At 61.8% G+C, this 56,236-nt stretch carries 54 protein-coding genes (1 of these 54 cut by a window edge); 21 read left to right on the top strand and 33 right to left on the bottom strand.

What is annotated here, in order from left to right; translation table 11 throughout:
- Window positions 1–107: the beginning of a LysR family transcriptional regulator gene (locus tag ACTJK9_RS13770; RefSeq protein ID WP_172829473.1), read on the bottom strand. It extends 805 nt beyond the left edge of the window; the window shows 107 of its 912 coding nt (coding positions 1–107); the start codon lies at window positions 105–107; the stop codon falls past the left edge of the window.
- A gap of 78 nt (window positions 108–185) precedes the next feature.
- Here ACTJK9_RS13770 and ACTJK9_RS13765 point away from each other — a divergent pair, with 78 nt between their 5' ends.
- The 3 genes from ACTJK9_RS13765 (at window position 186) to ACTJK9_RS13755 (ending at window position 3,303) form a co-directional block, all read left to right on the top strand.
- Window positions 186–674: a DMT family transporter gene (locus ACTJK9_RS13765; RefSeq protein ID WP_064594046.1), complete on the top strand. Its 489-nt coding sequence runs from the start codon at window positions 186–188 to the stop codon at window positions 672–674.
- 209 nt (window positions 675–883) lie between these two features.
- Window positions 884–2,119 carry an aminotransferase class I/II-fold pyridoxal phosphate-dependent enzyme gene (locus tag ACTJK9_RS13760; protein WP_440814368.1) on the top strand — a complete coding sequence of 412 codons (1,236 nt, stop codon included), beginning with the start codon at window positions 884–886 and terminating at the stop codon, window positions 2,117–2,119.
- A gap of 17 nt (window positions 2,120–2,136) precedes the next feature.
- A complete protein-coding gene (locus ACTJK9_RS13755) occupies window positions 2,137–3,303 on the top strand; it encodes an MFS transporter (protein ID WP_440814366.1) in 1,167 nt (388 codons plus the stop codon).
- Here the strand turns inward: ACTJK9_RS13755 and yiaY are convergent.
- On the bottom strand, window positions 3,300–4,448 hold the full coding sequence (yiaY, locus tag ACTJK9_RS13750; protein WP_440814363.1) for an L-threonine dehydrogenase: 1,149 nt from the start codon (window positions 4,446–4,448) through the stop codon (window positions 3,300–3,302). The two genes, ACTJK9_RS13755 and yiaY, sit on opposite strands and share 4 nt — an antisense overlap.
- A 155-nt stretch (window positions 4,449–4,603) precedes the next feature.
- Here yiaY and ACTJK9_RS13745 point away from each other — a divergent pair, with 155 nt between their 5' ends.
- The gene (locus tag ACTJK9_RS13745; RefSeq protein ID WP_440814361.1) at window positions 4,604–5,623 is read left to right on the top strand and encodes a DUF4917 family protein; all 1,020 of its coding nucleotides are present in this window, start codon (window positions 4,604–4,606) and stop codon (window positions 5,621–5,623) included.
- Here ACTJK9_RS13745 and ACTJK9_RS13740 read toward each other — a convergent pair whose 3' ends face one another.
- A complete protein-coding gene (locus tag ACTJK9_RS13740; protein ID WP_085611647.1) occupies window positions 5,624–6,166 on the bottom strand; it encodes a helix-turn-helix domain-containing protein in 543 nt (180 codons plus the stop codon).
- A gap of 108 nt (window positions 6,167–6,274) precedes the next feature.
- Here ACTJK9_RS13740 and ACTJK9_RS13735 point away from each other — a divergent pair, with 108 nt between their 5' ends.
- On the top strand, window positions 6,275–7,057 hold the full coding sequence (locus ACTJK9_RS13735) for an aldolase (RefSeq protein WP_440814358.1): 783 nt from the start codon (window positions 6,275–6,277) through the stop codon (window positions 7,055–7,057).
- Window positions 7,058–7,083: 26 nt separating this feature from the next.
- Window positions 7,084–7,965, top strand: coding sequence for a dihydrodipicolinate synthase family protein (locus ACTJK9_RS13730; RefSeq protein ID WP_085666794.1), 882 nt, complete (start codon window positions 7,084–7,086; stop codon window positions 7,963–7,965).
- A 53-nt stretch (window positions 7,966–8,018) separates the two neighbouring features.
- On the opposite strand, the gene ACTJK9_RS13725 is transcribed toward ACTJK9_RS13730, so the two are convergent.
- The 4 genes from ACTJK9_RS13725 to ACTJK9_RS13710 form a co-directional block, all read right to left on the bottom strand.
- Window positions 8,019–8,543: a hypothetical protein gene (locus ACTJK9_RS13725; RefSeq protein WP_064383015.1), complete on the bottom strand. Its 525-nt coding sequence runs from the start codon at window positions 8,541–8,543 to the stop codon at window positions 8,019–8,021.
- Window positions 8,543–9,187, bottom strand: a complete 645-nt coding sequence (locus tag ACTJK9_RS13720) for a hypothetical protein (RefSeq protein WP_085648634.1) — start codon at window positions 9,185–9,187, stop codon at window positions 8,543–8,545. The genes ACTJK9_RS13725 and ACTJK9_RS13720 overlap by 1 nt, the downstream gene beginning before the upstream one ends.
- A 153-nt stretch (window positions 9,188–9,340) precedes the next feature.
- Window positions 9,341–9,685, bottom strand: a complete 345-nt coding sequence (locus ACTJK9_RS13715; protein WP_414882300.1) for a YegP family protein — start codon at window positions 9,683–9,685, stop codon at window positions 9,341–9,343.
- A gap of 22 nt (window positions 9,686–9,707) precedes the next feature.
- Window positions 9,708–10,289 (bottom strand): DJ-1/PfpI family protein, encoded by a 582-nt coding sequence (locus ACTJK9_RS13710; RefSeq protein WP_064594029.1) that lies wholly within the window; start codon window positions 10,287–10,289, stop codon window positions 9,708–9,710.
- A 169-nt stretch (window positions 10,290–10,458) separates the two neighbouring features.
- On the opposite strand from ACTJK9_RS13710, the gene ACTJK9_RS13705 reads away from it, so the two are divergent.
- Window positions 10,459–11,373: a DMT family transporter gene (locus ACTJK9_RS13705; protein ID WP_440814352.1), complete on the top strand. Its 915-nt coding sequence runs from the start codon at window positions 10,459–10,461 to the stop codon at window positions 11,371–11,373.
- On the opposite strand, the gene ACTJK9_RS13700 is transcribed toward ACTJK9_RS13705, so the two are convergent.
- The 4 genes from ACTJK9_RS13700 to ACTJK9_RS13685 form a co-directional block, all read right to left on the bottom strand.
- A complete protein-coding gene (locus ACTJK9_RS13700; protein WP_085611653.1) occupies window positions 11,363–12,595 on the bottom strand; it encodes a class I SAM-dependent methyltransferase in 1,233 nt (410 codons plus the stop codon). The two genes, ACTJK9_RS13705 and ACTJK9_RS13700, sit on opposite strands and share 11 nt — an antisense overlap.
- A 291-nt stretch (window positions 12,596–12,886) precedes the next feature.
- Window positions 12,887–13,504 (bottom strand): TPM domain-containing protein, encoded by a 618-nt coding sequence (locus ACTJK9_RS13695; protein WP_039772747.1) that lies wholly within the window; start codon window positions 13,502–13,504, stop codon window positions 12,887–12,889.
- A 28-nt stretch (window positions 13,505–13,532) separates the two neighbouring features.
- The gene (locus ACTJK9_RS13690) at window positions 13,533–14,285 is read right to left on the bottom strand and encodes a TPM domain-containing protein (RefSeq protein ID WP_440814349.1); all 753 of its coding nucleotides are present in this window, start codon (window positions 14,283–14,285) and stop codon (window positions 13,533–13,535) included.
- A gap of 13 nt (window positions 14,286–14,298) precedes the next feature.
- Window positions 14,299–14,907: a LemA family protein gene (locus tag ACTJK9_RS13685; RefSeq protein ID WP_039771481.1), complete on the bottom strand. Its 609-nt coding sequence runs from the start codon at window positions 14,905–14,907 to the stop codon at window positions 14,299–14,301.
- A 260-nt stretch (window positions 14,908–15,167) separates the two neighbouring features.
- On the opposite strand from ACTJK9_RS13685, the gene bglX reads away from it, so the two are divergent.
- The gene (bglX, locus tag ACTJK9_RS13680; RefSeq protein ID WP_085647872.1) at window positions 15,168–17,459 is read left to right on the top strand and encodes a beta-glucosidase BglX; all 2,292 of its coding nucleotides are present in this window, start codon (window positions 15,168–15,170) and stop codon (window positions 17,457–17,459) included.
- A gap of 81 nt (window positions 17,460–17,540) precedes the next feature.
- On the opposite strand, the gene ACTJK9_RS13675 is transcribed toward bglX, so the two are convergent.
- The 9 genes from ACTJK9_RS13675 to ACTJK9_RS13635 form a co-directional block, all read right to left on the bottom strand.
- Complete coding sequence (locus tag ACTJK9_RS13675; RefSeq protein ID WP_064594021.1) at window positions 17,541–18,698, bottom strand: phospholipase D-like domain-containing protein; 1,158 nt, start codon at window positions 18,696–18,698, stop codon at window positions 17,541–17,543.
- Between the two features lies 1 nt (window position 18,699).
- A complete protein-coding gene (locus tag ACTJK9_RS13670) occupies window positions 18,700–19,290 on the bottom strand; it encodes a YceI family protein (protein ID WP_085605441.1) in 591 nt (196 codons plus the stop codon).
- An 81-nt stretch (window positions 19,291–19,371) separates the two neighbouring features.
- Window positions 19,372–20,139 (bottom strand): IclR family transcriptional regulator, encoded by a 768-nt coding sequence (locus tag ACTJK9_RS13665; protein ID WP_085612394.1) that lies wholly within the window; start codon window positions 20,137–20,139, stop codon window positions 19,372–19,374.
- 59 nt (window positions 20,140–20,198) lie between these two features.
- Complete coding sequence (locus tag ACTJK9_RS13660; protein WP_440814345.1) at window positions 20,199–21,656, bottom strand: amidase; 1,458 nt, start codon at window positions 21,654–21,656, stop codon at window positions 20,199–20,201.
- Window positions 21,653–22,963, bottom strand: a complete 1,311-nt coding sequence (locus tag ACTJK9_RS13655) for a citrate-proton symporter (protein WP_221398880.1) — start codon at window positions 22,961–22,963, stop codon at window positions 21,653–21,655. The genes ACTJK9_RS13660 and ACTJK9_RS13655 overlap by 4 nt, the downstream gene beginning before the upstream one ends.
- Window positions 22,964–23,042: 79 nt before the next feature.
- Window positions 23,043–24,218 carry a M20 aminoacylase family protein gene (locus ACTJK9_RS13650; protein WP_064594011.1) on the bottom strand — a complete coding sequence of 392 codons (1,176 nt, stop codon included), beginning with the start codon at window positions 24,216–24,218 and terminating at the stop codon, window positions 23,043–23,045.
- 143 nt (window positions 24,219–24,361) lie between these two features.
- Complete coding sequence (locus tag ACTJK9_RS13645; RefSeq protein ID WP_440814340.1) at window positions 24,362–24,664, bottom strand: amidase; 303 nt, start codon at window positions 24,662–24,664, stop codon at window positions 24,362–24,364.
- Complete coding sequence (locus tag ACTJK9_RS13640; protein ID WP_440814337.1) at window positions 24,661–25,740, bottom strand: serine hydrolase domain-containing protein; 1,080 nt, start codon at window positions 25,738–25,740, stop codon at window positions 24,661–24,663. The genes ACTJK9_RS13645 and ACTJK9_RS13640 overlap by 4 nt, the downstream gene beginning before the upstream one ends.
- Before the next feature lie 31 nt (window positions 25,741–25,771).
- Complete coding sequence (locus tag ACTJK9_RS13635; protein WP_440814334.1) at window positions 25,772–26,677, bottom strand: acyl-CoA dehydrogenase; 906 nt, start codon at window positions 26,675–26,677, stop codon at window positions 25,772–25,774.
- Between the two features lie 153 nt (window positions 26,678–26,830).
- Between ACTJK9_RS13635 and olsB the strand changes: the two genes are divergently transcribed.
- Window positions 26,831–27,586, top strand: a complete 756-nt coding sequence (olsB, locus tag ACTJK9_RS13630) for an L-ornithine N(alpha)-acyltransferase (RefSeq protein WP_440814331.1) — start codon at window positions 26,831–26,833, stop codon at window positions 27,584–27,586.
- Window positions 27,586–28,380, top strand: coding sequence for a lysophospholipid acyltransferase family protein (locus ACTJK9_RS13625; RefSeq protein WP_085612389.1), 795 nt, complete (start codon window positions 27,586–27,588; stop codon window positions 28,378–28,380). Before olsB ends, ACTJK9_RS13625 begins: the two co-directional genes overlap by 1 nt.
- Window positions 28,381–28,394: 14 nt before the next feature.
- Here ACTJK9_RS13625 and ACTJK9_RS13620 read toward each other — a convergent pair whose 3' ends face one another.
- Window positions 28,395–28,967: an ACP phosphodiesterase gene (locus tag ACTJK9_RS13620; RefSeq protein ID WP_440814327.1), complete on the bottom strand. Its 573-nt coding sequence runs from the start codon at window positions 28,965–28,967 to the stop codon at window positions 28,395–28,397.
- A 171-nt stretch (window positions 28,968–29,138) separates the two neighbouring features.
- Between ACTJK9_RS13620 and ACTJK9_RS13615 the strand changes: the two genes are divergently transcribed.
- The 4 genes from ACTJK9_RS13615 to ACTJK9_RS13600 all read left to right on the top strand — a co-directional run bounded on the left by ACTJK9_RS13615 (window position 29,139) and on the right by ACTJK9_RS13600 (window position 32,591).
- Window positions 29,139–29,441 carry an ArsR/SmtB family transcription factor gene (locus ACTJK9_RS13615; protein WP_007957866.1) on the top strand — a complete coding sequence of 101 codons (303 nt, stop codon included), beginning with the start codon at window positions 29,139–29,141 and terminating at the stop codon, window positions 29,439–29,441.
- 33 nt (window positions 29,442–29,474) lie between these two features.
- Complete coding sequence (locus ACTJK9_RS13610) at window positions 29,475–30,638, top strand: MFS transporter (protein WP_011332833.1); 1,164 nt, start codon at window positions 29,475–29,477, stop codon at window positions 30,636–30,638.
- A gap of 32 nt (window positions 30,639–30,670) precedes the next feature.
- Complete coding sequence (locus ACTJK9_RS13605; protein WP_007957862.1) at window positions 30,671–31,720, top strand: alkene reductase; 1,050 nt, start codon at window positions 30,671–30,673, stop codon at window positions 31,718–31,720.
- 169 nt (window positions 31,721–31,889) lie between these two features.
- Window positions 31,890–32,591 (top strand): hypothetical protein, encoded by a 702-nt coding sequence (locus ACTJK9_RS13600; protein ID WP_143492951.1) that lies wholly within the window; start codon window positions 31,890–31,892, stop codon window positions 32,589–32,591.
- Between the two features lie 436 nt (window positions 32,592–33,027).
- Here ACTJK9_RS13600 and ACTJK9_RS13595 read toward each other — a convergent pair whose 3' ends face one another.
- A complete protein-coding gene (locus ACTJK9_RS13595) occupies window positions 33,028–33,660 on the bottom strand; it encodes a TetR family transcriptional regulator (protein WP_064593995.1) in 633 nt (210 codons plus the stop codon).
- A 266-nt stretch (window positions 33,661–33,926) separates the two neighbouring features.
- Between ACTJK9_RS13595 and emhA the strand changes: the two genes are divergently transcribed.
- The 5 genes from emhA to ACTJK9_RS13570 all read left to right on the top strand — a co-directional run bounded on the left by emhA (window position 33,927) and on the right by ACTJK9_RS13570 (window position 42,253).
- Window positions 33,927–35,084 carry an efflux RND transporter periplasmic adaptor subunit EmhA gene (gene emhA / locus ACTJK9_RS13590; RefSeq protein WP_039771445.1) on the top strand — a complete coding sequence of 386 codons (1,158 nt, stop codon included), beginning with the start codon at window positions 33,927–33,929 and terminating at the stop codon, window positions 35,082–35,084.
- Window positions 35,085–35,087: 3 nt separating this feature from the next.
- Window positions 35,088–38,252, top strand: a complete 3,165-nt coding sequence (emhB, locus tag ACTJK9_RS13585) for an efflux RND transporter permease subunit EmhB (RefSeq protein WP_085647861.1) — start codon at window positions 35,088–35,090, stop codon at window positions 38,250–38,252.
- Entirely contained in the window at window positions 38,249–39,709 is a 1,461-nt protein-coding gene (emhC, locus tag ACTJK9_RS13580; RefSeq protein WP_064593991.1) for an efflux RND transporter outer membrane subunit EmhC, read from the top strand. The genes emhB and emhC overlap by 4 nt, the downstream gene beginning before the upstream one ends.
- 290 nt (window positions 39,710–39,999) lie before the next feature.
- Window positions 40,000–41,259 carry an OprD family porin gene (locus tag ACTJK9_RS13575; RefSeq protein ID WP_440814321.1) on the top strand — a complete coding sequence of 420 codons (1,260 nt, stop codon included), beginning with the start codon at window positions 40,000–40,002 and terminating at the stop codon, window positions 41,257–41,259.
- Window positions 41,260–41,446: 187 nt separating this feature from the next.
- A complete protein-coding gene (locus ACTJK9_RS13570) occupies window positions 41,447–42,253 on the top strand; it encodes a methyltransferase domain-containing protein (protein WP_440814318.1) in 807 nt (268 codons plus the stop codon).
- A gap of 51 nt (window positions 42,254–42,304) precedes the next feature.
- On the opposite strand, the gene pcaC is transcribed toward ACTJK9_RS13570, so the two are convergent.
- From pcaC to pcaR, 11 genes are all read right to left on the bottom strand, one after another.
- The gene (pcaC, locus tag ACTJK9_RS13565) at window positions 42,305–42,697 is read right to left on the bottom strand and encodes a 4-carboxymuconolactone decarboxylase (protein ID WP_041070503.1); all 393 of its coding nucleotides are present in this window, start codon (window positions 42,695–42,697) and stop codon (window positions 42,305–42,307) included.
- A gap of 10 nt (window positions 42,698–42,707) precedes the next feature.
- Complete coding sequence (gene pcaD / locus ACTJK9_RS13560) at window positions 42,708–43,499, bottom strand: 3-oxoadipate enol-lactonase (RefSeq protein WP_085612383.1); 792 nt, start codon at window positions 43,497–43,499, stop codon at window positions 42,708–42,710.
- Between the two features lie 12 nt (window positions 43,500–43,511).
- Window positions 43,512–44,876, bottom strand: a complete 1,365-nt coding sequence (locus ACTJK9_RS13555) for a 3-carboxy-cis,cis-muconate cycloisomerase (protein ID WP_085612403.1) — start codon at window positions 44,874–44,876, stop codon at window positions 43,512–43,514.
- A 46-nt stretch (window positions 44,877–44,922) separates the two neighbouring features.
- Entirely contained in the window at window positions 44,923–46,218 is a 1,296-nt protein-coding gene (locus ACTJK9_RS13550; RefSeq protein WP_085647856.1) for an MFS family transporter, read from the bottom strand.
- 163 nt (window positions 46,219–46,381) lie between these two features.
- On the bottom strand, window positions 46,382–46,948 hold the full coding sequence (gene pcaG, locus ACTJK9_RS13545; protein ID WP_039771428.1) for a protocatechuate 3,4-dioxygenase subunit alpha: 567 nt from the start codon (window positions 46,946–46,948) through the stop codon (window positions 46,382–46,384).
- Between the two features lies 1 nt (window position 46,949).
- Window positions 46,950–47,654 carry a protocatechuate 3,4-dioxygenase subunit beta gene (gene pcaH / locus ACTJK9_RS13540; RefSeq protein WP_011332820.1) on the bottom strand — a complete coding sequence of 235 codons (705 nt, stop codon included), beginning with the start codon at window positions 47,652–47,654 and terminating at the stop codon, window positions 46,950–46,952.
- 36 nt (window positions 47,655–47,690) lie between these two features.
- A complete protein-coding gene (gene pcaF, locus ACTJK9_RS13535; RefSeq protein WP_440814312.1) occupies window positions 47,691–48,896 on the bottom strand; it encodes a 3-oxoadipyl-CoA thiolase in 1,206 nt (401 codons plus the stop codon).
- Entirely contained in the window at window positions 48,893–49,672 is a 780-nt protein-coding gene (locus ACTJK9_RS13530; protein ID WP_085612381.1) for a CoA-transferase subunit beta, read from the bottom strand. The genes pcaF and ACTJK9_RS13530 overlap by 4 nt, the downstream gene beginning before the upstream one ends.
- Window positions 49,672–50,529, bottom strand: coding sequence for a CoA transferase subunit A (locus tag ACTJK9_RS13525; RefSeq protein ID WP_003222404.1), 858 nt, complete (start codon window positions 50,527–50,529; stop codon window positions 49,672–49,674). Before ACTJK9_RS13525 ends, ACTJK9_RS13530 begins: the two co-directional genes overlap by 1 nt.
- A 304-nt stretch (window positions 50,530–50,833) precedes the next feature.
- Window positions 50,834–52,180: an MFS transporter gene (locus tag ACTJK9_RS13520; protein WP_011332817.1), complete on the bottom strand. Its 1,347-nt coding sequence runs from the start codon at window positions 52,178–52,180 to the stop codon at window positions 50,834–50,836.
- A gap of 295 nt (window positions 52,181–52,475) precedes the next feature.
- Entirely contained in the window at window positions 52,476–53,318 is an 843-nt protein-coding gene (pcaR, locus tag ACTJK9_RS13515) for a pca regulon transcriptional regulator PcaR (RefSeq protein WP_007917109.1), read from the bottom strand.
- A gap of 641 nt (window positions 53,319–53,959) precedes the next feature.
- Between pcaR and ACTJK9_RS13510 the strand changes: the two genes are divergently transcribed.
- Window positions 53,960–54,160, top strand: coding sequence for a hypothetical protein (locus ACTJK9_RS13510; protein WP_007957826.1), 201 nt, complete (start codon window positions 53,960–53,962; stop codon window positions 54,158–54,160).
- Window positions 54,161–54,536: 376 nt separating this feature from the next.
- Complete coding sequence (locus ACTJK9_RS13505) at window positions 54,537–56,012, top strand: inorganic phosphate transporter (protein ID WP_011332813.1); 1,476 nt, start codon at window positions 54,537–54,539, stop codon at window positions 56,010–56,012.
- Window positions 56,013–56,236 lie beyond the last annotated feature (224 nt).

The raw sequence follows: 56,236 nt of genomic DNA, 5'->3' as shown, positions 1-56,236 counted from the left end.
AGGTGCAGGCGCTCGGCGGCGCGAGTCACGTGTTGTTCACCGAGCAAGGCGTCGAGGATCACCAGCAGGTTGAGGTCAATGCGGCGCAGATCATTCATTCGATGCATGTTCCGAATACCAAAACAGAATTTAAATCTGCGCGACGAATACCCTAGAGTCCAGCAAAACCTTGCCGGAGAACGATCATGGGAACGATGCAGTGGGTCGGTTTGCTGCTATTGGCGGTATTTGCCGGGGCGGTGGTACCGTTTCAAAGTGCGATCAATATCAATCTGGCGCGGGGGTTGGGGCATCCGCTGTGGGCGACGTTCACCTCGCTGGTGGTGAGCGTGCTGGTGTTGTTGCCGGTGATTATCGTCCTGCGCTTGCCACTGCCGTCGTTGGCCCCGCTCGGCAAGCTGCCGCTGTGGATGTGGACCGGCGGGGCGTTCGGGGTGTGCTTCGTCGCATTGGCAGTGGTGTTGCTGCCGAAGCTGGGGGCTTCGGGATTTCTGGCGCTGGCCCTGGCCGGGCAAATGATCACGTCAATCGTGCTGGATCACTTCGGCCTGTTCGGGCTGGTGGAGAAGCACCTGACATTGCCGCGCCTGTTCGGCGCAGTCTTGTTGATGGCGGGAGTGGCGTTGATCCAGTTCTCCCCGACACTGGAAAAGAGCGCCACAGCCGTTGGATAAGGGTTCAAGCGTAGGCTCTCCAGCACCGGACTTGTCGGGCATTTCATCGCCTCACAGCCCGGCAAGGCTTCGCCCTACAAGCAAATCTCCAACAGCCGTCAATGCTATCGGACGCAGCCGATTCTGACCTTGCATAGCTCTCTGTAAAGTCTGGCAACACACACAATTTGCAACACCCCATGGATTGCCCTGCTCAAGGAGAGCTGCCTATGAATCACCTGTCGGAATCCGCCAACACTTTCTCCAATTACCGCAAGGTCATCGCTTTGGCAGACCACGATTGGGACGCTGCGGAAGCTGGAAAAATCGCCGCCCTCAACGTCGAGGTCACAGGCTGTAATCACTTGCTCGATCAGCACGGGCGCCAGTTCCATCATTTCTGCACCACCTCCTATCTGGGCCTCGATCACCACCCCGCGCTGCTTGAGGGGGCCATCACGGCGCTGCGTGAAACCGGTACGTTGCGCGTTGCCAACTCGAAAAACCGCTGCAAACTGGCGCTGCTCGAACAATACGAAAGCGAGTTGTCGCAATTGTTTGGCGCGGTGTGTCTGACCACTCTGTCCTGCAGCGCCGCGAGCGCCGGTATCCTGCCGCTGCTGGCCAGTGGCGTGTTCACCCAGAACCGCCCGCCGGTGATGGTGTTTGATCGCCTGGCCCATTACTCGATGAATCACCTGAAGGCCAGTTGCGCCGACGAGACCCAGGTATTGACCTGCCCCCACAACGACATGGATTTTCTCGAATCGGTGTGCCAGCGCCATTCCACCGTCGCCTATGTCGCCGACGGTGCCTACAGCATGGGGGGCGTCGCCAATCTGGACGGTCTGTTGTATCTGAAGGAGCGTTACGGCCTGTTCCTTTATCTGGATGATTCTCATGCGTTGTCAGCGGTCGGCAGCAACGGCGCAGGTCTTGTTCGACCAAGAATGCCGGCGCTGGAGGAGGACTGCCTGATCGTCGCTTCGCTGGCCAAATCGTTCGGGGCAAGCGGCGGTCTGGTGATGCTCGGGAATGAACGGCAGAGGAAGTTGATCCAGCGTTACGGCGGGCCGAGCAACTGGTCGCAAAGTCTAAATTGCGCGGCCATCGGTGCGGGCCTGGCGTCGATCCAGGTGCATCGCAGCGCGGAACTGAGGGCGCTGCAGGTTCGGCTCCAGGCCAACATCCACCTGTTCGACAGCCTCTTGAGCACCGAGCAGCACGGCAGCTCCATGGCCATCCGTTTGATCAACTGCGGCGAGGCCGCCCTGGCCACGCAAATCGCCGTTGAACTGGCCGAACACGGTTTTTTCACCAGCGCCGTGTTTTTCCCGGTGGTAGCCCAGGGCAAAGCCGCGATCCGCGTGACCCTGCGCGCCGACATGGAATCGACCCTGATCCACCGCTTTTGTGATTTGATCACCGGTCTGTTAATGACGCGCGGTCACCCTCGCCACCGCTGAACCTTTACGGACGACTCATGAACCCCAGCCTCATCCTGCTCATCACTTGCTCCACCGTGTTCCTCGCCCAGTTGGGCATGAGCATTTATCTGCCGGCGCTGCCACAGATCGCCGGGCATTTGCGGGTCGATGCATCGCAAGTGGCCTGGGGTTTGTCGCTGTACCTGATCGGCATGGCGCTGCCGATGCTGCTGTGGGGCAGTCTGGCCCAGCGCATCGGCCGCAAACCGGTGCTGCTGGCGGCATTGGGAATTTATGGCGTGGCGAATCTGGCACTGCCGCTGGGTGCGACGCTGGAGTCGTTCCTGCTGCTGCGACTGCTTCAGGGGATCGGCGCCAGCGGCATTTCGGTGATGGCGCGGGTGCTGATTCGTGACAGCTTTCGGGGGGATCTGCTGGCGAAGGCGTTGTCGTGGATTTCGATTTCATTCGTTGTCGCGCTCGGGATCGGGCAATACGCCGGTTCGCTCATTCAGGTGACGCTGGGCTGGCAGGCGATCTTTTATCTGCTGGGCGCGGTCAGTCTGTTGATGGCCGCGATAGTCTCGCGTCTGAGTTTTCCGCAACTCGTCGAAGCGCCCACAACCGCTTCGCCCTGGGCGGTCTACCGCACGATTCTGGTCCATCGGGCGTTTATTCTGCCAGCGCTCGCGGGCGGCCTGGGCTATGGCGTGATCATCGCGTTCAACAGCGCTGCGCCGTTGATTCTGCAAGGCCCGTTCAACTGGTCGGCGACTGAATATGGGTTGCTGGGCTGGCCGATCAGCGCCGCATATTTTCTGGGGGCGCTGGCGGTCAATCGCTTTGTACTGCGTATCGGTCAGCACCGGTTGATGACACTGGGGGTCGCGTTGGTGATGGCCGGCACTGGCGTGATGCTGGCTGGCAGTCTGTTGGCCAGCTCGATGGCCTGGCTGCTTTGGCTGCCTTATTGCGTTGCCGTGTTCGGCCAGTCACTGAACTATCCGATCAGCCTGTCACGGGCCAACGATGGCGCGCCGATTGCCGGCGCCTACGCGATGGCCCTGAGCGGGTTCATCCACCAATTGATGGCGGCGCTGATCGGCGCCGTTGCCAGCCTGTTCGCCAGTCCGCAAGCGTGGCCGCTGTCGTTGCTGTGCTGCATTCTGGCGATGGGCGCGCTGCTCTGTACGAGAGGCACGCCCGTTCGCCTGCCCGCTTAAAACGCGCTGCGAAAAATCTCCTCGATCTGCCGTTGATCGGCCGCCCGTGGATTGGTGAAGCCGCAGGCGTCTTTCAGGGCGTTGGCGGCGAGCACCGGGATGTCGGTGCATTTGGCGCCCAGATCACGCAGGCCACCGGGAATCTCCACGTCCCTTGCCAGGCAACGAATCGCATCGATCGCGGCTTTTGCGCCCTCCTCCGGGCTGAAACTACGAATGTCGGCGCCCATGGCGTGGGCCACGTCGGTCAGACGATCGGCGCAGACCTGCGCGTTGAATGTCTGCACATGCGGCAGCAATACCGCGTTGCACACCCCGTGAGGCAGATCATAGAAACCGCCCAACTGGTGCGCCATCGCATGCACGTAGCCGAGGGACGCATTGTTGAATGCCATGCCCGCGAGGAACTGCGCGTAGGCCATGTTTTCCCGCGCGGCCAGGTCGCTGCCGTCGCGAACGGCCAGGCGCAGGTTGTTGCTGATCAGGGTCATTGCCTTCAGCGCGCAGGCGTCGGTGATCGGGTTGGCAGCGGTGGAGACGTAGGCTTCGATCGCGTGGGTCAGCGCGTCCATGCCGGTGGCGGCGGTCAGGCTTTTCGGCATGGCGACCATCAGCGCCGGATCGTTCACCGACAGCAGCGGCGTGACGTTGCGGTCGACGATGGCCATTTTCACGTGGCGGGTTTCGTCGGTGATGATGCAGAACCGGGTCATTTCGCTGGCGGTGCCGGCGGTGGTGTTGATGGCGATCAGCGGCAGTTGTGGCTTGGTCGATTGATCGACGCCTTCGTAGTCGCGGATCTGCCCGCCGTTGGTGGCGCACAACGCGATGCCCTTGGCGCAGTCGTGGGGCGAACCGCCACCAAGGGAAACCACGAAATCGCAGCGACTGTCCTTGAGCAGCGCCAGCCCCGCCTCGACGTTGGCGATGCTCGGGTTGGGTTTGGCGCCGTCGAAGATCACTGAATCGATGTCCTGCATCGCCAGTTTCTCGGCAATCATCGTCGCCACCCCGGCCTTGGCCAGCCCGGCGTCGGTGACGATCAGCGCCTTGCGAAAACCGTAGTTGCGGATCGCGTTCATGGCGTCGTCAAGGCAGCCGCTGCCCATGATGTTTACGGCGGGAATGAAAAAGGTGCTGCTCATGGCGCGTCTCCTGACTGGAGCCGAATTGACTCGTGCAATTCGGCGGATGCACACAGGATCGACCGATCGGTCACGGCGGATGTTGATCTGGCTCAATGCCCGCTCGTGATAAAGTCGCCGTCCATCTGCCCCTTTGTTTTGAGACGTGCCCTGCAATGACCGATTTTCTGGATGTCGACGCCACCCTCGAAGACTGGAACGCGTTGCGCGCCACCACCGATTTCAGCGGCCTGCTGCTGGGCAACGGCGCCAGTCGCGCGGTGTGGGACGATTTCGGCTACGACTCGCTGTTCGAAAACGCCCGCACGGTGGAAGAAAAACCGTTGAGCCCGTCGGAACTGAGCGTGTTCGACGCCCTGCAAACGCGTAGTTTCGAGCAGGTGCTCGGCGCGCTGAAAACCACCAGCCGGGTCAACAAGGCGCTGGCAGTCAGCTCGGCCGCGCCGCGCAACCGCTACTACGCGATCAAGGAAGCGCTGATCAACACGGTGCACGCGGTGCACATCCCGTGGCGACTGATCGAAGCCTCGACCCTGACGACGCTGAACAGCGAACTGGCGCGTTATCGCACGGTGTTCACCACCAATTACGATTTGCTCAATTACTGGGCTCTGCAACATCAGGGCGAGGCGATCGACGACCTGTTCAACGGCCCGGATGCGAGTTTCGATCTGTGCGACAGCAACACTGAAAAACCGCGTCTGCTGTACCTGCACGGTGGCCTGCATCTGGTGCGCAACCAGGACGGCACCGCGCGCAAACTGACCGCCACCGAGGGCACGCTGCTCGGCAGTTTCGCGATCAACAACACGATCAAGACACTCGACGACGTGCCGCTGTTCGTCAATGAAGGACCGAGCGCCGACAAGCTCAAAACCATCCGCAGTTCCGATTACCTGTCGTTCTGCTACGACCAGTTACTCGGTCACGGCGACAATCTGTGCATCTTCGGCCACGCCCTCGGCGAGCAGGACAGCCACCTCGTGCGCGCTCTGCGCCTGGCGAAACCGAAGACCGTGGCGATCTCGATCTACCCGCGCAGCGCGGCGTTCATCCAGCATCAGAAGCGTCACTACGCCAAGGTGTTCGAGGGCACGGGCGTCGAGTTGCGGTTTTTTGATTCCAAGAGCCATGCGCTGGGCCATCCGAAGCTGTCGGTGCCGGTCGAGGTCTGATCACTCCTCGCCGCTGTGCACCACCACCAGCAACTGCGCCTGCACCTCGCCCACTGAACGGATGCGGTGGGGTTTCTGCGCATTGAAGTGCAGCGCATCGCCCCGCTCCAGCAGCACCCGTTCGTTCACGAAGTCCACTTCGACCTGGCCTTCGTGGACGAACAGAAATTCCTCGCCCAAGTGTTCCTTGAAAGTCTTGTCGGTGAATTCGCTCGGCGGATAAATGATGAACGGCAGCAGGCTGCGCTCGCTGACCTGATGGGCCAGCACCGCGTAGCCGGGGCTGTGGTCGTTGGCCGCCAGCGACTGGCGTTCGTGGCTGCGCACCAGGCTGTAGCTGTCGAGGCTGACGTTGTCTTCGGAGAACAGCTCCTCGACTTTCACGTTCAGCGCCTTGGCCAGTTTCAGTGCAGCGGCTATCGACGGCGTGTTCAACCCGCGCTCGACTTTCGACAGGTAACTCTTGGTCATGCCGGATTTCTCGGCCAGCGCCTCAAGGGTTACGCCAAGTTTTTTTCTCAATAATTTCAAACGGATAGACATGCGAAGCGATTAATCCAGCAAAGGAAAGACGATTTGTCCTTGCCAATGACACAAAGTGTCATATAGCCTCTTAAGTGTCATTCATGGCAACCACCACAGGACACGGATATGGCGAAGACATTAGCACTACCCAAAGACGAACTGGTCAAGCAAGCGCTGACCCAGATGCAAAAAACCCTGGCGGATAATACGTGGACAGACCGGCAAAAGCTGGCCCTGACCTGCCGGATCCTGTTCGAAAACGGCCACGATTCGGGCCTCGCCGGGCAGATCACCGCCCGTGGCCCGCAGCCGGGCACTTACTACACTCAGCAACTGGGGCTGGGTTTCGATGAAATCACCGCGAGCAATCTGCTGCTGGTCAACGAAGACCTCGAAGTACTCGAAGGCCACGGCATGGCCAACCCGGCCAACCGTTTCCACAGCTGGGTGTACCGCGCCCGGCCGGACGTGAACTGCATCATCCACACCCACCCGACACACATTGCCGCGCTGTCGATGCTGGAAGTGCCGCTGCAGATTTCCCACATGGACCTGTGCCCGCTGTACGACGATTGCGCGTTCCTTGAAGGCTGGCCGGGTGTGCCGGTGGGCAACGAAGAAGGCGAACTGATTGCCGGCGCGTTGGGCGACAAACGGGCGATCCTGCTTTCCCATCACGGTCAACTGTCCACCGGCACGACCATCGAGGAAGCCTGTGTCATCGCGCAACTGATCGAACGCGCCGCCAAACTGCAACTGCTGGCAACGGCCGCCGGGACGATCAAACCGATCATTCCCGAGCTCGGCCGCGAGGCCCATGACTGGGTCTCGAAACCCAAACGCCACGCCGCGGCCTTCAACTACTACGCCCGGCAGAACCTGCGGCAGCACGCCGATTGCCTGAACTGAACACCTCATCCTTGCGGAGCACTCTCATGTCCAACATTCACGGCATCATCGGCTACACCATCACCCCGTTCGGCGCCAACGGCGAAGGCGTTGACCTGCCGGCCCTCGGCCGCTCCATCGACCGTCTGATCGCCGGCGGCGTCCACGCCATCGCGCCATTGGGCAGCACCGGCGAAGGCGCCTACCTGAGCGATGCGGAGTGGGACCAGGTCGCCGAATTCAGCATCAAGCACGTGGCCAAACGCGTGCCGACCGTGGTCAGCGTGTCCGACCTGACCACCGCCAAAGCGGTGCGCCGCGCACGCTTCGCCGAAGCCCATGGCGCCGACGTGGTGATGGTGCTGCCGACGTCCTACTGGAAACTCACCGAGGCGGAAATCCTCGCCCACTACCGCGCCATCGGCGACAGCATCGGCGTCCCGATCATGCTCTACAACAACCCGGCCACCAGCGGCACCGACATGTCCGTGGAGCTGATCCTGCGCATCGTCAACGGCGTGGAAAACGTGACCATGGTCAAGGAGAGCACCGGCGACATCCAGCGCATGCACAAGCTGCAACTGCTGGGCGAAGGCCGGGTGCCGTTCTACAACGGCTGCAACCCGCTGGCGCTGGAAGCGTTCGCCGCCGGCGCCAAGGGCTGGTGCACGGCGGCACCGAACCTGATCCCGCAACTCAACCTGGATTTGTACGAAGCCACGCTGGCGGGGGATCTCGGCAAGGCGCGGGAGCTGTTCTACCGCCAGTTGCCGCTGCTGGACTTCATCCTCAAGGGCGGCTTGCCGGCGACGATCAAGGCCGGTCTGCGACTGACCGGTCTGGAGGTCGGCGATCCGCGTTTGCCGGTGTTCCCGCTGGCTGAGGCCGGGCGTACGCAATTGCAGGCCTTGCTGAACACCTTGCGTTGAACGAAAAAAATCCCGCCCGGTTTACGCCGGGCGGGATTTATTGTGGCCGTCGATCAGAGGCTGGCGGCGCGCTTCATGGCTTCGCGGTGGAACGGCTGATCCTTGAGAATCTGCGCGATGAACGTGTCGCTGATCAAGCGCATGTGTTCGAACTGACCGCCCGAGGCATTGAATGCGCCGCGCCAGGATTCGGTGTGATTCTTCACGGTGTACACGCCCAGTATCTGCTTGCCATGGCTGAGGCTGAACACCACCGTGCTGTCGAAACTCACCGGCACCGGCACCAGAAACAGAGTGAAGGCGCTCAGAAGCATCTGCGGCTGAATCCCGCCGACATCGCTGTTGGCAATCACCAAAACGTTGTAGCCGTCTTCGCTGCGGCCGGCCTTCACTTCTTCAAAGGTGCCACGCCGACGCAATTCGTCACGCAGCATCCAGCTCGGCATGCCGATCACACTGACGTTGATGGCCGGCAATTGCTGGCTGCTGTAATCGACGTCCGGCGCCTTCAGCGAATGGGTGGCCTGGCAGCCGCCGAGCAGCAGAAGCAAGCCCAGAAGCAGACGTTTGATGAGCATTAGAATTTCCCCGAGAGCATGGCTTTGTAGACGGAGGCGCTGGTGCCGTTCTCTTCACGAATAAACGGTGTGGCGGTGTACAGGTTCGGCATGTCCAGTCGTTGCAGGCCGGGTACTTGCGGATATCTGGCGCGGACCAGCGCGGCGTCGCGTTCGAGATGATCGCTGTGCAGAAACAGGCAGGTGCTGTCGCTGGGGGACACGCAGCCGGCACGGAAGTCACCGATGTAGTAAGCCTTGCCCGCTTCAAGCTGCATGCCGATGGTGAAGTCTTCACGGCTCCAGGACACCGACCTGCCGCGATCGAATCGCACGTTGTAGATCTCGTAGCGACCGGGTTTAAGCGGCATCACGAACAGCGTGCCGATGCCATGACCTGTCTCGCGCACGTCTCGTGCGGTACGGGCATAGAACTCGTTGTGCAGGCGCGCGCTGGCGAATTCGTCACTGCCACGCTTGCGTATCAGCAGCATCTGTTCCTGGGCCGCATAGGATGCTTTTGGCCAGATGCCGACCACACCCACCAGATAAGCCGTGCCGGAATCGGCACTCGGTGCGAGTTCATCATCGATTTGGGTCGGGGACAGGCTATAGCAGCCGCTCAAGCCGAGCAGCAGGGTCAGGACAGCGAAAAGGCGGATCATCAGTGGGAAAACTCTGGCGGCAGTTGTTCAAAAATTCCGCGAAAGAGTCATCTCGCGCCCCTTCCTTGGATTGGCGGCGGAGGATAAGCGAAATGATAGCACATAGCCAGAATTCAGTCGCCAAAGATTTGGCGACTGAACGTCATGGGTGGTTCAAAGCACCGGCAGGGTTTTGTCCTTGATCACCTTGGACGGCCCGTTGGCCTTGACGCTGGCGATGCCCTTGTCACACGCCGCGTCCGATGAATAGGATTCGCTGCTGCCGATGATCTGGTGATTGGCCGCCTTGAGGTTGAAATAGGGGTGACCGTCCTTCGTCGATTTTTTCTCGTAGCGTTCGTCCAGCGGGCTGTTGGCCTGCACCGAGGCGATGCCGTTTTCGGCAGCCGCGCGGCTGGTGTACAGCTCGCTGGTCAGAATGGTTTCGGCGTTCGCCGCTTTCAGTACGAACCGGTACTGGCCGTTGCTGCTTTTGCTCAACTCATACCATCCAGACATGGTGTTTCTCCTTTTCGATGTGTCACAGGGTGATTCTGGTTCCAAGCAACCCGAGGAAACCGGCCAGCCATTTCGGGTGCGCCGGCCAGGCGGGCGCAGTGGCCAGGTTGCCCTGGACATGGCCGTCCGTGACCGGGATGTCGATGTAGGTGCCGCCGGCCAGGCGCACTTCCGGGGCGCAGGCCGGATACGCGCTGCACTCGCGACCTTCGAGAATCCCCGCCGCCGCCAGCAGTTGCGCGCCGTGACAGACGGCGGCAATCGGCTTGCCGGCCTTGTCGAAAGCACGCACCAGTTCGAGGACTTTTTCGTTCAGCCGCAGGTATTCCGGCGCACGCCCGCCGGGCACCAGCAAGGCGTCGTAATCCTTGGCATCGACCTTGGCGAAATCGAAGTTCAGGGCGAACTGGTGACCGGGCTTCTCGCTGTAGGTCTGGTCGCCTTCAAAGTCATGAATTGCGGTGCGCACGGTCTTGCCGGCGGCCTTGTCCGGGCACACGGCATGCACGGTGTGACCGACCATTTGCAGGGCCTGGAACGGCACCATCACTTCGTAGTCTTCGACGTAATCGCCGACCAGCATCAGAATCTTTTTCGCGGCCATGGGCAGGGCTCCTCTGGTGAATGCGCAGGAATATTCACAGTAGCCCAAGGACCGCGATGGCGTTCGCAAACTGTATGGATAACTCTGCGCTCAGCTGTAACAGCCCGACTGCCGTGGTTTGTGGCTAGATGAAGACACCTTCCTGTCATCTTCGAATCTGGTTGCCCTCATGTCTTCGCGCGAAAACACCGGCATGGCCCTCGGCCTGCTCGGCGTGGTGATTTTCAGCCTCACCCTGCCCTTCACCCGCATCGTGGTGCAGGAACTGCACCCGCTGCTCAATGGCCTCGGCCGCGCGTTGTTCGCGGCGATTCCGGCAGCAGCGCTGTTGTTGTGGCGACGGGAAAAGTGGCCGACCTGGAAGCAAGTCAAAGGCCTGAGCCTGGTGATCGCCGGGGTGATTCTAGGTTTCCCGGTGCTGTCGGCGTGGGCCATGCAGACGTTGCCGGCGTCCCACGGCGCGCTGGTCAACGGTTTGCAGCCGCTGTGCGTGGCGCTTTACGCCGCGTGGCTGTCCCATGAACGTCCGTCGAAAGCCTTCTGGGCCTGCGCCGCACTGGGCAGTGCGCTGGTGCTGGGATACGCGTTGTACATCGGCGCCGGCAGCATTCAGGCCGGGGATTTGCTGATGCTGGGTGCGATTGCGGTGGGCGGTCTGGGTTACGCCGAGGGCGGGCGTCTGGCCCGGGAGATGGGCGGCTGGCAGGTGATCTGCTGGGCGCTGGTGCTGTCGACGCCGCTGCTGATCGGCCCGGTGCTGTATCTGGCGTTGCAGCATCAGGGCGCGGTATCGGCAAAAACCTGGTGGGCCTTCGGTTATGTCGCGCTGTTTTCGCAGTTTCTGGGGTTCTTCGCCTGGTACGCCGGGCTGGCCATGGGTGGCATTGCCCGGGTCAGTCAGATCCAGTTGCTGCAGATCTTCTTCACCATCGCGTTTTCCGCGCTGTTCTTTGGGGAACACGTGGAGCCGATCACCTGGCTGTTCGCCTGCGGGGTGATCGCGACGGTGATGCTCGGGCGCAAGACCGCAGTGCGCCCGGCTCAACCGGGCACATTACCGGCCGGGGTTCAGCTCAAGCCTTGAGCTTCAGCAAACCGTCAGCGAGCAGCAGGGTTTCGAGGCAGTGCTCGCTGATCTGGTAGAACGCCTTCAACTCCTGAATCTTCACCAGCAGCTGAGTCGGGTCCACCGGCTCGGCGCGCTTCACCGCCAGAATCATCTTGTTCTTGTTGGTGTGGTCCAGCGAGATGAACTCGAACACCTTGGTCTCGTAACCGCAGGCTTCCAGGAACAGCGCGCGCAGGCTGTCGGTGACCATTTCCGCCTGCTGGCCCAGGTGCAGACCGTATTGCAGCATCGGCTTGAGCAGCGCCGGGCTCTGGATCTGCAAGCGGATCTGTTTGTGGCAGCACGGCGAGCACATGATGATCGAGGCGCCGGAGCGGATGCCGGTGTGGATCGCGTAGTCGGTGGCGATGTCGCAGGCATGCAGGGCGATCATCACGTCCAGCTCGCTCGGCGCCACGCTGCGCACATCACCGCATTTGAACACCAGCCCCGGGTGTTCGAGTTTCTGCGCGGCGGTGTTGCACAGGTTGACCATTTCTTCACGCAACTCGACGCCGGTGACTTCGCCTTCGGCCTTCAGGGTGTTGCGCAAATAGTCATGAATGGCGAACGTCAGATACCCCTTGCCCGAACCGAAATCCGCCACCCGCACCGGTTTGTCCAGGGCCAGCGGCGACGAGGTCAGCGCGTGGCTGAAGACTTCGATGAACTTGTTGATCTGCTTCCACTTGCGCGACATCGCCGGGATCAGCTCGTGCTGGGCGTTGGTCACGCCCAGATCGTTGAGGAACGGCCGGTTCAGATCGAGGAAGCGGTTTTTCTCGCGGTTGTGCTCGGCGGACGGCACTTCACGCAATTGCTGAGGTTTGCTCATGAACAGCGAGCTCTTGCCCTTTTTGCTGTATTCGAGCTGGGCTTCGTCCGTCAGCGCCAGCAAATGCGCATTTTTGAACGCCGCCGGCAGCAGCCCGGCAATCGTCGCCACCGCTTCATCCAGCGGCAGGTTCTTGGTGATGTCGCGGGTCTTGTAGCGATAAACGAACGACAGGCACGGCTGCGCCTTGACCGTCACCGGTTTGATGATGATCCGCTGCAGATCCGCTTCTTCGCCGACGTACTTGGCCAGCACCAGTTTGATGAAACCATTCAGTTCGAGGCTGGTTTGCAGCAGCTCGATGAACCGGGCGTGGTGATCGGGCGCCGGTTTGGCGGATGCGGAAGGAGCGGTAACGGACATGGGAAAAAGCGGCCTCGGACGGGCAAATCGGGAATGGGCGCTAGTTTAGGGGGGATGGGGGTTGGGGACACGCTCTTATTTACCGAACGGCTTCTAAAAGCGGCCCTCACCCCAACCCTCTCCCGGAGGGAGAGGGAGCCGACCGAGTTGTTTTCTTGAGTTACGCCGACCTGAAATACCGAGTCGAACTCAAGATTTGAAACCCAAGAAAATCGGCTCCCTTCCCCCTCTCCCCTCTGGGGAGAGGGCTGGGGTGAGGGGTGGTTTTCAAGCCGAACGCAAAAATCAAAGCTACCCCAAAACGACCAACCGATTCGGCAACTCATTCCTGACCTGCGTCACCGGCACATGCACCTTGAGCAACTCGCCGCACGCCTCGATACAGGTAACAAAGCCCTGCAACGTCTGCCCCTGCCGCACCTGCTCGGTAAACGCCGCGACAATCGAGTCCCAGCTCTTGTTATCCAGCTTTTTGGAAATCCCTTCGTCCACCAGAATCTCCACATACCGCTCCGCCTCGCAGACGAAAATCAGCATGCCGGTGCTGCCCACCGTGTGATGCAGGTTCTGTTCGAGAAACTGCCGCCGCGCCAGGTTCGAGGCGCGCCAGTGCCGGACGTGGCGCGGGATCAGATGAGTGGTGACCCTGGGCAGGCGAAACACCAGGCACAGCACGACAAAACTGACCCACTGCACCAGCAACAGACTGTGCATGGTCAGCCAGCCGGTCAGGTAATGCACGATCCCCGGCACCACCAGCGCCAGCAGGCTGGCCCACAGCAGCGGGATGTACGCGTAGTCGTCGGCGCGGGCCGCGAGCACCGTCACCAGTTCGGCGTCGGTGTCGCGCTCGACCCGGGCGATGGCCTCGGCGACCTTGCGTTGTTCGTGTTCAGTCAGTAATGCCATGTCGTGAAGTGCCTGCTCATTATTGTTATCACCAGCCGCCGGAGGACCCGCCCCCGCCGAAACTGCCACCGCCGCCGCTGAAGCCCCCGCCGCCTCCGCCGCCGCCAAATCCACCGCCACCAAAGCCGCCCCCTCCTCCGGAGCCGCCCCGGCCGGCGGGAAGGATACCGAGCATCTGGCAGACAAAAACAGTCAGGATGAACAACATCACCAGAAATACGAACAACGCCGGGTGCCGCGAGACGAAATCGTCCGCAGGATCGCCGGCCGATTCATACACCGTGAACGGTTCGTCCAGCGGATTGCCGCCGAGCACCACCAGCATCGCCGCGACACCGTCGCTGATGCCCTTGCTGAAATTGCCGGCCTTGAACGACGGCGTGATCACCTGATGAATGATCACCGAGCTCTGGGCGTCGGTCAGCCGGTCCTCCAGCCCGTAGCCGACTTCGATGCGTAATTTGCGCTCGTCCCGGGCGACGATCAACAGGGCGCCGTTGTTCTTGTCCTTCTGGCCGATGCCCCAATGCCGGCCGAGCTCGACGCCATAGTCCTCGATGGTGGCGCCTTGCAGATTCGGCAACGTCACCACCACCAACTGTTCGCCGGTCGCCTGCTCGTGGGCCTGCAATTGCTGGCTCAGTTGTGCGCGCACTGACGGCTCGATCATCTGCGCCTCGTCCACCACCCGCCCGGTCAGCGCCGGAAAGGTCAACTCGGCCCGGGCGCTGACGGCAAACAGCCACAGCATCAGCACCAGGCCCATCTTCAACACACGCATGGGCATCCCCGGCTCAGAACTTCACTTCCGGGGCCTTGTCCGCGCCGGGGCTGGTGGCTTCGAAGGTCTCGCGTATCGGCAAATTGCTGTACATCACGCTGTGCCACAGACGACCGGGAAAGGTGCGGATCTCGGTGTTGTATTTCTGCACCGCCAGAATGAAATCCCGACGCGCCACGGCGATGCGGTTTTCCGTACCCTCAAGTTGCGATTGCAGGGCGAGGAAGTTCTGGTTGGCTTTCAGGTCCGGATAACGTTCGGACACCACCATCAACCGGCTCAAGGCACCGGTCAGCTGATCCTGGGCCTGCTGGAACTGCTTGAGTTTTTCCGGATTGTCGAGCGTGCTGGCATCGACCTGGATCGACGTCGCCTTGGCCCGGGCCTCGATCACGGCGGTCAGGGTTGCTTCCTCGTGTTTGGCATAGCCCTTCACGGTTTCCACCAGATTGGGGATCAGGTCGGCACGCCGTTGATACTGGTTCTGCACCTGGCCCCAGGCAGCCTTGGCCTGTTCGTCGAGGGTGGGGATGTTGTTGATGCCGCAGGCGGTCAACAACGTGGCCAGCACCAGCAGGGTGGCGACCTGCAAACGCGAGCGGTAGACAGGACTGACATTCATCGGACGGGTGCTCCCTTGCACATTTCATGAATAATGAATCGCGAAACATTCTCAGCCGACGGTTGGGGCATAATCGCCCCCGCCACTGGATTGCGGCGGGCCGATGGGCTAAAAAGAGGCCCTGCGCGATCACGTCGCCGAAACGTTCGACGTACATTCGGCTGTCGTTTTCTGAATCAGCACCCGAACAACAATAGTCGCTCCCTACATTTTGGCTGGCCGGTGTTGTAACGCCGTTTAGGCCCTTGAGAAAACTATTCATGAAGAAGCTGTGTTTGCTGGGCCTGTTCGTCAGCCTGGCCAGTCATCAAGTACTGGCCGCCACGACCCCGGTCCCCCTGGAAAACAAGGATGCGTTCATCAGTAATCTGATGAAACAGATGACCCTCGATGAGAAAATCGGCCAGTTGCGCCTGATCAGCATCGGCCCGGAAATGCCCCGCGAGCTGATCCGCAAAGAGATCGCCGCCGGCAACATCGGCGGCACCTTCAATTCGATCACCCGCCCGGAAAACCGTCCGATGCAGGACGCGGCCATGCGCAGCCGGCTGAAGATTCCGATGTTTTTCGCGTACGACGTGATCCACGGTCACCGTACGATTTTCCCGATTCCGCTGGCGCTGGCCTCTAGCTGGGACATGGACGCCATCGGCCAGTCCGGGCGCGTTGCCGCCAAGGAAGCCGCCGCCGACAGCCTCGACATCACCTTCGCGCCGATGGTCGACATCTCCCGCGACCCGCGCTGGGGCCGCAGTTCCGAAGGTTTCGGTGAAGACACCTACCTGACCTCACGCATCGCCAAAGTCATGGTCAAGGCCTATCAGGGCGACACGCCGAGCGCGGCCGACAGCATCATGGCCAGCGTCAAGCACTTCGCCCTGTACGGCGCGGTCGAGGGCGGTCGCGACTACAACACCGTCGACATGAGCCCGGTGAAGATGTACCAGGACTACCTGCCACCGTACCGCGCAGCCATCGACGCTGGCGCCGGCGGCGTGATGGTGGCGTTGAACTCGATCAACGGCATCCCGGCCACCGCCAACACCTGGCTGATGAACGACCTGCTGCGCAAGGACTGGGGCTTCAAGGGCCTGGCGGTCAGCGACCACGGCGCGATCTTCGAACTGATCAAGCACGGCGTGGCCCGCGACGGTCGGGAAGCGGCGAAGCTGGCGATCAAGGCCGGCATCGACATGAGCATGAACGACACCCTGTACGGCAAAGAGCTGCCGGGACTGCTCAAGTCCGGCGAGATCGAACAGCAAGACATCGACAACGCCGTGCGTGAAGTCCTCGCCGCCAAGTACGACATGGGCCTGTTCAAGGACCCGTACCTGCGCATCGGCAAGGCTGAAGACGATCCGGCCGACACCTACGCCGAAAGTCGCCTGCACCGCGCCGACGCCCGTGAAGTGGCGCGTCGCAGCCTGGTGCTGCTGAAGAACCGGAACGAAACCCTGCCGCTGAAGAAAACCGCCAAAGTCGCGCTGGTCGGCCCGCTGGCCAAGGCCCCGATCGACATGATGGGCAGCTGGGCGGCCGCCGGTCGTCCGGCGCAATCGGTGACCCTGTTTGATGGCATGAGCAATGTGATCGGCGACAAGGCGAACCTGATCTACGCCCGTGGCGCCAACATCACCAGCGACAAGAAGGTGCTCGACTACCTGAACTTCCTCAATTTCGACGCGCCGGAAGTGGTCGATGACCCACGCCCGGCCAACGTGTTGATCGACGAAGCGGTGAAAGCCGCCAAGGACGCTGACGTGGTGGTCGCGGCCGTGGGCGAGTCCCGTGGCATGTCCCACGAATCGTCGAGCCGCACCGACCTGAACATCCCGGAAAACCAGCGCGAGCTGATCCGTGCCCTGAAAGCCACCGGCAAGCCGCTGGTGCTGGTGCTGATGAACGGTCGTCCGCTGACCATCCTCGAGGAGAAGGAACAGGCCGACGCGATTCTGGAAACCTGGTTCAGCGGCACCGAGGGCGGCAACGCCATCGCCGACGTGCTGTTCGGCGACTACAACCCGTCGGGCAAACTGCCGGTGACCTTCCCGCGTTCCGTGGGCCAGATCCCGACCTACTACAACCACCTGAGCATTGGCCGGCCGTTCACGCCGGGCAAACCGGGCAACTACACTTCGCAGTATTTCGATGACACCACCGGTCCCCTGTTCCCGTTTGGTTTCGGTCTGAGCTACACCGATTTCAGCCTGAGCGACATGGCGCTGTCCTCGACCACCCTGAACGCCACCGGCAAGCTCGACGCCAGTGTCATGGTCAAGAACACCGGCAAGCGTGACGGCGAAACCGTAGTGCAGCTGTATATCCAGGACGTCACCGGGTCGATGATCCGTCCGGTCAAGGAGCTGAAGAACTTCCAGAAAATCATGCTCAAGGCCGGCGAGCAGAAAGTCGTGCACTTCACCATCACCGAAGATGACCTGAAGTTCTACAACGCCCAGCTCAAGTACGCGGCCGAGCCTGGCAAGTTCAACGTGCAGATCGGCCTGGATTCCCAGGACGTGACGCAGCAGAGCTTTGAGTTGCTATAAGTAACACTGCGTAAACAATGTGGGAGCCGCCCGGACCAAGCCCGCTCCCACATTAGACTTATGGAATGCTCGGAATCAGAGTTATCCGCGTCTGTCGAGCAAGTTGACCACCACCCGATCCACCCAGCCCCAGATCCGCTGCTTCACCCGCCGCCACAGTGGCCGTTTCCGCCATTCCTCCAGACTCACCTGCTGACTCAGGCCGAAGTCCTTCTCGAAACTCGCCGCCACCGCTGCCGTCAATGACGGGTCCAGCGCTTCCAGATTCGCCTCAAGATTGAAGCGCAGATTCCAGTGATCGAAATTGCACGAACCGATGCTCACCCAGTCGTCCACCAGCACCATTTTCAGGTGCAGGAAACACGGCTGGTACTCGTAGATTTTCACCCCGGCCTTGAGCAGGCGCGGGTAGTAGCGATGCCCGGCATAACGCACCGACGGGTGATCGGTGCGCGGCCCGGTCAGCAGCAGGCGCACGTCGAGGCCACGGGCGGCGGCCTTGCGCAGGGAACGGCGGATCTTCCAGGTGGGCAGGAAGTACGGCGTGGCCAGCCAGATCCGCTGCTGGCCGCTGTTCAGCGCGCGGAACAGCGATTGCAGAATGTCGCGATGCTGGCGGGCGTCGGCGTAGGCCACGCGGCCCATGCCCTCGCCCGTGTCCGGCACGCGCGGCAATCGTGGCAGACCAAAATGCGCGTTGGGCCGCCAGGCCCGGCGATGGCGGTTGGCGATCCATTGACGGTCGAACAGCAGTTGCCAGTCGAGCACCAGCGGGCCGGTGATCTGCACCATGACCTCGTGCCATTCGCTGGTGTCATGGCCCGGCGTCCAGAACTCGTCGGTGACCCCGGTCCCGCCAACCACCGCCAGACGCTGGTCGACCAGCAACAGCTTGCGATGATCGCGATAGAAATTGCCGACCCAGCGCCGCCAGTTCAGCCGGTTGTAAAAACGCAGCTCGACCCCGGCTCCGGTCAGCCGCCGGCGCAACGTGAGGGTGAAGGCGAGGCTGCCGTAGTCGTCGAACAGGCAACGCACCCGCACGCCCCGCTCCGCCGCCAGCACCAGCGCCTGCACGATGGTTTCGGCACAGGCACCGGCCTCCACCAGATACAGCTCCAGTTCGATCTGCTCGCGGGCGCGGGCAATCTCGTCGAGCATGCGCGGGAAGAATTGCGGGCCGTCGATCAACAGCTCGAAGCGATTGCCATCACGCCACGGAAACACCGCGCCGCGCATGTCAGCGCGCCGTGAAGATCAGCACCGCACCCACCGGCACCGACAGACTGATGGCCGACAGGCCGGCCATGTTGCGCAGGCTTTCCAGCCCTGGCAGCAGATCGAAATCCTCGGCACTGATCACCAGCGGCTCCAGGGTCACCACCTGAAAGCGTCGGTCATCGAGGCGCGTGGCGAGCAGCTCGGCGGGGTATTCGTGCTGTTTGCCGTGCAGATTGACGGTCAGCGGCAGGCGCAATTCAAGCTGCGCGCCGGGGGCCAGATCGTTGATCGGGCGCAGGTCGATCTGGGTGGTGATGGTCGCTTCGGGGAATTGTTCGATCTGGAACAACTCCTTGCGCATGCGCTCGTCGCGCAGCGGGATGCCGCTGTTGATCGAGTCCAGTTCGACTTCGACCACGGCGCGGCCATCGGGATCGACCTTGCCGTGCAGCACCAGAAAACGCTGCACTTCGGACACGTTGGCGTTTTTCGTGCTGACGAACGACAGCCGCGACGACTCGCCGTCCAGATACCAGTTGGCCTGGGCCGGCAGCGCAGCGGCGCCCAGCAGCAGGCCGGCGAAGGCGTTGCACAGAGAACGGTTGAACATTGAAAACTCGTGGGGCCGATAAACGTGCACGAACCTTAACTGGCCTTGGCGTTATTGCAAACTGTCAGTCTGTGCAAACACTCAGGCCAATGCCTGCTGCACCTCGCCGATGGTCGACGCGAGGCTGTTGAGGTGCAGGCTCAGCACCCGTTCCACCGGCGCCTGATCCATTGGCCAGTGCAGCGCCATACTGCCGACCAGCCGCCCTTGCGCACGAATCGGCAACGCCACCGCGCGAATCAGGAACGGCAGGCGCACCGGGTATTCCCAATAACCTTCAGTGCGCTGGCCGAAGCCCTGATGCAAGGCTTGTTCGGTGGCCTGCAATACACCGTCATCCGCCAATTCGCGCTCGGCCAGACGTTTCACGTCCTGGCTGTCGAGTTCGCCAAGGCAGGCCCGGCCCATGGCCGAATGAAACAGGCTGGCGTGATGGCCAACGATCTGACAGTTGTTCGGATAGCGTTTGCGCAAGATCTGCGGAATCGCACTTTCCATCACTTCAACCCGTTCGCCGTCGAAGCACGACAGATCCGCCACCAGCCCGGTACGCTCGCTCAGCTCCAGCAGCATCGGCGCGGCGCTTTCCACCAGGTGGCGTTTGAAGCGTTGCTGTCGATCACCGAACAGCCGTTTGGCGCACAACCGGTAGCGGCGGTCGCTGAGGCCGCGATAGATCCAGCCCTGCTCCTGCAAGGTCGCGAGCATGCGCGACACCGTGGCCTTGGGCAGAGTCGTCAGGTAGTGCAACTCTTCCAGCCCCAACGCCTGATGCTCGCCGAGCAACTCGACGATGGCCAGCGCCCGTTCGACCGAGCGCACGCTACCGGTGTCTGCCTTGCTGCCCATGTGTTCGACCTCCATGGATACGGATGAAAGATCACTTCGTGCAGCAAGATGCGGGCCGCTCAGGCCGATTGCAGGCATGCCGGCGGTCGCCGGTCGACCCAGCGGGTCAGCTGTTCATGGGCGTATGCCAGTTGCAGCACCGCCCGATCCGCCTGGGCCGGGCCGATGATTTGCAGGCCCATCGGCAACCCGGCCGGGTTGAAACCGACCGGCACGCTGATGCTCGGCAACCCCGCCAACGTCGGGCCTATTACCACTTCCATCCAGCGGTGATAGGTGTCCATGGTCTGCCCGCCGACGACTCGCGGCCACGGCTGCTGTGCATCAAAAGGGAACACCTGGGCGGTGGGCAACAGCAGGAAATCGTAACGCTCGAACAACTCGCTCAACGCGCGATACCACTCGCTGCGCGCGACCGACGCCTGATAGACCTCGGCAGCGGTCAGACACAGACCGCCCTCGATTTCCCATTGTGCTTCGGGTTTGAGCAATGACCGTTTTTGCGGTTCGGCATAGGCGGCGCCAAGGCTGCCCTGCACCAGAAAATGCCGGTGCGTGAGCCAGGTCTGCCACAGGCGTTCCATGGAGAAGTCCGGCTGACAGGCCTCAACGTGACAACCCAGGGTGCTGAAATCCGCCAGCGCCGCTTCGCACAGGCTCAACACACCGTCGTCCATCGGCAGATAGCCGTTGTAATCGCCAAGCCAGCCGAGACGCAGGCCGTTGCAGTCCTGGTGCAGATCCAGGCCGAAGTCCCGTGGTTCATCGGCCAGCGACAGCGGCACGCGCGGATCGTAGCCGGCCTGGGTCGAGAGCAACCGCGCGACGTCGGTGACCGTGCGCCCCATCGGGCCTTCGGTGGCCAGTTGCTGGACGAACACTTCCGGCATCGGCCCATGGGGCACGCGGCCTTGGGACGGTCGGAAGCCGAACACGTTGTTGAACGCCGCCGGGTTGCGCAGCGAGCCCATCATGTCGCTGCCGTCGGCCACCGGCAGCAGACGCAGGGCCAGCGCCACCGCCGCCCCGCCGCTGCTGCCGCCGGCGATCAGGCTCGAATCGTAGGCGTTGGTGGTGGTGCCGAACACGCTGTTGTAGGTCTGCGAACCGAGGCCGAACTCCGGAACGTTACTCTTGCCGATGATGATCGCGCCGCCGTCGCGAACCCGCGCCACACTGATCGCATCGTGCTGCGGCACTTGCTCGGCGAACAGCGGCGAACCCAAGGTCGTGCGCAACCCGGCGGTGGCCGCCAGGTCCTTGATCGCCTGGGGCATGCCGTGCATCCAGCCTCGGGATTCGCCGCGATCCAGTTGCCGATCACACTCATCGGCCTCGCGCAGCAGCACGTCTTGCTGACGCAGAGAAACCAGCGCATTGACCGCCGGATTGAAGCGATCAATGTGCGTCAGGTAGGCCTGCATTACCTCGCGGCACGACACCTTGCGGGCATGGATCACCCGGGACAGCGCATCGGCGTCGAGGGCGACAATCGGATCAATGGCCAACGGACTCACGGTTTCACTCCCAGGTTGAGCGCAACGGATTTCTTCGCGCGTGGTGCCTCCTGCAAACAGTAGGTACCGAGCAGTGTCAGCAGGCAAGCGAACAACACATAGAACGACGGCGCCACCGGGGTGTTCAGAACTTTACTCAGCCAGGTGACGATCAGCGGCGCGAAACCACCGAACACCATCACCGCCACGTTGTAGGCCACCGACACGCCGGTGGAGCGCACTTCAATCGGGAATTGCTCGGCCAGTGCCGTCGGCGCCGGGCCGAAGAACCCGCCAATCGCCGCGCACAGCAGTAGTTGCATCACCAGCAGGCGCTCGATCGAAGGCGCTGCCGCGACCCACACATACAACGGATAAACCATGACGAAAAACGCCAGGGTGAAGGCCATCAGCACCGGCCGCCGACCGAGGCGATCCGACAGCGCGCCGGACAATGGAATCACCACGGTCATCAGCGCTACCGCGAGCATTTGCACCAGCAACACCTGATCCAGCGGCAGGCCGAGGTTCTTGTGGGCGAAGGTCGGCATGTTCACCAGCACCACGTAGAACGACACCGTCGCCCCGCACGCCAGGCCCATTGACACCAACAGGCTGCGGCGATGTTCGCGCAGTACCTGCCACAGGCCCGGCGCTGCGCCTTTGGCTTTCTTGCGCGCTTCGAGAAATTCTTCCGGCTCTTCCATGTGCTTGCGAATCCACAAGCCCACCGGGCCGATCAACAGGCCGAGCACGAACGGAATCCGCCAGCCCCAACTGTCCAGCGCCTCGGGGGAAAACAGGTGCGTGACCAGCGCCACCATCGCCGCGCCGCTGAACACCGCCAGGCATTGCCCGACCAGTTGCCACGAGCCGTACAAACCCTTGCGATGGGCCGGCGCGCTCTCTACCAGAAACGCCGTGGCGCTGGCGTATTCACCGCCCGTAGCGAAACCCTGGAGCATCCGCGCCACCACGATCAGCAACGGCGCGCCCATGCCGATGGCGGCGTAGTTCGGCGCGAACGCGATCAGGGCGATGGACACGGTCATCAGGCGGATGATCATTTGCATCGCCGCCTTGCGCCCTTTGCGGTCGGAGTAGATGCCGAGCAGGATGCCGCCCACCGGGCGCATGAAAAAGCCGACGCCGAAGGTCGCCAGCGCCATCAGCAGCGAGGCGTAGTCGTCGTCGGACGGGAAAAACTGCCGGGCGATGATGCTCGCCAGAAAGCCGTAAACGATGAAGTCGTACCATTCCAGGGCGTTGCCGATGACGGCGGCGACCACTTGCCGGGTGCGCGAAACGCCTGCGTTCGAAGTCTGCATGGGGATTCTCCAGAAGCTGTGGGTTGACCACGCAGGCACATGCGCACCTGCGTTCCAGCGGCAGCAAAAAGTGAAGAAATCAGGCCGGCTTGAGCCAGCTCTCGGTGAGCGCGCCCCAATACGCCGCGCCGGTCAGCAGAATGTCATCGTTAAAATCGTACGCCGGGTTATGCACCATCGGCCGCGCCACGCCGTTGCCGATGAACAGGTACGCGCCGGGGCAGCGCTGGAGCATCCAGGCGAAGTCTTCGCTGCCCATCAGTTTCGGAGTGTTGCCATCGACGGCATCGGCGCCCACCAGTTCGACGCCGACCTGACGAGCGAACTCGGTTTCGGCGGCGTGGTTGACCAGCACCGGGTAGGCCGGGCGGTGTTCGATGGTCGAGGTGCAGCCGAAGCTTTCGGCCTGGGACTCGATGATCGAGCGCACGCGGTCCAGTGTCTGAACGCGGACTTCGGCATTCAACGCACGCAGGCTCAGGCGCAGGATCGCCTGTTGCGGGATCACGTTCGCAGCCTCGCCGGCCTGCAATGCGCCGACCGTTACCACCGCCGCCTGCTGCGCATCGATATTGCGCGCGACCACGGTTTGCAAAGCCATCACCACACTGGCTGCGGCCACCAACGGATCCACCGCCAGATGCGGCATCGAGCCGTGACCGCCGACGCCTTCGATGGTCACCGTGAGCAAGTCCTGCGAAGCCATCATTGGCCCTTCGCGAAAGCCCAGATGTCCCGCCGGCAGGCCCGGCATGTTGTGCATGCCGAACAGCGCATCACACGGGAAGCGTTCGAGCAGGCCATCGGCAAGCATCGCTTCGGCGCCGCCCTGGCCCTCTTCGGCAGGCTGGAAAATCAGCGTCAGGGTGCCGTCGAACTGACGGGTCGCGGCCAGATAACGCGCCGCGCCGAGCAGCATCGCGGTGTGCCCGTCGTGGCCGCAGGCGTGCATGCAGCCTTGATGCCGGCTGCTGTAGGCGACGCCAGTGTTCTCGATGATCGGCAGCGCATCCATGTCGGCCCGCAGCCCGAGTCTGCGTGTGCTGCTGCCGTTGCGCAGCACGCCGACCACGCCGGTCTTGCCGACCCCGGTGTGAACTTCATAACCCCACTCTTCCAGCGACCTGGCGACCAGCGCCGAGGTGCGGCTTTCCTCGAAACCGAGTTCAGGGTGGGCGTGAATGTCCTGGCGGGTGGCGTGCAGGTCGCCGGCCACATCGTTGAGCCAGGCCAGAATGTGCTGATGTCGGGGCATGACGGATCTCCTCGCGCGGGTGTTCCCGGTCTTGTTGTTCGGTGTTGTTTCACGACACGTGAACGGCAGGTCGTGCTCACCACCAGATAACCGCGAGACACGCGAGAGGACAATCGAATGTGGTTCCACAGGGTGGAACCGGATCAGGGTTGCAGGCGACAGCCCTGGCGTTCGCCTAACCATTGGGCGCTGTTGCTGCGTCCCAGGCCGCTGGCGGTGACGATTTTTTGCGTGCGGTCATCGGTCAGTTCGCTGGGCAGCCACTGCTTCACGTAGCCCCGGCAATACTCGGCGTCGTTGTTTATCACGTAGCGACACGAACAATATTCCTTGGCGGTGTAGGCGCTGATGATGTCCGGGAAGGCCCACAGGTTTTCGCGCTCGTGCCAGCCCCAGCCCAACAGCACGATCAACAGCACCAGCAGGATGCGTCTGAACACTTTCATGGCCGCACCGCCCCGAGCACGCGCTTGAGCAATTCGTTGTGGCGATAGCTGCCGTCGCGGTCATCGGCGTAGCGCACGATCAGCAGTTTTTCGCTCGGGATCACGTACAGCGCCTGGCCCCAGTGGCCGAGGGCGGCGAAGGTGTCGGGCGGTGCGTCGGGCCATGGAGAGGGCGCGCCGTCTGCCGGGCGATTGAGCCACCACTGGCCGCCGGGCACGGCTTCGTCCTGATGAGCCTTGTAGCCGGCGAAGGGTTGGCGGTTGAAGGCGACCCAATCCTTGGGCAGCAACTGCCGGTCGTTCCAGCGTCCGTCCCGTTCCATCAGCAGACCGATTCGCGCCAGATCCCGGGCCGTCATATAGGCATAGGAGGAGGCGACGAAGGTGCCCGTCGCGTCGGTTTCCCACGTGGCATGGCGTATGCCCAAGGGATCGAAAAGCGCTGTCCACGGATAGTCCGGATAACGTTGCGGACCGACGATGGTTTTCAGCGCCGCTGCCAACAGATTGCTGTCGCCGCTGGAGTAGCGGAACGCCTGGCCCGCTGGCGCGTAGCGGTCGTGATCAGCGGTGAAGGCGGCCATGTCGCGGTGGCCACGGGTGTAGAGCATCGCCACCACTGAGGATTTCAACGGGGCGTATTCATAGTCTTCCTGCCAGTCGATGCCCGAGGCCCAGTGCAGCAGATCCTTGATCGTGACGGCCGGGTGTTTTTCCAGCAACGGGTAATATTTCGCGGCCGGGTCATCGAGCTTGAACAGGCCTTCGCCGTACGCCACGCCGAGCACCGTGGCCATCAGGCTTTTGCTGATCGACCAGGTCAGGTGCGGGGTGTCGGCGGTGGTCGCAGCGGCGTAGCGTTCGTAGATGAGCTGGCCGTCGCGGATCACCAGCAAGGCGTCGGTGCGGATGCCTTTGCGGGTGTTGTCATCGCGGGTCGGGAAGGCATAGGCCTCCAATGCATCGACGGCCGGGCCGGTAAATTTCGGGCCGCTCGGCCATTGCTCGCCCGGCCATTGTTCGGCCTGAACCGTGAAGCTGATCAGCAGCAGAAACAGGGACAGGCCTTTGAACATGGTGAGGGCTCTGGGGATGAACCTGAGAAGACTAGCCGGCGTTCATGACAGATGTGTTTTGGTTTGCCGCCAACGCCTTGGTCAGACGCTTGGCCCGCGCGCCAGCTGCCAGTTGCATGACCGACTGATCGCGCTGCCACATCGCCGCCCACTCAGGATTGCCGTCGCGCAGGGCTTGATCGACTTCCGTTTTAAGCCCGTCGAACTGCGCAAACAATCCGCCGAGCAACACATGCCCGGCGGGATTGTTCGGCGGCTGGCGACTGACCTCCGCGCACCCGGCCAGCAGCGCCAGCAAGCGCAATTGCAGCGGCTGCGACCAGCCGCTGTCCTGACCGACGCCGTACAACCACGCGGTCATTGCACTCAACACGTAAACGTCTTCAAGGGTGCGGAACGGCTTGACGTAAGCATCCCAGCCATCCCCCGCGAGCAACTCGCACAACGCATCGTCGAGATGCAGCCGGCCATGGCTGACGTCCGGCATCAACGGCAGCGCCGGGAGTTTTTCCACCCGCACGCCGGGTTCGCCGGGGTACACCACCGCCAGGCTCAGGCGCGGTGATTCGCCGGGTTGTTCACTGCGCGCGGCGATCAGCAGCCAGTCCGCCGCATCGCCGGCGGTGACGAAATCCTTTTGCCCGGTGAGGCGCAGATCCGTGAGCCGGGTCTGCATGTCCGCCGGGCGCAGGCTGCGCTGCTCGGTCGCACACATCGCGCCGAGGCTCGGCGGCGCGCTCGGCCAGAGCATGCGCAACGCCGCCTGATAACCCACCAGAAACGCCAGCCCCGGCGTCGCCATTCGCCGCCCTCCCGCCACCGCCAGTTCGAACGGCGTCACGCTACCCAGTTGCTGCAGCAACGTGGCGAAGCCCTCCGCCAGATCGGCAACGGCGGGCAGGCGTTCGCGGCATTCAAGCAGGGTCGACCAGGTCATCAGAGGCTCCTCGTGGGCTGTCATATAAGCATCACCAAACATTCATGGCGATGACACCGGGGCTACATAGCCTGACTTTGCACAACACGGCTGCATAAAGAAAGTCGATCGGCTGCAACCCATGACGGGTTCAAGGCCCGTACGGAGATTCACATGACTCAGATCGCCCGCATCAGCGACACCGGCAATGAACGCCGCCTGCAAGCCGAACGCCTGATCGGCGCCGAGGCCTTGCAGCAAGCCCAGGCCTTGCGCTTCAACGTGTTCAGCGGCGAGTTCAACGCCAAGCTGAACGGCGCGGAGCTGGGTCTGGACATGGATGACTATGATGTTCACTGCAGCCACATCGGCGTGCGTGACCTGAACACCGGCCGCCTGGTGGCGACCACCCGTTTGCTCGATCACACCGCCGCCAGCAGCCTGGGCAGGTTCTACAGCGAAGAAGAATTCAGCCTGCACGGCCTCGCGCATCTGCAAGGCCCGATCCTGGAAATCGGCCGCACCTGCGTCGACCCGGCCTACCGCAACGGCGGCACCATCGCCGTGCTCTGGGGCGAGCTGGCCGAAGTGCTGAATCAGGGCGGCTACAGCTATCTGATGGGTTGCGCGAGCATCCCGATGCAGGACGGCGGCATACAGGCCCACGCGATCATGCAGCGCCTGCGCGAACGCTATCTGTGCACCGAACATCTGCGCGCCGAGCCGAAGAATCCGCTGCCGAGCCTCGACATTCCGTCGAACGTGATCGCCGAAATGCCGCCGCTGCTCAAGGCTTACATGCGCCTGGGCGCGAAGATCTGCGGCGAGCCGTGCTGGGACGAAGACTTCCAGGTCGCCGACGTGTTCATCCTGCTCAAGCGCGACGAACTCTGCCCGCGCTACGCCAAGCACTTCAAGGCGGCCGTGTGATGAGCCGGCTGCGGGTGTACGCGCGGATCGCGCGAGTGCTGCTGGTGGTGACGCTGGGCTTGAGCATGGCCAGTGTCTTCGGAGTATTCGAACGTCTGGGGCTGGCCCATTCGATGGAGCGTCGGCAGCGCTGGTCGCGGTTTTTCATGGCGCGTCTGAGCAATGCCCTGCCCTTTCGCGTGACCGTCCACGGTGAGCTGCCGAAACAGCCGATGCTGTGGGTCAGCAACCATGTGTCGTGGACCGACATTCCGCTGCTCGGGATGCTCACGCCGCTGTCGTTTCTGTCCAAGGCCGAAGTGCGCACCTGGCCGGTGGCCGGCTGGCTCGCGGCGAAGGCCGGCAGCCTGTTCATCCGTCGCGGTTCGGGCGACAGCCAGTTGATCCGCAAACAGATGACCCGTCACCTGCAAACCGATCATCCGCTGCTGATGTTCCCGGAAGGCACCACCACCGATGGCCGTTCGCTGCGTACCTTTCATGGTCGTTTGCTGTCGGCCGCAATCGATTCCGAGGTGAAGCTGCAACCGGTGGCGATCCGTTACCTGCGCGACGGCAAGATCGATTCGCTGGCGCCGTTCATTGGTGACGATGATCTGCTTTCGCACCTGATGCGTCTGTTCAGCAATGACTGCGGCGATGTCGAAATCCATCTGCTCAAGCCGATTGCCTGCCAGGGCCGGGAGCGCGCGGCATTGGCGTACGAGGCCCAGCAAGCGGTGCAGAAAGCCTTGTTCGGTGATGTGGTCAAACCGGTCGAAGCGCAACACGCCCGCGATCTGATCGCTGCCTGATCGGCGACGTCTGCCTACAGCTGCCGGCCGGCAAAGTCCTGCAGCTGTGGGTAGAACAAGCGGAAGTCTTCGCTCAACGGTTCATACAACCGCCGCAACTCCTCCATCGCCCCCGCCAGTTCTTCAGGCCGGGTCAGGCGCCGGGAGATCCCTCGTAACACCTGCTCCAGCACTTCGAACTCCTGATACGAACCCAACCAGTCATTGGCCACCATGTGCGGGGCGATCTTCGCCAGGCGCTCGGGCAATTGCCGCTCGTTCGACAGCACGCGGTAAACGTCGGTGGTGAATTGGCCGAGCGGCCGATCGGCGTACTGCGTCCAGTCGCGGGCCAGGCAATGGTCGAAAAACACGTCGAGGACGATGCCCGCGTAACGGCGGCGAGTCGTTGAAAAGCGCGCCAGTGAGGCATCCACCAATGGGTGGCGATCGGTGAACACGTCGATTTGCCGATGCAGGGCAATCGCCGCTTCGATCTCCGCGTCGAACTGTCCTTGCAGCCGCCCTTTGACGAAATCGCCATACAGACTGCCGAGCAGTTGACCGGGGCGCTGGCCACCGAGGTGTAAATGTGCGAGATAGTTCATGGGCGCAGCTTAGCACCGCGCCCGCGGTTGTTTACACCTCACATATCGTTATAACCCGATATACCGATTTAAGCGGTCGTCAGATCAAATTCATATTGGTGTATCGCGAAGTACCGATATAAAGTTCGCCTCATCGCGATATAGCGCTACACACATCACGAGCACCCAGCCATGAACATTGACCTCGACGAAATAATAAAAGCCCTGGCACACCCAGTACGGCGAGACATCCTCAACTGGCTGAAAGACCCGAAGGCCCAGTTTCCGGAACAGATCCACAACCACGAGTACGGCATCTGCGCCGGGCAGATCGATCAACGCTGCGGCCTGTCGCAATCGACCGTTTCCGCCCACCTGGCCACCTTGCAACGGGCCGGGCTGATCAGCAGCCAGAAAGCCGGTCAGTGGCACTTTTTCAAACGTAACGAGGACGTGATCCAGGCGTTCCTCAGCACCCTCAGCAAAGAGCTCTGACCCTTAACGTCAGCCAGCCAAAAGGATTAAACGATGCCCCTCTCGCTACTCATACTCGCCTTGAGCGCCTTCGCCATCGGCACCACCGAGTTCGTCATCATGGGCCTGCTGCCCAATGTCGCGGCTGACCTCGGTGTGTCGATTCCCGGCGCCGGCTGGCTGGTGACCGGTTACGCCCTGGGCGTGGCGATTGGTGCACCGTTCATGGCAATGGCCACTGCAAAACTGCCGCGCAAGGCTGCACTGGTTACGCTGATGGGCATCTTCATTATCGGCAACCTGCTCTGCGCCATCGCCACTGATTACAACGTGCTGATGTTCGCCCGAGTGGTCACTGCCCTCTGCCACGGTGCGTTCTTCGGCATCGGTTCGGTGGTCGCGGCCAATCTGGTGGCACCGAACAAACGCGCCTCGGCCGTGGCCCTGATGTTCACCGGCCTGACCCTGGCCAACGTGCTGGGTGTACCGCTGGGCACCGCCCTCGGTCAGGAAGCCGGCTGGCGCTCGACCTTCTGGGCAGTGACCGTGATCGGTGTGATCGCGCTGATCGGCCTGATCCGCTTCCTGCCGGCCAAACGTGACGAAGAAAAACTCGACATGCGCGCCGAACTGGCCGCCCTCAAGGGCGCCGGCATCTGGCTGTCGCTGAGCATGACCGCGCTGTTCGCCGCTTCAGTATTCACTCTGTTCACTTACGTCGCGCCGTTGCTGGGCGATGTCACCGGTGTCTCGCCCCGTGGCGTGACCTGGACCCTGATGCTCATCGGCCTGGGCCTGACCGTCGGCAACATCATCGGCGGCAAACTGGCCGACAAGGGCCTGGCCGCGACGCTGATCGGCGTGTTCATCGCCATGGCCGTGACCTCTACCGTCCTGACCTGGACCAGCATCGCGCTGATCCCCACCGAAATCACCCTGTTCCTCTGGGCTACCGCGTGTTTCGCCGCCGTGCCGGCCCTGCAAGTGAACGTCGTGACCTACGGCCAGGCCGCACCGAACCTGGTGTCGACCCTGAACATCGGCGCCTTCAACGTCGGCAACGCCCTCGGCGCCTGGGTCGGCGGCAGCGTCATCGCCCACGGCTACGGCCTGACCAGCGTGCCTCTCGCCGCTGCTGCGCTGGCTGTCCTGGCCCTGCTGGTGACCCTGATCACATTCCGCCAGAACGGCAATCCCGAGCTGGCCACCGCTAACTGATTCACTCACTTACCTCACGAGGGTTGTATCTCATGGCAACAATTTTCGATCCGATCAAACTGGGCGACCTCGAGCTGTCCAACCGCATCATCATGGCGCCGCTGACCCGCTGCCGCGCCGACGAAGGCCGCGTACCGAACGCGCTGATGGCCGAGTACTACGTACAACGCGCCTCGGCCGGCCTGATCCTCAGCGAAGCCACCTCGGTGACCCCGATGGGCGTCGGCTATCCGGACACCCCGGGCATCTGGTCCAACGACCAGGTGCGCGGCTGGACCAACGTGACCAAGGCCGTTCACGCGGCCGGCGGCAAGATCGTCCTGCAACTGTGGCACGTCGGCCGGGTCTCCCACCCGTCGTACCTGAACGGCGAAGCCCCGGTTGCCCCGAGCGCCATCCAGCCTAAAGGCCATGTCAGCCTGGTTCGCCCGCTGGCCGACTATCCAACCCCGCGTGCACTGGAAACCGCTGAAATCGCCGACATCGTCGACGCTTACCGCGTCGGTGCGGAAAACGCCAAGGCCGCCGGTTTCGACGGCGTGGAAATCCACGGTGCCAACGGCTACCTGCTCGACCAGTTCCTGCAAAGCAGCACCAACCAGCGCACCGATATCTACGGCGGCTCCCTGGAAAACCGTGCCCGTCTGCTGCTGGAAGTGACCGACGCCGCGATCGAAGTCTGGGGCGCCGGCCGTGTTGGTGTGCACCTGGCACCGCGCGCCGACTCCCATGACATGGGCGACGACAACCTGGCCGAGACCTTCACCTACGTCGCCCGCGAACTGGGCAAGCGTGGCATCGCCTTCATCTGCTCCCGCGAGAAAGAAGGTGCCGACAGCCTCGGCCCACAACTGAAAGAAGCCTTCGGCGGCGCCTACATTGCCAACGAGCGCTTCACCAAGGACAGCGCCAACGCCTGGCTGGCCGAGGGCAAGGCTGACGCCGTGGCATTCGGCATCCCGTTCATTGCCAACCCGGACCTGCCGGCCCGGCTGAAGGCCGATGCGCCGCTGAACGAGCCGCACCCGGAAACCTTCTACGGCAAAGGTGCGGTCGGTTACCTCGACTACCCAACGTTGTAATCACTACGCCTTGCAATTCAAAAGCCCCGGACTCGTAAGAGCCGGGGCTTTTTGTTTATCAGGGGGGGGGGCGACTACTTGCGAAATAAACCATTACATAGCTCGCATGCACATCGATCTTGGTACTGTTATTTTCGCACCCTCCAACTAAACAAAAAGAGAAACCGTCATGAATGACACAACAAACAACACCGCTTCAAAAGACGAAAACAATCATGAAGAAACTCAAATCAAAACATTCGAAAACACTATTCCAACGTCCATTTTATCAAACTCAACCTATTTAATTAATCCAGTCGCCGCTGGTATTTTAGGCACTGTGCTTTCCAGCATCACCGACGACGAACACACCAAGACCACTAACCACTCAAAACCCGAAGATGAATTTAAAACCGTTATCAAAAAAGCTCAACAACACGAAGAAAAAACCTGGAATACGATTAAACACGAAGGCAATAACAGTATTCTGATCAATATCTACAATGGAACCTCGGAAAAATTTTCACTCACCCAATGCAGCTGGGATACCAGTGGATTCCAAGGAAAGGATCTGGTCATCCACCCTTGGACCTACATGCAGTTCATACTACGCAGCACGCCTCCAGCGATTTCTGGTGGGGCGAAACGGCGTAGATCCACCCCCGTCGGACATGCGTTTACTTACTCCGGTGAAAAACAGGCCTTTCATTTCACAACCTCAGTAAAGTTAACGGCCCCCTATGAACCGTTCGCCTTTGACACGAAAATAATCCCCAAACGCGAACATAACGTTCGTTCTATTGGCGAAAAACCACTCACCTGCGAATCTCATATAACCCGGCAACAGCCCGCTCGCCCTTATAGCTATGCCATAGTGATCAAATTAGGTTAAGTAAGACCGCCCGTATAACCAATTATTGGGCTGTCGTGAACTGAGACTGCATAGTTCGCAACCATTCAAGTAAAAAGATTCCTTTGATCGTAAAGCGGTATGCACTCAAGGATGCTCCACGATCGGCCACATCGACTACCCGACAGTATTCGTCAATTACAGAAACACGAAAAAAGCCCTGGACTCGAAAGAGTCGGGGCTTTTTGTTTATCGTAGGTCTGACGCAGCTCCAATAGGGGATCACGTCAGGATTGATTGTCTGGCACTTACCCTCTCTCACATTCCAGACACAAAATTCCTACAAAATACTGAGCTAGCAATCTGTCAATCAAGTGAACGTGCGTATATAAAAGCAGCCCATTACCGCAGCGTGCGTGAAGCACCGTTCATTTTCAACATCACGGTTGACACCCACGGACCAATAACGAATTTTGTTTCATTTGCGCAGGCTGGGGCTCCAGCGCAGCATGTCCAGCCCCGTATCGACCCAACGCTCCGCCTCGGCGTACAGATCGAAGGCGTCCGGCGCCAGGAGCCATCCATAAAGGAGGCCGTCGATATAAGCGTGAATGCTGATGGCTGCCCGGGCGGTGTCGAGGTCCGCCGGCAACTGCCCACGATTGACCGCGTTACTCAGTGTCAGCGCGATCCGCACATTGCAATCGAGGCTGGCGGTCCGGCGCTGCTGACGCAGATCGCACATTTCATCGGTGAACTCGCACTTATGAAACAAAATTTCGTTGATACGCCGGGTCTTCGGATCCAGTGCAACTTTATGAAACAAATGAATCAGCAATTGGCGCATGCAGCCCAGTGGATCGGGTTCGTCCTCGCTTTCGCTGGCCTTGGCCAGTTCGTCCAACGGCTCATGCAGAGTATCGAGCATGGCTTGCAACAGATCGGCCTTGTTGCTGAAGTGCCAGTAGATGGCACCGCGCGTCACCCCGGCCAGGGTCGCGATATCCGACAACGTCGTGCGCGCCACGCCCCGCTCATAGAAGGCTTTCTCGGCCGCTTCGAGAATCTGGCTGCGCGTTTCCTGAGCTTCCTCTTTGGTACGACGGACCATGGCAGTAAAACCTCAAACAGGATGTTTCAGGGATGGCTGAATATCCGCTGAATAAAAAAGGGTCGATCTCTCGCGGATCGGCTCCCCGGCCTACAATTTCAGACCTTGCGACGACTTTTGTAACAGGATGGATACGACGCCAAGGTGTTTACAAACAACCATGAACGTAAGTATATTCATTAGCAAGCTACTTATCCACCCGATAACCCTTTTTTACCCTTCCACACTTCTTGTGCGCTTTTCGCGCGCCTGACCCGAGGATCTTCATGCAATTCAAGCCAGCTGTTACCGCTCTGGTCACTGCCGTCGCCCTGGCATCGCTGCTCAGCGGATGTAAAAAGGAAGAGGCGGCTCCCGCCGCACCACCTCCTCAGGTCGGCGTCGTCACCCTGCAACCACAAGCCTTTACTCTGACTTCCGAACTGCCGGGCCGCACCAGTGCATTCCGCATCGCCGAAGTTCGTCCGCAGGTCAACGGCATCATTCTCAAGCGTCTGTTCAAGGAAGGCGGCGATGTCAAAGCCGGCCAGCAGCTGTATCAGATCGATCCGTCGGTTTATGAAGCGACCCTGAAAAGCGCCGAAGCCAACCTGCGTTCGACCAAGTCGATCTCCGACCGCTACAAGCAACTGGTCGACGAGCAGGCCGTCAGCCGTCAGGAATACGACACCGCCGTGGCCAACCGCCTGCAATCGGAAGCGTCGTTGCAAAGCGCGCAGATCAACGTGCGTTACACCAAGGTCTACGCACCGATCTCCGGTCGCATCGGCCGTTCTTCGGTGACCGAAGGCGCGCTGGTCAGCAGCGGCCAGACCGACGCGATGGCCGTGATCCAGCAACTGGACCCGATCTACGTCGACGTTACCCAGTCCTCGGTCGAGTTGCTGGAATTGCGTCGCGAACTGGAAAGCGGTCGTCTGCAGAAGGCCGGCGACAACGCCGCTGCCGTCAAGCTGACCCTCGAAGACGGCAGCCAGTACAAGCTCGACGGTAAGCTGGAATTCTCCGAAGTGTCGGTCGACCAGACCACCGGTTCCGTGACCCTGCGCGCCGTGTTCCCGAACCCGGATCACACTCTGTTGCCGGGCATGTTCGTCCACGCGCAGTTGCAGGCCGGTGTGAACAGCGCCGCGATCCTCGCGCCGCAGCAAGGCGTGACCCGCGACCTCAAGGGCACCCCGACTGCGCTGGTCGTCGGTCCGGACAACAAGGTCGAGCTGCGTCAGCTCAAGGCCAGCCGCACCGTCGGCAGCCAGTGGCTGATCGAAGACGGCCTGAAGGCCGGAGATCGTCTGATCACCGAAGGGCTGCAATTCGTCAAACCGGGTGTTGAGGTCAAACCGACCGAAGCGACCAACGTCGGCAAAAAGAACCCGGCCCCCGCTCAGGCAGCTGACAAAGCCGCCGGCGGCAAAGGGGAGTAATCCATGTCAAAATTTTTCATCGACCGTCCGATTTTCGCCTGGGTAATTGCCCTGGTGATCATGCTGGTCGGGGCACTTTCGATCCTGAAACTGCCAATCAACCAGTACCCGAGCATTGCGCCACCGGCCATTGCAATCTCGGTGACCTACCCGGGTGCTTCGGCACAGACGGTTCAGGACACCGTGGTGCAAGTGATCGAGCAGCAGCTCAACGGTATCGACAACCTGCGTTATGTGTCCTCGGAAAGTAACTCCGACGGCAGCATGACCATCACCGCGACCTTCGAGCAAGGCACCAACTCCGACACCGCGCAGGTCCAGGTCCAGAACAAGCTGAACCTGGCCACCCCGCTGCTGCCGCAGGAAGTGCAGCAACAGGGTATCCGCGTGACCAAGGCAGTGAAGAACTTCCTGCTGGTGATCGGCGTGGTGTCGCGTGACGGCAGCATGACCAAGGACGACCTGTCCAACTACATCGTGTCGAACATGCAGGACCCGATCTCCCGGACCGCCGGTGTCGGTGACTTCCAGGTCTTCGGTGCCCAGTACGCGATGCGCATCTGGCTCGACCCGGCCAAGTTGAACAACTTCAACCTGACCCCGGTCGACGTGAAAACCGCGATTGCGGCGCAGAACGTCCAGGTTTCGTCCGGTCAGCTCGGCGGCTTGCCTGCCGTGCAGGGCCAGCAGCTGAACGCCACGATCATCGGCAAGACCCGTCTGCAGACTGCCGAGCAGTTCAAAGAAATTCTGCTCAAGGTCAACAAGGACGGCTCGCAGGTTCGCCTCAAAGACGTCGCCGACGTCGGCCTGGGTGGCGAGAACTATGCGATCAGCGCCCAGTTCAACGGCAGCCCGGCGTCCGGTCTGGCGGTGAAACTGGCCAACGGCGCCAACGCCCTCGACACCGCCAAGGCACTGCGCAAGACGATTGACGACCTCAAGCCGTTCTTCCCGCAAGGCATGGAAGTGGTGTTCCCGTACGACACCACCCCGGTGGTGACCGAGTCGATCAAAGGCGTGGTTCACACCCTGGTCGAAGCGATTGCGCTGGTGTTCCTGGTGATGTTCCTGTTCCTGCAGAACTTCCGCGCCACCGTCATCACCACGATGACCGTGCCGGTGGTATTGCTCGGTACTTTCGGCATCCTCGCAGCGGCCGGTTTCAGCATCAACACCCTGACCATGTTCGGCATGGTGCTGGCCATCGGCTTGCTGGTGGACGACGCCATTGTCGTGGTGGAAAACGTCGAGCGGGTGATGAGCGAAGAAGGCTTGTCACCGAAGGAAGCGACCAAGAAATCCATGGGCCAGATCCAGGGCGCCCTGGTCGGTATCGCCCTGGTGCTGTCGGCGGTGTTGCTGCCGATGGCATTCTTCAGCGGCTCCACCGGTGTGATCTACAAGCAGTTCTCGATCACCATCGTGTCGGCCATGGCGCTGTCGGTACTGGTCGCGCTGATCTTCACCCCGGCGCTGTGCGCCACCATGCTCAAGGCGATTCCGCACGGTGAGCACGGCACGCCGAAAAAGGGTTTCTTCGGCTGGTTCAACCGCAACTTCGACCGTGGCGTCAACAGCTACGAGCGCGGTGTCGGCAACATGTTGTCGCGCAAGGCGCCGTATCTGCTGGCGTACCTGCTGATCGTGGTCGGCATGATCTGGCTGTTCACCCGCATCCCGACCGCGTTCCTGCCGGAAGAAGACCAGGGCGTTCTGTTCGCCCAGGTGCAGACACCCGCCGGTTCCAGTGCCCAGCGCACTCAGGTGGTGGTGGATGAAATGCGTGAGTTCCTGCTGCGTCCGACCAAGGACGGCGGTGAAGGCGACGCCGTAGCGTCGGTGTTCACCGTGACCGGCTTCAACTTCGCCGGCCGTGGCCAAAGCTCGGGTATGGCGTTCATCATGCTCAAGCCGTGGGGCGAACGTAACGCCGACAACAGCGTGTTCAAACTGGCGGCCCGCGCCCAGCAGCACTTCTTCAGCTTCCGCGATGCGATGGTGTTCGCCTTCGCCCCGCCGGCCGTACTGGAGCTGGGTAATGCCACCGGTTTCGACGTGTTCCTGCAGGACCGCGCCGGTATCGGTCACGAACAACTGATGGCCGCGCGCAACCAGTTCCTCGGCATGGCCGCGCAGAGCAAGGTGCTCACGCAGGTCCGTCCGAACGGTCTGAACGATGAACCGCAGTTCCAGCTGGAAATCGATGACGAGAAGGCCAGTGCCCTGGGCATCACCATCTCCGACATCAACAACACCCTGTCGATTGCGCTGGGCAGTAGCTACGTCAACGACTTCATCGACCGTGGTCGGGTGAAGAAGGTGTACGTGCAGGGCCGGCCAGACTCGCGCATGAGCCCGGAAGACCTGAAGAAGTGGTACGTGCGCAACGCCGCCGGCACCATGGTTCCGTTCTCCGCGTTCGCCAAGGGCGAGTGGATCTACGGTTCGCCGAAGCTGGCGCGTTACAACGGCGTTGAAGCGGTCGAGATCCTCGGTGCCCCGGCGCCGGGTTACTCCACCGGTGAAGCGATGGCCGAAGTCGAGGCGATTGCCAAGAAACTGCCGGCCGGTGTGGGTATCTCGTGGACCGGTCTGTCGTACGAAGAACGACTGTCCGGTTCGCAGGCTCCGGCGCTGTACGCCCTGTCGCTGCTGATGGTGTTCCTGTGTCTGGCGGCGCTGTATGAAAGCTGGTCGATTCCGATCGCGGTCATGCTCGTGGTACCGCTGGGGATCATCGGTGCACTGATGGCCACCAGCCTGCGCGGTCTGTCGAACGACGTGTACTTCCAGGTGGGTCTGTTGACGACCATCGGTCTGGCGGCTAAAAACGCCATTCTGATCGTCGAGTTCGCCAAGGAATTGCACGAGCAGGGACGCAGTCTGCGCGATGCGGCGATTGAAGCCTGCCGCATGCGTCTGCGACCGATCATCATGACGTCGCTGGCCTTCGTCCTCGGTGTTGTACCGTTGGCTATCTCCACCGGCGCAGGCTCGGGCAGTCAACACGCGATCGGTACCGGCGTGATTGGCGGTATGCTCACCGCGACGATCCTGGCGATATTCTGGGTTCCACTGTTCTTCGTCACTGTGTCGTCCATGGGTCAGCGCAAAAACGCCGGCAAGGATGACGCCATAGAAACTCCTAAAGAGGCTGGCCAATGAGCAAGTCGCTACTCTCCATCGCAGTCGCCGCCTTCGTGCTGAGCGGTTGCTCGCTGATACCGGATTATCAGCAGCCGCAAGCACCGGTGGCGGGCCAATACCCGCAGGGCCCGGCGTACTCGCCGGCCCAGGCACCGGCGCAGGCCGCTGCCGAGCAGGGCTGGAAGCAGTTTTTCCATGACCCGGCCCTGCAGCAGCTGATCCAGGTGGCCCTGGAAAACAACCGCGACCTGCGTGTCGCGGCGCTGAACATCGACGCCTACGCGGCTCAATACCGCATCCAGCGTGCCGACCTGTTCCCGGCCGTATCGGCCAATGCCAGCGGCAGTCGTCAGCGGGTTCCGGCCCGTGCGTCACAGACCGGTGAAGCGGCCATCAGCAGTTCCTACTCCGCTACCGTCGGCATCAGCGCCTACGAACTTGACCTGTTCGGTCGGGTTCGCAGCCTGAGCGAACAAGCGCTGCAACAATACTTCGCCACCGAAGAAGCGCGCCGCAGCACCCAGATCAGCCTGGTGGCCAGCGTGGCCAACGCCTACCTGACCTGGCAGGCCGACAAGGAACTGCTGAAGCTGACCCAGGACACCCTCGGTGCCTTCGAGGAAAGCTACAAGCTGACCAGCCGCAGCAACGAAGTCGGTGTAGCTTCGGCGCTGGACCTGGCGCAGTCGCGTACCTCGGTGGAAAACGCCCGGGCACAACTGGCGCGTTACACCCGTCAGGTGGCCCAGGACGAAAACAGCCTGACCCTGCTGCTCGGCACCGGCATCCCGGCCAACCTGCAAGCGGCCAAACCGCTGTCGGATGACCTGCTGGCCGACGTGCCGGCCGGTCTGCCGTCGGATCTGCTGCAACGTCGTCCGGACATCCTTCAGGCCGAGTACAACCTGAAGGCCGCCAACGCCAACATCGGCGCAGCCCGTGCAGCGTTCTTCCCGAGCATCAGCCTGACCGCCAACGCGGGCAGCCTGAGCCCGGATCTGTCCGGCCTGTTCAAGGGTGGTTCGGGCACGTGGCTGTTCCAGCCGCAGATCAACCTGCCGATCTTCAACGCCGGCAGCCTGCGCGCCAGCCTCGACTACGCCAAGATCCAGAAGGACATTGGCGTGGCGAACTACGAGAAGTCCATTCAAACGGCCTTCCAGGAAGTCGCCGACGGCCTGGCCGCGCGCCAGACCTACACCGAGCAGTTGCAGGCCCAGCGTGATTTCGTTCAGGCGAACCAGGATTACTACCGCCTGGCCGAGCGTCGCTATCGCATTGGCGTCGACAGCAACCTGACCTTCCTCGATGCCCAGCGTCAGCTGTTCAGCGCGCAACAATCGCTGATCACCGACCGCCTCGCGCAGCTGACCAGTGCGGTCAACCTGTACAAGGCCCTGGGCGGTGGCTGGAATGCGCAGACCGCGCAGAACGAGCCGCTCAAAGAAGAAGCGCCGAAGATGAAGTTGTTCTGATCATCTGCTGAATACAAGAAGCCCACCGTTTGGTGGGCTTTTTGTTGCCCGCAAATCTTGCGTTCGATAATCGCCCAAATTCCACTTTCGCCGATTGAATCGCCTCGCCCGCGCCCCGCACCATTCGAGCCACAAAACCAATAACAACAGGTTCGACACCATGCTCCCGCGCCCTGCTCCTCCCGGCTGATCGCCGCCGCTTCGCCTCTGAATCCATCGTATGTCTGCGCCTTGAAAAACGGCCGCAGCGCTCCCGTTTGCCCCAAAAAAAACAAGAGAGACCCGAGCCCATGACAATCTCCCCTGCGCCCTACGCACTTCCCGGTCTGATCGCCCTCGCCCTGGCCGGCATCGCGCTGCCCGCTGCGGCAGAAGAAACCGGTTTTATCGACGGGGCCAAGGTCAACCTGAACCTGCGCAACTTCTACATCAATCGCAACTTCACCAACCCGACCAAGGCTCAGGGCAAGGCTGAAGAGTGGACGCAGAACCTCATCCTCGACGCCAAATCCGGTTTCACCCAGGGCACCGTCGGGTTCGGTCTGGATGTGCTGGGGTTGTACTCGGTGAAGCTCGATGGCGGCAAAGGCACCGGCGGCACGCAACTGTTGCCGCTGGATCATGACGGACGCCCGGCGGACAACTTCGGCCGCACCAACGTCGCCTTCAAGGCGAAGCTGTCGCAAACCGAAGTGAAGGTCGGCGAGTGGATGCCGGTGTTGCCGATCCTGCGCTCGGACGACGGCCGCTCGCTGCCGCAGACCTTTCGCGGCGGCCAGATCACCTCGAAGGAAATCGATGGCCTGACCCTTTACGGCGGCCAGTTCCGCGCCAACAGTCCGCGCGACGACAGCAGCATGAGCGACATGTCGATGACCGGCAAAGCCGCGTTCACCTCCGATCGCTTCAACTTTCAGGGCGGCGAATACGTGTTCAACGACAAGCGCACCCAGATCGGCCTGTGGAACGCCGAACTCAAGGACATCTACAGCCAGCAATACGTCAACCTGATCCACAGCCAGCCGCTCGGCGACTGGACGTTGGGCGCCAACCTCGGTTTCTTCTACGGCAAGGACGACGGCAGCGCCCGCGCCGGCGAACTCGACAACAAGACCTGGTCAGGCCTGTTCTCCGCAAAATACGGTGGCCACACCTTCTACGTCGGCCTGCAGAAACTCACCGGCGACAGCGCCTGGATGCGCGTCAACGGCACCAGCGGCGGCACCCTGGCCAACGACAGCTACAACGCCAGCTACGACAACGCGCAGGAACGCTCCTGGCAGGTCCGTCACGACTACAACTTCGTTGCCCTGGGCATCCCCGGCCTGACCCTGATGAACCGTTACATCAGCGGCGACAACGTGCACACCGGCACCATCACCGACGGCAAGGAATGGGGCCGCGAATCGGAACTGGGCTACACCGTGCAGAGCGGCGCGCTGAAGAACCTGAACGTCAGATGGCGCAACTCGACCATGCGCCGCGACTTCAGCAACAACGAGTTCGACGAGAACCGCCTGATTGTCAGCTATCCGATCGGTTTGCTGTAGGTATCAATCCCCCTTAGGTGCCACCCGTCAGGATGTGTGGCACTTCGGCGGGCGTCGATTAGAGTGGAATCACCTGAAGGACTCAGGTGCCTCACCCTTCCCGCTTCCGTTATCTGTTGATGTTGGTCCCCAAGACTCGAGCCAGGCTGTCATCGGAAGACACTGCTGATCACCGGAGGATCACCTCATGATCACTCGCCTCAACACGCCACCCGACTGGGACGCCAAGGCGTACCAGCAGTTTTCCCGTCTCAGGCAACAACCGGTCGTTGAATTGCTCGGCCGCGTCGAACTGAACGATCCGAAACTCATTTATGACCTCGGTTGCGGCACCGGCATTGCCACGCAACTGTTGGCCGAACGCTGGCCGCGTGCGCAGTTGCGGGGCATCGACAGTTCGGCACAGATGCTCGATCAGGCCCGCAGCCTGCCGATCAAGGCGTCGTGGCAGCACTGCAACCTGCTCGACTGGCAACCCGAGCAATCGGCCGACCTGCTGCTGGCCGCAGCCGTGCTGCACTTTATCGACGACCATGAGCAACTGCTGCCCCGTCTGCTCGGCCACATAAACCCCGGCGGGTGCCTCGCCGCGCATATGCCGGACTGGCGTGATGCGCTGTGGTATCAGCTGATGCTCGACACCCTCAACCATGCCGGACCCTGCGGCCGCCCCATCGGCACTGCGCAATTGCGCCAGCGCATGGCAGCGCGGACGTTGTTGTCGCTGGAGGATTACTACCGGTTGCTGGCCCCGTTGACCAAGTCGCTGGATATCTGGGAAACCGAGCAGTTGCAGGTGGTCGACGGCAAGTCGCCGGTTTATGACTGGGTAAAGGTGTCGGCGCTGCGGCCGGTGATGCAGGAACTGACGTCAGAGGAACAGGCGCGCTTCATTTATCACTACCTGATGCGGGTGCACGCGCATTATCCGCAAGAGGAAAACGGCCACACGCTGTTTGCGTTCAAGCGGACTTTCATTGTTGCCAAGGTATGAAGTTCAAAGGATCGCAGCCTTCAACAGGCTGCGACCCCTCGAATTCGGCGATTACTCGCGAGATTCGATACCCAGCTCATCCCACACCGATTCAGCCAGATGGAACGTCGCATTCGCCGCCGGAATCCCGCAGTAGATCGCGCTCTGCATGATCACTTCCTTGATCTCGCCGCGACTCACGCCATTGTTGGCCGCCGCCCGCAGGTGCAACTTGAGTTCACCCTCGCGATTCATGCCGATCAGCATGGCGATGGTGATCAGGCTGCGGGTGTGGCGTGGCAGGCCCGGTCGGGTCCAGATGTCGCCCCAGGCGTGACGGGTGATCATCTCCTGAAATTCCGAGTTGAACTCGGTCAGCGTGGTCAGGCTGCGATCAACGTGCGCATCGCCGAGCACCGCGCGGCGCACTTGCATGCCGTCGTCGTAACGTTGTTTCTCGTCCACAGAAATCCCCTTAATCGGCCAGCAAAAAGGTCAGCACGCGGTCGCTGAACGCGTCGCCGGCCTGAACGTTGGAAAGGTGCGCCGCATAAAACTCGGCGTACTCGGCGCCGCGCACATGCTCCTGAATGAAATGCCCGCCGGACGGTGGCGTCACCGCATCTTCGGTACCGGCGATCACCAGCAGCGGCACCGTGATCGACGCCAACTGCTCGCGGAAATCCGCATCGCGCACCGCTGCGCAGTTGGCGGCGTAACCTTCAGGATGGGTCGCGGCCAGCATGTCGGTGATCTGCTTCGCTGCTGCCGGATGGGCGGCGGAAAAGTCCGGAGTAAACCAGCGGGCAATCGATGCATCACGCAACGCGACCATCGCCGCCGGGCCATCACGCAGCACGGTTTCGATGCGCGGGTTCCACACCGACGGATCGCCGATTTTCGCCGCCGTGTTGCAGACGATCAGTTTGTTCAGCCGCTGGCCGGCGTTGATCCCCAGCCACTGGCCGATCAGGCCGCCCATCGACAGACCGCAGAAATGCGCGCGTTCGATGTGCAGCGCATCCAGCAGCGCCAGCACGTCGCGGCCCAGTTGCTCGATGCTGTACGGGCCCGGCGTCACCAGCGACTGGCCGTGCCCGCGAGTATCGAAACGCAGCACGCGAAAATGTTCGGTAAAGGCCGGCATCTGCACGTCCCACATGTGCAGGTCGGTGCCCAGCGAGTTCGACAGCACCAGTACCGGCGCATCGACCGGGCCTTCCAATGAGTAATGCAGTTCGCCATCGGCGAGTTGAACGAAAGCCACAGCCCTCTCCTTTCAGTCAGACAATGCGTTGTGTTCGGCCACTGCCCGCTCGACCCAGACCTGTGCCTGGCCGAGGTAATGGGCGGGATCGAGCAGATGATCCAGTTCGGTTGCACTCAATTCGGCGGTCACCTGCGGTTCGTCACCGAGGACCGCACGCAGATGGCGCTGTTCGGCCACCGCCCGTTTGCAGCATTGCTCGAGCAGATGATGCGCGGTGTCGCGGCCGACCCGTTGCGCGAGCACGATGCTCACCGCTTCTGCCAGCACCAGGCCTTGAGTCAACTCCAGGTTGCGGGCCATGCGCGCAGCATCGACCTCCAGACCATCGGCCAGCAGCCGCGCCTGTTGCAGTGCGCCCGACACCAGGCAGCAGATCTCCGGCAGGGTTTCCCATTCGGCGTGCCACAGACCGAGGCTGCGTTCGTGTTCCTGGGGCATGGCGCTGAACAGCGTCGACACCAGCCCCGGAACGCGGGTGGCGGCGCCGATCAACACCGCCGCGCCCACCGGATTGCGTTTGTGCGGCATGGTCGAGGAACCGCCCTTGCCCGGCGCCGACGGCTCAAACACTTCCGCCGCTTCGGTCTGCATCAACAGGCTGATGTCGCGGCCGAACTTGCCGAGGCTGCCGGCGATCAGACCGAGCACCGCGCCGAACTCGACGATGCGATCACGCTGGGTGTGCCACGGTTGTTCCGGCAGGGTCAGGTGCAGTTCTTCGGCCAGCGCCTGGGCGATCGGCAACGCCTGTTCGCCGAGCGCCGCGAGGGTGCCGGACGCGCCACCGAATTGCAGCACCAGCAGCCGTGGCTTGAGCTCGCGCAGACGCTGACGGCTGCGAGTGATCGCACCGAGCCAACCGGCGATCTTCATGCCGAGCGTCACCGGCGTCGCGTGTTGCAGCCAGGTGCGCCCGGCCAGCGGCGTCGCGGCGTGGCGCTGCGCCTGAATGGCGAGGGCGTCGGCCAGTTGCGCCAGTTCCCCTTCAATCAATTCCAGCGCCTGACGCAATTGCAGCACCAGACCGGAATCCATCACGTCCTGACTGGTGGCGCCCAGATGTACATAGCGCTCGGCTTCGGCATCGGTCGCGGCAATCTGTTTGCCCAATGCCTTGACCAGCGGAATCGCCGAATTGCCGGCCGTGGCAATCGCCTCGCCCAGCGCTGCGAAATCGAACAGTCCGGCGCGGCAGGCGTTTTCGATCGACTCGACGGCGCCCGCCGGAATCAACCCGACACGCGCTTCGGCCCGGGCCAGCGCCGCTTCGAAGTCGAGCATCGCCTGCACCCGGCCCTGATCGCAGAACACGTCGCGCATATCGCAGGCAGTAAAGTAGGCATCGAACAATTGATTGCCCGGTCGCTGAGTCATAAACAGTCCTTGCCGGCGCGGGCCGTTGTGGCCCGCGCGCATCGGTTTAAAGATCGTGGTGCAGATACTTCGCTTCTTTGGGCAGGCGCAGGCTGAACAGGAACGCCACGGCCATCATGATCGTGACATACCAGTAGAACGCGTTTTCCATGCCGCCAGCCTTGAGGCTCAGGGCCACGTATTCTGCCGAACCACCAAAGATCGCATTCGCTACCGCGTAGGCCAGGCCGACGCCGAGGGCGCGGACTTCCGGCGGGAACATCTCGGCTTTCACCAGACCGCTGATCGAGGTGTAGAAACTGACGATCGCCAGCGCCACGGTGATCAGCACGAAGGCCAGGAACGGGCTGCCGACACTTTTCAGGCTGAGCAGGATCGGCACCGTGAACAACGTGCCGAGGCCACCGAACCAGAGCATCGAGTTACGCCGGCCGATCTTGTCGGCGAGCATGCCGAACAGCGGCTGCATGCACATGTACAGGAACAGCGCGCCGGTCATGATGTAGCTGGCGGTCTTGGCGTGCATGCCGGCGGTGTTCACCAGGTACTTCTGCATGTACGTGGTGAAGGTGTAGAAAATCAGCGAGCCGCCGGCGGTATAGCCGAGCACGGTGATGAACGCAGCCTTGTGATCGCGGAACAGTGCGCGGATGCTGCCGGCGTCCTTGTTCTCGCGCATTTCCTTGCTGGTGGTTTCTTTCAGCGAACGGCGCAGGAACAGCGAAATCAGCGCGGCGGCCGCACCGACCACGAACGGAATTCGCCAGCCGTAGGCACGCAATTCTTCTTCAGATAGGAACTGTTGCAGGATCACCACCAGCAGCACCGCCAGCAGTTGCCCGCCGATCAGGGTCACGTACTGGAACGAGGCGAAGAACCCGCGCTGGCCCTTGAGCGCGACTTCGCTCATATAGGTCGCGGTGGTGCCGTATTCACCGCCCACCGACAGGCCTTGCAGCAGACGCGCGAACAACAGCAGCAGCGGCGCCCAGACGCCGATGTCCTTGTAGGTCGGCAGACAGGCGATCAGCAACGAGCCGAAGCACATCATCAGGATCGAGATCAGCATCGAGTTCTTGCGCCCGTGCTTGTCCGCGACCCGGCCGAAAATCCAGCCGCCGATCGGTCGCATCAGGAACCCGGCGGCGAATACGCCTGCCGTGTTGACCAGCTGCACCGTGGGATTGTCGGAGGGGAAGAACGCCGGGGCGAAATAGATCGCGCAGAAGGCGTAGACGTAGAAGTCGAACCATTCGACGAGGTTGCCGGACGACGCGCCGACAATGGCAAAGATGCGCTTGCTGCGCTCTTCACCCGTGTAATGGGAGGTGGTGGTTGTCATTGTTTTTCACTCGATAGGGACAGTGAGAGTCTAGACACACTTTGCAACAGCCCCGTTCCACAGACACTCTGCGCCGCAAATCTCTGTGGGAGCGGGCTTGCTCGCGAAGGCGTTGGATCAGCCAACNGAGCAAGCCCGCTCCCACAGGGGATGTGTAATGACTTTAGTAATCGAAGAACACGGTCTCCGCATCAGTGCCCTGCAGGATCACATTCCACTGATAGACACCCGCCGCGTCCGGCTTCGCCAGCAACGTATCGCGGCGCTCGGCCGGTACGCATTCGAGCAGCGGATCATTGACGTTCGCCGGATCGCCTTCGAAGTAAATACGCGTCAGCAAGTGCTTCACCAGACCGCGCGCAAACACCAGCACCACCAGGTGCGGCGCCTGGGTCGAGCCCTTCAGGCCTTCAACCGTGCCCGGCTTGATGGTGGTGAAACGAAAGCGCCCTTCCGCATCCACCGGCACCCGGCCAAAGCCTTCGAAATTCGGATCGAGCGGCTTGGCCTGCTCGTCTTCCGGGTGGTCATATTTGCCGGCGGCGTTGGCCTGCCAGACTTCGAGCATGGCGTCGTTGACGACATCGCCGTTGCCGTCCACCACTTGCCCGGTGATCGCCACGCGCTGGCCGAGGGTCAGTTCGTTGGCGAGGTTTTCACGGTTCAGCCAGGTCAGGCCGATGTGGTAATACGGCCCGACGGTGTGGGACGTGGTCGCAGTCAGGGTCATCTCATTTCTCCATCGGCGTGGCTTCGCGGCCGCGCAGCACGATGTCCCAGCGATAAGCGAGGGCGTAGGACGGAATGGTTTTTTCCAGATCGAAAGCGGCGATCAGGCGTTCCTTGGCCGAGGTGTCCGGCACGCAGTTGTAGATCGGGTCGTAGGCCAGCAGCGGGTCGCCCGGGAAATACATTTGCGTGACCAGGCGCGTCAGGATGCTCGGCCCGAACAGCGAGAAATGCACGTGGGCCGGGCGCCAGGCATTGTGGTGGTTGCCCCACGGATAGGCGCCGGGCTTGATGGTCTGGAACTGATACCAGCCGTCGGCGTCGGTCACGGTGCGGCCGGTGCCGGTGAAATTCGGGTCCAGCGGCGCGTCGTGCAGGTCACGGGCATGGTTGTAGCGACCGGCGGCGTTGGCCTGCCAGATCTCCACCAGAATTCCCGGGACCGGCAGACCGTCTTCGTCGAGCACACGCCCGTGAATGATGATCCGCTCACCGAGGGGTTCACCCTGATGCTGGGCGGTCAAATCGTTGTCGGTATCGGCCACACGCTCGGCACCGATGGTCGGCCCAGTGATTTCCGACAGCGAATGCGGCAGAAACACCAACGGCTTGGACGGCGAGCGCAGATTGGTGGATTGATAGGTCGGGTGCAGGTACGGCGGCTGGGTGCCTTCCTGCGGGCGGCGGTAACCAGGCTTGTCAGTCATTTCGCTTTCCTCTGTTCTTTTTCGTCACGGCTTGCGTCAGACGCGTTCGATGGCCAGGGCCAGGCCCTGGCCGACACCGACGCACATGGTCGCCAGACCTTTCTTGCCACCAGTCTTTTCCAGCTGATGCAGCGCAGTCAGCACCAGCCGCGCGCCGCTCATGCCCAACGGGTGGCCCAAGGCAATCGCGCCACCGTTCGGGTTGACCTGGGCCGCGTCGTCCGCCAGCCCCAGTTCACGCAGCACCGCCAGACCCTGGCTGGCGAAGGCTTCGTTGAGTTCGATCACATCGAAATCGTTGACCGCCACGCCGAGGCGTTCGGTGAGTTTGCGCACCGCCGGCACCGGACCGATGCCCATCACCCGTGGCGCGACCCCGGCGCTGGCCATGCCGAGCACTTTGGCGCGAGCGGTCAGGCCGTGTTTCTTCACCGCCTCGGCCGAGGCCAGAATCAGCGCGGCGGCACCGTCGTTGACGCCCGAAGCGTTGCCGGCGGTGACGGTCTTGTCCGGGCCATTGACCGGTTTCAGTTTGCTCAGCGCTTCAAGCGTGGTGTCGGCGCGGGGGTGTTCGTCCTGGCTGACCACGGTTTCGCCCTTCTTGTGGGCGATCCGCACTTCAACGATTTCCTCGGCGAAGTAGCCGGCAGCCTGGGCAGCGGCAGTACGTTGCTGACTGCGCAGGGCGAAAGCGTCCTGATCCTCGCGGGAAACTTCGTAGTCGTCGGCGACGTTGTCGGCGGTCTGCGGCATCGCGTCAACGCCATACTGGGCCTTCATCAGCGGGTTGATGAAACGCCAGCCGATGGTGGTGTCCTCCAGCTTCATGTTGCGCGAGAACGCCGCATCAGCCTTGCCCATCACGAACGGTGCGCGGGACATCGACTCGACGCCGCCGGCAATCGCCAGCTCCATTTCACCGCTGGCAATGGCGCGGAACGCGGTGCCGATGGCATCCATGCCCGACGCGCAGAGGCGATTGAGGGTGACGCCCGGAACGCTGTCCGGCAGACCCGCCAGCAACAACGCCATGCGCGCGACGTTGCGGTTGTCTTCACCGGCCTGGTTGGCGCAGCCGAGGAATACTTCGTCGATGGCGCTCCAGTCCACCGACGGATTGCGCTCCATCAGGGCCTTGATCGGCACGGCGGCCAGGTCGTCGGCGCGAACAGCCGCCAGACCGCCACCGAAACGACCGATGGGGGTACGAATCGCATCGCAGATATAAACGTCGCGCATCATGCTTCTCCCGGTGCCTGGCCGTGGGCCGCTGCGGTGCGGGCTTCGAGATCGCGCAGGGCGGTCAGCTCGACTTCGGTCGGCTCGGCGGTGGTGTCAACGTTGTCAGCAAAACGGATTGCCCAACCGGTGGCGGCGACCACTTGCTCGCGGGTCACGCCCGGGTGCAGTGCGGTAACCACGAATTCGTGGGTGCCCTCTTCCGGCTCCATGATGCACAGGTCGGTGATGATCCCGACCGGACCGGCGCCCGGCAGGCCCAGACGTTTGCGCGAATCACCACCCTCACCATGGCCGACCGAGGTGATGAAATCGAGCTTGTCGACAAACGAACGCGCCGACTGTTTAAGGATGATCAGCACGCTTTTGGCGGAACCGGCAATCTCTGGCGCGCCACCGGCACCCGGCAGGCGTACTTTCGGCTGATGATAGTCGCCGACCACGGTGGTGTTGATGTTGCCGAAACGGTCGACCTGGGCTGCGCCGAGGAAACCGACGTCGATGCGCCCACCCTGCAGCCAGTAGCGAAAAATCTCACCGGTCGGCACGACAGTGTCAGCGGTTTCCGCCAGCTCGCCGTCACCGATGGACAGCGGCAATACGCTCGGTTTGGCGCCGATAGGGCCGGACTCGTAGATCAGCACCACGTCCGGCGACGAGGTCAGGCGCGCCAGGTTGGCGGCTTTCGACGGCAGGCCGATGCCGACGAAGCACACCGAGCCGTTCTTCAGGCGACGGGCTGCGGCGACGGTCATCATTTCATTGGTGGTGTAGGTCATTACTTGGCCTCCGAAGCAGCGGCCAACTTGGCCTGGAACTCGCTGAAGTCAGCGCAGCCGTGGATGTATTCGTTGATCCACGCGGTAAACGTCTCACGGTCGCGAGCGATCGGGTCCCACGCCTGGTAGAAGCGGTTGTCACGCTCGGTGTAACCGTGGGCGTAGGACGGATGCGCGCCACCGGGTACATGGCAGACCGCGCTCAAGGCCCAGGTCGGCAGCACGCAGGCGTTCATCGGGGCGTTGAGGTTGTCGACGATTTCTTCGACGGTGACGATGCAACGCTTGGCGGCCAGTGCGGCTTCTTTCTGCACACCGAGAATGCCCCACAGCAGCACGTTGCCCTGACGGTCGGCTTTCTGGGCGTGGATCACGGTCACGTCCGGACGCACCGACGGCACCGCTGCCAGCACTTCGCCGGTGAACGGGCAAGTCACGGATTTGATCAGCGGGTTGACCTTCGGCAGGTCGGAACCGGCGTAGGCCCGCAACACCGCGAACGGCAGGCCGGAGGCGCCGGCGACGTAGGCATTGGCCAGGTCGGCGTGGCTGTGTTCTTCGATCTCCAGCGCGTGCGGCCATTGTTTCTCGACCGCATCGCGCAGACGGTGCAGCGAACCCACGCCAGGGTTGCCGCCCCAGGAGAAGATCAGCTTGCGTGCACAGCCGGCGCCGATCAGTTGGTCGTAGATCAGGTCAGGCGTCATCCGCACCAGGGTCAGATCTTTCTTGCCCTGACGAATGATTTCATGACCCGCCGCCGTAGGGATCAGGTGAGTGAAGCCTTCGAGCGCGACGGTATCGCCGTCGTTGACGAATTGCTTCACCGCGTCGTGCAGCGAAAGGATCTCAGCCATGGAGCGGGCTCCCGTTTTTGTAATGAATCGCCAGTGAATAAAAAGGCGCGAGGTTCTGCGCCGGAGTCACTGAAGATTAAGCCGCTGATTTTCACCAAACAATCCGATAATCGACTGAGTGTTCGTTTATCGAACAGATTGTTATCTGCCTAATGATCACTCCCGCACTGCGTGCGGGAGTGCCGCTGATCGTTCCCACGCTCTGCGTGGGAATGCAGCCCGGGACGCTCCGCGTCCCTTCCGAAGCCGAACGCGGAGCAACCTCTGCGGCCAGTTCGACGCGGGAACGATCCTGCAATGAAACTCAGGTCGCGTCCGCGTGACTGACCAGACCCTTGATCACCACCGCTGCCGTGGCCAGCCCGGCCGGAATCACCAGCGCCGTCAGCACTTGCTCGAAATTCCAGCCCAACCCCAACAGGGTCGCGCCCATCCACGCCCCGAGAATCGCGCCGAAGCGGCCGATCCCGAGCATCCACGACACACCGGTCGCCCGGCCCTGCGTCGGATAAAACCGCGCTGCCAGGGACGGCATCGCCGACTGCGCACCGTTGACGCACATGCCCGCCACCAGCACCAGCGTCGCCAGCAGCGTGATGTTGCCCAGGCTCTGCCCGACCGCGTAGGCAAACACCCCGGCCAACAGGTAGAAAATGCCGATCACCTTGTGCGGATTGAAGCGGTCCATCGCCCAGCCTACGCCCACCGCGCTCAACACTCCGCCAAACTGGAACAGCGCACCGATGAAGGCCGCCTGCTCCATGCTTGCGCCGCTGTCGCGCATCAGGGTCGGCAGCCAACTGGTCAGCAGGTACACGATCACCAGACCCATGAAATAGGTCAGCCACAGCAGCAACGTGCCGACGCTGTAGGTGCCGGAAAAAATCACCGCAAACACGTTGCGCGCTTTCACGGTCTTCTGTTCCGGCACGCTGAAACTCGCGGCCTGCGCGACGATGGCTGGATCAATCGGTGCGAGGGTCTTGCGCACCTTGTCGGTGCCGCGATTGCGCACCACCAGATAACGCGCCGATTCCGGCAGCCAGAGCAGCAACACCACGGTGAGGATCAGCGGCAGGATCCCGCCGATCAGTAACAGGCTGTGCCAGCCGAATGCCGGGATCAACTTGGCCGAAATAAACCCGCCACCGGCCATGCCCAGGTTGAAGCCGCAGAACATGCTGGTCACCAACAGGGACTTCTTGCGCTCCGGGGTGTATTCCGACAGCAGCGTGGTGGCGTTCGGCATCCCGGCGCCCAGTCCCAGACCAGTGAGGAAACGCAGCACCAGCAACTGATCGACATTGGTGGCGTAGGCCGACGCCAGGCTGAAAGCGCCGAACAGAAAAACCGCGCCGACCAGTACGACTTTTCGCCCGAAGCGGTCAGCCAGCGGCCCGGAGCCCAGCGCACCGAAGACCATTCCGATCAGCGCGGCACTCATCACCGGGCCGAGGCTGGCGCGGTCGATGCCCCAGTCCTGGGACAGGGCCGGCGCGATAAAACCCATGGCCGCGGTGTCGAGGCCATCGAGGAACACAATCAGGAAACACAGGATCACGACGCGCCACTGATAGCGCGAGATCGGTTGGGCATTGATGAAGGACTGCACGTCGAGGCAGTGACCTACAGCGGACTGAGGCTGGTTCATTATTTTTATTCCACGCAAGAAAACGCAGTCGAACGGCGGCCGGCCAGAGAGCGGCACGGTCACAACTATATAAGGAAGAAATCAGGCGTTGCGCTAATACCGGCAACAGGAACGGGAGCGGCGACAGTCGGGGAACGTGCGCATGGGAAGTTGCCTCTTGTCATTATTATGGGAGTCGACGATCCGGCGGGCTCATTCACATTCGTGCCGGATGACGCTGCCGCGACATTAATGATCCGGGGGTTTTAGCGTCAATTCGATAAACGCAACTCTGTGCGTTTATCGAACAGCTTCATCAGGCGAACAACTGCGCACTGAGGTCGCGACTGGCGCTCAACAGGCCCGGCAGAAAGCGCTGCTCGAGCTCGGTACGACTGACCCGACCGGCGTGGGTGCTGACATTGAGCGCGGCCACCACCTGACCGGACGCGTCGTACACTGGCACGGCAATCGAGCGCAGACCCTGTTCCAGCTCCTGATCGACGATGCACCAGCCCTGCTGCCGGACTTCCTGCAAGCATTCGAGCAAGGCGTCGGGGGTGTGAATCGTGCGGCTGGTCTTGGCGACCAGTTCGGCGTGGTCGAGATATTCGCGCAGCGAGGTGTCGTCCAGCGCCGCCAGCAGGATTCGCCCCATAGACGTGCAGTACGCCGGCAAACGCCCGCCCACCGACAGGTCCACCGAAATCAGACGCTGGGTGGTGGCCGAACGGGCAATGTAGAGAATGTCGTCGCCTTCCAGCGTGGCCATGTTGCAGGCCTCGTGCAGTTGCTCGCTCATGCGGTCGAGGTACGGCTGGGCCGAGACCGCCAGCGGCGTCGACGACAGATAGGCGTGACCGAGGGTCAGCACTTTCGGCAGAAGCGAATAAGTGCGCCCGTCGGTGGTGGCGTAGCCGAGCTTGATCAGTGTGTGCAGGCAACGGCGCACGGCGGCGCGGGGAATTTCCGTGCGGTGGCTGATCTGGGCGATGGTCAGGTGGCGCTTGCGCTCCTGAAACGCCTGCACCACCGCCAGGCCACGGGCCAGGGAGGTCATGAAATCCGGATCGCCGGTCAGGGCCTGGATACGCTTGGCCGGCGAAGCGACGATCGGCGGCGCTACCGAGGTGAAGGAATTGCGCATTTGATCGTTCATGTCAGGTCCTTTTTTTCTTGTTCGGATCAACGGCTATACAAGCGGCTCGTCGGCAGATACACAAGCGACAGACCGCCAACACCGGGCGATTATCGAACCGTCGACCGATAATCGCAATCGCCCTCACCTCCTCGTTTGGGTTGTGCGCAACAGATTTGAACTTGGAACGCCGGTGCGGTTTAAGCGCCTTAGTTGTCCGACTAAATGGCGCCAGAAATCAAACACTGCGCAACGGCGATGCAACTATTGATGAAAGTTGGACGTCACAAAACAATCACACATCCAGAACCGTTTTTAACTTGGCAAAGATAGGCAATCCCGATTCGGCCGCTATAATGCACCTCAGTGACACCGCGCTTTTATTTGCCGACGGTGCCACCCGCTGGCGCGATGTCCATCGCTGCCGGCCCCGGCCAGCGCCTGATGCTCATTATTCATGCACCGCCAGCGCGCTCGCTGAAACAGGAAACTGATGCTGCGTCAGTTTTAATCTGGTGCCGTAGCCGCCTGCTACATGGAAGTCCTGACCGTCTTCCCGACAACACCGCTGCCTGTACAGGCAAGTCCTTGTTGGCGATTCGGTTAAATGATTCGTGCAGTGCGTTCACCAGACATTTTTCTCAACTCATACAGGTAGCACTGTGACGAAAGACGAACTGCGCGCGGAACTTGAGCGCCAGGAACAACGTTACAAGGAAGTTTACGGCGGGGAAGTCACCACCTACGCCGCCCAGCCCGAACCAGAACGCAAAGCCTGGCGTAAACGCCCTACCGTTCAGGATCAGGTCTTCCAGCAAGAACTGAAAAAAATGGAAGAGGAACTCAAAGCCGAAGAGCCTTGACGCCGTCCTTTGCATCTTTCGAGGGTAAGCGTACTCACCGGGTTACAAGCACGGTGGGCTGACGATGCCTTGCGCGCCCGCTACCCGCGGGCAGCGGCCAACTCCCCCTGTATTGCACAGGCTGGGAGCATGTCAGACGCGTTTCTCAGATATTTCATACAAGTTTCAGCCCCCTCCCGACAACCGGCCAATCCCCCGACTCCTCGCATTTTTCCCAATAGAATCAAAGGCTTGAAAATCCCTGCAAAAAGCTTGGGTAATGCCCCCTGATACAAATTAATTCGTTGAAGAATGTTACCGATGAGCAGGTAGGGGATCGATTTCCAGTCTTTTCTGGCATAATCGCGCCCCCTTATGACCGGGTCAGAAAACCTTCATGATCGATTTATTCAGCGGACTGGATGCCTGGGTGCTTGTGAGCCTCCTGCTCGCCCTGACATTTGTCCTCGCCTTCGAGTTCATCAATGGATTTCATGACACCGCTAACGCGGTAGCCACTGTTATCTACACCAAAGCGATGCCGCCTCACCTGGCGGTGTTCTTCTCGGGCGTGTTCAACTTCCTCGGCGTACTGCTGGGCGGCGTTGGCGTGGCGTATGCCATCGTGCACCTGCTGCCGGTAGAACTGTTGATCAACGTGAACACCGGCCATGGTCTGGCGATGGTGTTCTCGCTGCTCGCCGCCGCGATCGCCTGGAACCTGGGCACCTGGTACTTCGGTATCCCGGCCTCCAGTTCGCACACGCTGATCGGTTCGATCCTCGGTGTCGGCCTGGCCAACGCCCTGATCAACGAAATTCCACTGGCCGACGGGGTCAACTGGCAGAAAGCGATCGATATCGGTGCCTCGCTGGTGTTCTCGCCAATGGCCGGCTTCCTGATCGCCGCGCTGGTGCTGATCGGCCTGAAGTGGTGGCGTCCGCTGTCGAAGATGCACAAGACGCCGGAACAGCGCCGCAAGATCGACGACAAGAAGCACCCACCGTTCTGGAACCGCCTGGTCCTGGTGATCTCGGCCATGGCCGTGAGCTTCGTGCACGGCTCCAACGACGGCCAGAAAGGCATCGGCCTGATCATGCTGGTACTGATCGGTATCGTGCCTGCGCAGTTCGTACTCGACCTGAACAGCACCACCTACCAGATCGAACGTACCCGCGACGCGACCCTGCACCTGAGCCAGTTCTACAAGCGCAACGCCGACACCCTGGGTGAATTCCTGGCCCTGGGCAAAAGCGTGGAAGGCGACCTGCCGGAGAAATTCCGTTGCAACCCGCAACAGACCGAACCGACCATCGCCGCCCTGCTCGACACCCTCAAAGGCGTAGCCGACTACCACTCGCTGTCCGCGGAAAGCCGCATCGAAGTGCGTCGTTACCTGCTCTGCCTGGACGACACTGCGAAGAAAGTCAGCAAACTGCCAGGCCTCGCCGCTCGTGAAAAAGCCGACCTGGACAAACTGCGCAAAGACCTGACCACCACCACCGAATACGCCCCGTTCTGGGTGATTCTGGCGGTAGCGCTGGCCTTGGGCCTGGGCACCATGGTCGGCTGGAAACGCGTGGTACTGACCATCGGCGAGAAGATCGGCAAGCAAGGCATGACCTACTCGCAAGGCATGTCGGCCCAGATCACCACCGCCAGCCTGATCGGCATGGCCAACATCTTCAGCCTGCCGGTGTCCACCACCCACGTCCTCTCCTCGGGCGTGGCCGGCACCATGGTCGCCAACAAAAGCGGCCTGCAAGGCGGCACGGTGAAAACCATCCTGCTGGCCTGGGTCCTGACCCTACCGGCCACCGTGGCCCTGTCGGCCGGCCTGTTCTGGCTGGCGTCGAAGGCGCTGGGTAGCTGATAGATTGATGTAGTGAAGAAGGCGTGATTCGAAAGGATCACGCCTTTTTTGTTGCTTCCAGAAATGGGACGCAGAGCGTCCCGGGCTGCATTCCCACGCGGAGCGTGGGAACGATCAAAGCAAAAGCAAAAGCAGTCGCTTTTCGCCTCTAACCACTCAACACGATGAGCGTTAGCTCGAGTACCGCTCTTGACGTGCCGGCCCCATCGGAAGGCTGAGTGGAG

Source organism: Pseudomonas sp. 22082, assembly GCF_052046055.1.
Lineage (GTDB): Bacteria > Pseudomonadota > Gammaproteobacteria > Pseudomonadales > Pseudomonadaceae > Aquipseudomonas > Aquipseudomonas pharyngis.
The sequence above is the reverse complement of the archived record's forward strand: the minus strand, read 5'-3'. Positions and strand labels throughout refer to the sequence as shown.

What these genes read in the sequence shown, in the direction of transcription:
- ACTJK9_RS13705 (WP_440814352.1), top strand. Translation starts at nt 10,459, where the DNA reads ATGTCTTCGCGCGAAAACACCGGCATGGCCCTCGGCCTGCTCGGCGTG.
- ACTJK9_RS13555 (WP_085612403.1), bottom strand. Translation starts at nt 44,876, where the DNA reads ATGACTCAGCGACCGGGCAATCAATTGTTCGATGCCTACTTTACTGCC.
- ACTJK9_RS13635 (WP_440814334.1), bottom strand. Translation starts at nt 26,677, where the DNA reads ATGACCTGGTCGACCCTGCTTGAATGCCGCGAACGCCTGCCCGCCGTT.
- ACTJK9_RS13640 (WP_440814337.1), bottom strand. Translation starts at nt 25,740, where the DNA reads ATGTTCAAAGGCCTGTCCCTGTTTCTGCTGCTGATCAGCTTCACGGTT.
- ACTJK9_RS13550 (WP_085647856.1), bottom strand. Translation starts at nt 46,218, where the DNA reads ATGACAACCACCACCTCCCATTACACGGGTGAAGAGCGCAGCAAGCGC.
- pcaF (WP_440814312.1), bottom strand. Translation starts at nt 48,896, where the DNA reads ATGATGCGCGACGTTTATATCTGCGATGCGATTCGTACCCCCATCGGT.
- ACTJK9_RS13615 (WP_007957866.1), top strand. Translation starts at nt 29,139, where the DNA reads ATGAACATTGACCTCGACGAAATAATAAAAGCCCTGGCACACCCAGTA.
- ACTJK9_RS13650 (WP_064594011.1), bottom strand. Translation starts at nt 24,218, where the DNA reads ATGCCCCGACATCAGCACATTCTGGCCTGGCTCAACGATGTGGCCGGC.
- ACTJK9_RS13655 (WP_221398880.1), bottom strand. Translation starts at nt 22,963, where the DNA reads ATGCAGACTTCGAACGCAGGCGTTTCGCGCACCCGGCAAGTGGTCGCC.
- ACTJK9_RS13765 (WP_064594046.1), top strand. Translation starts at nt 186, where the DNA reads ATGGGAACGATGCAGTGGGTCGGTTTGCTGCTATTGGCGGTATTTGCC.
- emhB (WP_085647861.1), top strand. Translation starts at nt 35,088, where the DNA reads ATGTCAAAATTTTTCATCGACCGTCCGATTTTCGCCTGGGTAATTGCC.
- pcaG (WP_039771428.1), bottom strand. Translation starts at nt 46,948, where the DNA reads ATGACCCTGACTGCGACCACGTCCCACACCGTCGGGCCGTATTACCAC.
- pcaR (WP_007917109.1), bottom strand. Translation starts at nt 53,318, where the DNA reads ATGAACGATCAAATGCGCAATTCCTTCACCTCGGTAGCGCCGCCGATC.
- ACTJK9_RS13735 (WP_440814358.1), top strand. Translation starts at nt 6,275, where the DNA reads ATGGCGAAGACATTAGCACTACCCAAAGACGAACTGGTCAAGCAAGCG.
- yiaY (WP_440814363.1), bottom strand. Translation starts at nt 4,448, where the DNA reads ATGAGCAGCACCTTTTTCATTCCCGCCGTAAACATCATGGGCAGCGGC.
- ACTJK9_RS13685 (WP_039771481.1), bottom strand. Translation starts at nt 14,907, where the DNA reads ATGAATGTCAGTCCTGTCTACCGCTCGCGTTTGCAGGTCGCCACCCTG.
- ACTJK9_RS13595 (WP_064593995.1), bottom strand. Translation starts at nt 33,660, where the DNA reads ATGGTCCGTCGTACCAAAGAGGAAGCTCAGGAAACGCGCAGCCAGATT.
- ACTJK9_RS13575 (WP_440814321.1), top strand. Translation starts at nt 40,000, where the DNA reads ATGACAATCTCCCCTGCGCCCTACGCACTTCCCGGTCTGATCGCCCTC.
- ACTJK9_RS13530 (WP_085612381.1), bottom strand. Translation starts at nt 49,672, where the DNA reads ATGACCTACACCACCAATGAAATGATGACCGTCGCCGCAGCCCGTCGC.
- ACTJK9_RS13525 (WP_003222404.1), bottom strand. Translation starts at nt 50,529, where the DNA reads ATGGCTGAGATCCTTTCGCTGCACGACGCGGTGAAGCAATTCGTCAAC.
- ACTJK9_RS13645 (WP_440814340.1), bottom strand. Translation starts at nt 24,664, where the DNA reads ATGAAAGTGTTCAGACGCATCCTGCTGGTGCTGTTGATCGTGCTGTTG.
- ACTJK9_RS13675 (WP_064594021.1), bottom strand. Translation starts at nt 18,698, where the DNA reads ATGCGCGGCGCGGTGTTTCCGTGGCGTGATGGCAATCGCTTCGAGCTG.
- ACTJK9_RS13610 (WP_011332833.1), top strand. Translation starts at nt 29,475, where the DNA reads ATGCCCCTCTCGCTACTCATACTCGCCTTGAGCGCCTTCGCCATCGGC.
- ACTJK9_RS13620 (WP_440814327.1), bottom strand. Translation starts at nt 28,967, where the DNA reads ATGAACTATCTCGCACATTTACACCTCGGTGGCCAGCGCCCCGGTCAA.
- ACTJK9_RS13725 (WP_064383015.1), bottom strand. Translation starts at nt 8,543, where the DNA reads ATGCTCATCAAACGTCTGCTTCTGGGCTTGCTTCTGCTGCTCGGCGGC.
- ACTJK9_RS13520 (WP_011332817.1), bottom strand. Translation starts at nt 52,180, where the DNA reads ATGAACCAGCCTCAGTCCGCTGTAGGTCACTGCCTCGACGTGCAGTCC.
- ACTJK9_RS13625 (WP_085612389.1), top strand. Translation starts at nt 27,586, where the DNA reads ATGAGCCGGCTGCGGGTGTACGCGCGGATCGCGCGAGTGCTGCTGGTG.
- ACTJK9_RS13755 (WP_440814366.1), top strand. Translation starts at nt 2,137, where the DNA reads ATGAACCCCAGCCTCATCCTGCTCATCACTTGCTCCACCGTGTTCCTC.
- olsB (WP_440814331.1), top strand. Translation starts at nt 26,831, where the DNA reads ATGACTCAGATCGCCCGCATCAGCGACACCGGCAATGAACGCCGCCTG.
- ACTJK9_RS13670 (WP_085605441.1), bottom strand. Translation starts at nt 19,290, where the DNA reads ATGTTCAACCGTTCTCTGTGCAACGCCTTCGCCGGCCTGCTGCTGGGC.
- ACTJK9_RS13715 (WP_414882300.1), bottom strand. Translation starts at nt 9,685, where the DNA reads ATGTCTGGATGGTATGAGTTGAGCAAAAGCAGCAACGGCCAGTACCGG.
- bglX (WP_085647872.1), top strand. Translation starts at nt 15,168, where the DNA reads ATGAAGAAGCTGTGTTTGCTGGGCCTGTTCGTCAGCCTGGCCAGTCAT.
- ACTJK9_RS13570 (WP_440814318.1), top strand. Translation starts at nt 41,447, where the DNA reads ATGATCACTCGCCTCAACACGCCACCCGACTGGGACGCCAAGGCGTAC.
- ACTJK9_RS13740 (WP_085611647.1), bottom strand. Translation starts at nt 6,166, where the DNA reads ATGTCTATCCGTTTGAAATTATTGAGAAAAAAACTTGGCGTAACCCTT.
- ACTJK9_RS13605 (WP_007957862.1), top strand. Translation starts at nt 30,671, where the DNA reads ATGGCAACAATTTTCGATCCGATCAAACTGGGCGACCTCGAGCTGTCC.
- ACTJK9_RS13690 (WP_440814349.1), bottom strand. Translation starts at nt 14,285, where the DNA reads ATGCGTGTGTTGAAGATGGGCCTGGTGCTGATGCTGTGGCTGTTTGCC.
- ACTJK9_RS13730 (WP_085666794.1), top strand. Translation starts at nt 7,084, where the DNA reads ATGTCCAACATTCACGGCATCATCGGCTACACCATCACCCCGTTCGGC.
- ACTJK9_RS13600 (WP_143492951.1), top strand. Translation starts at nt 31,890, where the DNA reads ATGAATGACACAACAAACAACACCGCTTCAAAAGACGAAAACAATCAT.
- ACTJK9_RS13710 (WP_064594029.1), bottom strand. Translation starts at nt 10,289, where the DNA reads ATGGCCGCGAAAAAGATTCTGATGCTGGTCGGCGATTACGTCGAAGAC.
- ACTJK9_RS13700 (WP_085611653.1), bottom strand. Translation starts at nt 12,595, where the DNA reads ATGTCCGTTACCGCTCCTTCCGCATCCGCCAAACCGGCGCCCGATCAC.
- ACTJK9_RS13695 (WP_039772747.1), bottom strand. Translation starts at nt 13,504, where the DNA reads ATGGCATTACTGACTGAACACGAACAACGCAAGGTCGCCGAGGCCATC.
- ACTJK9_RS13745 (WP_440814361.1), top strand. Translation starts at nt 4,604, where the DNA reads ATGACCGATTTTCTGGATGTCGACGCCACCCTCGAAGACTGGAACGCG.
- ACTJK9_RS13665 (WP_085612394.1), bottom strand. Translation starts at nt 20,139, where the DNA reads ATGGGCAGCAAGGCAGACACCGGTAGCGTGCGCTCGGTCGAACGGGCG.
- ACTJK9_RS13760 (WP_440814368.1), top strand. Translation starts at nt 884, where the DNA reads ATGAATCACCTGTCGGAATCCGCCAACACTTTCTCCAATTACCGCAAG.
- pcaH (WP_011332820.1), bottom strand. Translation starts at nt 47,654, where the DNA reads ATGACTGACAAGCCTGGTTACCGCCGCCCGCAGGAAGGCACCCAGCCG.
- ACTJK9_RS13505 (WP_011332813.1), top strand. Translation starts at nt 54,537, where the DNA reads ATGATCGATTTATTCAGCGGACTGGATGCCTGGGTGCTTGTGAGCCTC.
- ACTJK9_RS13720 (WP_085648634.1), bottom strand. Translation starts at nt 9,187, where the DNA reads ATGATCCGCCTTTTCGCTGTCCTGACCCTGCTGCTCGGCTTGAGCGGC.
- emhA (WP_039771445.1), top strand. Translation starts at nt 33,927, where the DNA reads ATGCAATTCAAGCCAGCTGTTACCGCTCTGGTCACTGCCGTCGCCCTG.
- emhC (WP_064593991.1), top strand. Translation starts at nt 38,249, where the DNA reads ATGAGCAAGTCGCTACTCTCCATCGCAGTCGCCGCCTTCGTGCTGAGC.